Below are 53995 nucleotides of genomic sequence, written 5' to 3'. Positions count from 1 at the left end.
CCGGCCTCGGCATCGTCCACGGCAACCAGTACCGGCCCGGGCGCGCGATCGACTGGTGGGCGAAACAAACCCACGGCGGTCAACCCGTAGGTGCTGCGGACATCCTCCTCGGCTCCCACTACCACCACCTGCACATCCAGCCCACCGGCCGGAACCCGTACACGGGACGCACCAAGTGGTTCATCCAATGCCCAACCCTGGACAACGGATCCGACTGGTTCCGCAACACAGCCGGTGAAGACTCCGACCCCGGACTGCTCATCTTCGACATCACCGAAGACGGGTTCGACCTGCAGTCACTCACAGTGCTCTGATGTCCCGCGAACTGACACGCCCACCCACGGACTACGTGGAAGGCGAAGGCGACTGGGACCTCACCACGGACACGGCCGGGGACGACGAATAAGCAACCACCTCATGACGGTGGTTAATAACTCACACAGTTGTGCGGGTGTGGTGACCAGACCCACACCCGCACAACACCAAACCCGGGTAGAGCAGTTCGGTAGCTCGCTGGGCCCATAACCCAGAGGTCGCCAGTTCAAATCTGGCCCCGGGAACAATGCTTACGATGCGGGCTGGTGATGACCTGCTCTGACCTGCAGGCCGTCGTGAGCAGAAGACCACGCCAGGAAGAGCCGGACTATGAGCGCCGGTCGCAGGTAAGAGCCCGTCTGGGGCCGCGTGGCACCTCTTCACCCTGACCGCTGGCAAGCAACCGCTTTCGAGCACCGCGACCCCATGTCAGGGGATTCCTTCTTGAACTCCACACCCAACGCCAACGGAGGCAGCCATGGGTAACCGTCAGATGTGGGCCTGCACACACTGCACCGCCGAATACACCTCGGCGTGGGCTGCAGCTGTCTGTTGTGACGAGTCCGCATTCGGTGACACGGACTAACCGTGACGGTCGTGGAAGTCGCCGGGGACACCTGCGACGCCTGCCCCGCAACAGCCCAAGTCCACGCCTACCTGTACGTCGAACTCCCATCCGGTCGAAGCCTCTCGTACTGCTCCCACCACGGCACACGCCACTACGCCGCGCTCATCCTCGCCGGTGCAGTCATCATCGACCTACGCCACCTGGTGCAACCATGACCCGCCGCGACCGACCATGGATCCTCACACAAACCGGACCCTTCACACGGTTCGGGCTGAGCCTCCTCGGGCTGATCTACGACTGGCAACACCGCCACGACGCACGCCGCTGACTACTTGATGCCGACTGCCCGCCGCGCGTTCACCTGACGAGTCTGCGAAGGCAACGTGAACAGGTCAATGATCGTGCCAACACCGAGCAGGCCAAGCGTCAGCAGCCACAGAACTCCACGCCCCACCTTCCCAAGGTAGAAGTGCTGGATCCCGAAGACACCGACGAGACCAAACAGCATCGTCGCGTACGCGATCCCAACCTCCTTCGGAGGCAGAGGAGCAGCAGCCTGCGGGGTAGGGGTGGGGTTCTCGATACTCATGTGCCACACCCTAGGGGATGGTCACGACACTGCGCATCAGCAGAGTGAACTGGGGTGAGCATGGCCGGGATCCACACCGCCGAGTACCGCAGCCAACGAGCCGCATGCAAACGAGACTGGGCAGCCACCGACAGACCCTGCCACCTATGTCGGCAACCCATCGACTACACACTCCCGAAGACCGACCCCGAACACTTCCAGCTTGACCACGTGAAGAGCCGCAAACGCTACCCGCACCTGGAACATGAGCCATCGAACTGGGCCCCCAGCCACGCATCATGCAATAAGCGAAAGTCCGACAACGATGTCGACGGTGGCATCGGGGTCACCTCCGAAGACTGGTGACACCCAACGTCCAACCGTCAACGACAGCAACGGACCCAGGGTGCCCAGCAGGGTAGGGGGCCCGAAATCTCCACCACATCACCGACCAAGACACGATGGGCAGTGAATCTCTCCCCCCGGTTGCGTGGAGGGGGGGTCGCGCGCGCGAGGGGGTGGCCGCGGTGACCGACGAGGGTATTGACATGGTCGATGCGACAGAGAAGTCGATCAAGGCCGCTACCCATCTGACGGATGCCGACTCTGGAGCGATCGAGGCGCTGCGTGCACTGGCGCGGAAGATCCAGGCCTGGGATCAGATCGTCGAATTCGCTCTCGATGACGCTAGCGGGCGTGAGGGTTCGCGGCCGGCTGTGCCACAGAACGACAACGTCTCCATCTCGGCCTATCTGAAGTACTGCGATCAGTTGGGTCTGTCGCCTGCTGGTCGGAACTCGCTGGGCCTTCGTGAGAGGGGCGTGAGTGGTAAGCAAGCAAAGCTCACCGCGCTCCGCGGAGGCAAGTCGGCGTAAGGCTGCACCCGGACCTGGGGCTGCGTATGCAGCTGCTGTGAGGCCGCCTAAGCGTGGTGCGGCTTTCAGCGGGCGTGTGGGGTGCACTGAGCCCCGTATCTGCACGCCGCCTCGCCGTGAATTGACGCCGGAGACCTCTAAGGGTTTCGCGTGCATTGAGTTCGCGGAAGAGATCCTCGAGATCGAGTTGTGGCCGTGGCAGAAGGCGCTGCTGATTCGGGCGCTTGAGCTCAACGCCGATGGGACGTACCGGTTCCGTACGGTGCTGCTGCTCGTGGCTCGCCAGAACGGCAAGTCGACCCTGATGCAGGTGTTGAGCCTGTGGAACATGTACGCCGAGGGTGCGCCTCTGGTGATCGGTACGGCACAGTCGCTGGACATTGCTGAGGAGCAGTGGTCTGGTGCTGTCGAGATCGCTGAGGGGATCCCGGAGCTCGCGGAACTGATCGAGCACGTTGACCGCACGAACGGCAAGAAGGCGCTGCGCCTTGAGTCTGGTGAGCGGTACAAGGTTGCTGCGGCGTCGCGTCGTGGTGGCCGTGGGCTTTCTGGGGATTTGGTTCTGCTGGATGAGTTGCGTGAGCATCAGAACTGGCAGGCCTGGGGTGCTGTCACGAAGACGACGATGGCGCGTCCTCGCGCTCAAGTGTGGACGGCGTCGAATGCCGGTGACCTGACCTCTGTGGTTCTGCGGCATCTGCGCTCACTGGCTCACCGATCGTTGGGCTGGCCTGATGGCAAGGACGGCATGGCGTCGCTTGGTGATGCTGAGGATGAAGGCGATGAGTCGCTGGGGATCTTCGAGTGGTCTGCCGCACCAGGGCGTTCGATTCGTGAACGTGACGGGTGGGCTGAGGCTAACCCGTCGCTGGGGTACACGATCGGGGAGAAGGCGATTGCTGCTGCGGCTGGTACTGACCCGGAGGGCGTGTTTCGTACTGAGGTGCTGTGTCAGTTCGTTGACACGGTCGGTACGGGGCCGTTCTCGGAGGGGTCGTGGCTGGCCACGGGTGTCCCGACTGTCGAACGGGATGTGAGTGCGCCGGCAGGGTACTGCGTTGATGTGTCCTACGACCGGAAGATGGCGTACATCGCGGTCGGGTTCTACGACACCGCGGGGCGCATCCGCGCCGAGATCGCGGCGGAACGTCCAGGCACTGACTGGATCATTCCCTGGCTGACTGCTGAGGATCGCAAGATTCCCGCTCACATGGTGACGTTGCAGACCAACGGCGCCCCGGTTTCGAGCATGGTTCCCGCGTTCGAAGAAGCAGGGATCGAGTTGATCCCGTGGGCCGGTGCTGATCTTGTCCGTTCGTCGGGGATCGTCTACGACGCGGTGCATGAGCGCACGGTGACGCATGGTGACCAGCCGGTGTTGGATATCGCGGCGATGACTGCCGTGACGAAGCCTGCCGCGGATGGCTGGCTGATCGATCGTAAGCACAGCGTCGAGGATGCTGCGCCGCTGATCGCGTTCATGGGTGCCGTGTGGTTGCTCGCTGTCCACGGGGCTGATTCGGGTCCTTCTATCTACGAGTCACGGGGCTTGCTGCTCGTGTGAGAGGTGGTCAACGTGGGTCGCGATCGAGTCATCCGGGCGTTTCGGCGTGAGCGGTTTGTGATCAGCCTGAGCACGGGGGAGGCCTTCGAGGGGATCCTGCTTGATGCGGACGCTTCGACGCTCTATGTCGTGGATGCGTTTGCGATCACTGAGGACGACAAGATCCGCGTCGACGGGAAGCTGTTCGTTCCGCGTGAGCATGTCGCTTACATGCAGTCGGGGGTGAGTGCGTGATCATCTCCAATGGGACACGTATCGCCCCGCAGGCGTTGGGTGAGACGACGCCGACGCTCGCGAACGGGTACTACTACGCGAAGACCGCTCTCGAGCTCATCGGGCGCGTTGAGACGTATGGGGCGCTGTACCGGGCGCAGCCGTCGATCGCGACAGTCGTCGACAAGGTTGCGGCAGCCGCGGCGCGACTGACGATCAAGGTGTGGGATGTCACGGATGGTGGCCGTGCGCAGGAGACGGGCACGCCGTACGCTCAGTTGACGGCTCGCCCGTCGCAGTTCCTCTCGCCATTCTCGTTCTGGCGGTGGGTTTTCTCCACGTACGAGGTGTATGGCGAAGCGTTCCTGCTGAAGCTGCGCGACAAGTCTGAGAACGTCGTGCAACTGTTCCCCATGCACCCTTCCCGGGTCGCCGTGAAGCGTGACGAGAACGGCGATGTCTGGTACTCGTTCACGCTCGGTGCCGGCTCGTTGGGGATCCTCACGGTGCGCGATACCGAGGTCGTGCCGTTCCTCCGCTGGAACACCGACACGCTCATGCGTGGACACTCGCGTCTTGAGCCGCTGCGGACCACCCTCGCCAATGAGGATGCGATCCGCCGTGCCAACAGCTCGTTCTGGCGCAACGGTGCTCGCCCGTCGCTGGTGTTGCAGCACCCCAAGACCCTGTCTCAGCCGGCGGTTGATCGTCTGGCTCAGCAGGTTCAGGCGCTGCAGTCTGGTGCCGACAACGTCGGTCGCCCGCTGGTGCTTGAGGAGGGGCTGACTGCACTGCCGCAGCAGCTCGATGCCGAGGAGATGCAGTACGTCGAGTCGCGGAAGCTGAACATGCAGGAAGCCTGCATGGTCTACGACGTGCCTCCTCCCGTGGTGCATATCCTCGACCATGCGACGTTCTCGAACATCACCGAGCAGATGCGGTCGATGTACCGCGACACGATGACTCCTCGCCTTGAGGATGTCGAGTCTGTGTGGGACATGTTCGTCCGGTCGGAGTTCTACGACGATGGCACCCGCGAGACGAAGTTTGATCTCGACGATGTGCTCCGCGGCGACTTCGAGTCGCGGGTCGATAAGGCGACTGCTCTGCGTAACGCCGGCATCGTGACCGGCAACCAGGCGCTTGAGATCATCGGCATGCCGAAGTCCGCGGATCCGAAGATGGATCAGCTGTTCGCGAATGCGGCACTGATCCCTCTGGGCGCGAATGCTCAGCGTTCGGTGTCCACGGATGGCGAGTTGATCCCGGAGCCGATGCAACGCAGTCTGCCTGCCCGCTCGGGCCTGACAGTTCGTTCTGTGATGGGTCGTCTCGCGCAGACGAAGAAGGCTGATCTGCGCGAGAAGCTGGTCGACGAGCACCGGCGGGAGTTGCGTGCGTTCTTCGACCGGCAGCGGGAGTCGATCAAGCAGTCGTTGCCGCTGAAGGCGGCGGGGGTGTTTGATCCGGCTGCTTGGGATGACGAACTGTCTGGCATCCTCGGCACGCTGTCCGCCGCAACCTCGCAGGCTGTGGGGTCTAAGACGGCGTCGAGCCTCGATGGGGCGTATGACACGGGTCGCATCTCGGACTGGATCACGTCGAACTCGAAGGAAGCGGCGTCGAAGATCAACCAGTCGACCGCTGCCTCTGTCGAGGCGGCGTTGTCTGCCGATCTGAACGACGACGGCGAAGAGCTCGACGAGGAGGAACTGATCGATGAGCTTTTCGACGGTGAGGTGTCGGCGCGTGCGGAACAGATCAGCCTGACCCGCGTCGCGGTTGTCGGTGGCCTGGCGGCGCTTGTCGCAGCGCAGATGAATGATGCGGCAACGAAGACCTGGCAGGTCACATCCGCCAACCCGCGGCCGGAGCATGCGGCCATGGACGGCGAGACGGTGGGCCTCGGCGAGGTCTTCTCGAACGGCATGAACGGTCCTGGTGACCCTACCGGCGGCGCTGATGAAGTCGCCGGGTGCACCTGCGATCTCGTATTTGGGAAGGGCTGAGCATGAACATCATCCGTAAGGACGCGACTATCGAGCCGGTGGGTTCGGATGACGACTTCCCTGGGAAGTTTCGGGTGATCCTGTCCGCGCCGACTCAGGATCGCGATGGGGACACGCTGCTGCCCAACGAGTGGAAGCAGCCCCTCCCGGATCACATCACTTTCGATGCAGACCACGGCATGTCGGTCGCATCGACGGTGGGTTCCGGTACTCCATCGATTGACCCGGAGACGGGGAACCTGATCGTGGACGGTACCTACTCGTCGATCCCGCGCGCGCAGGAGGTGCGCACGCTCGTGAACGAGGGGCACATCCGGACTACTTCGGTGGCGTTCATGACCGTCCCGGCGGCAGAGAAGGGTGCGGCGAAGCAGCGGGAGTTGCTGAACGGTGCCTTTGTCGCGATCCCTTCGAACCGGGAGGCGCTGGTGCTCGATTCGAAGACGGTGAAGGCGGGTGCTCGCAACTCGGGTGCTGATCTGGAGCAGATCCAGGGGATCCATGATGCGGCGACCGCCTTGGGCGCCGACTGTGGGCTCAGCAAGAGCGTCGAGGCGCGCAGCTTCGTGGAAGCGAAGGATGCGCCGATCATCGACTACTCGCTCGTCCAGGCAGCCGATGCGGCTGTTGATGCAGCCCTGAACTTGCTGTCCACCATGGACACCGAATCTGTGCCGCCAGAAGTGGCGCAGGCGATTGCTCTCATCCAGGCCGCTGACGCCGCCGTGGATGAGTTCCTCGAGGCCGCTGGCCTTGAGGACCCCGACGAGGATGCGGAACCTGCCGGAGAATCGGCGGATCCCATGGCCGGAGCTAAGTCTCCCGCCGTCGGATCTGTGGAGGATCCCGCCGGAGATGCCGACTCCAAGGCGGCTCCGACCCCCGCGACCGTGCGGTTGCGCCTTGAGGCGTTCCGGCATGTGACCGACGTGGTCTGAACCACACAACAAACATCAATCCACTTAAGGCCGTCCCGATGGGGCGGCCTTTGTCGTTCCCGGAAAGGGGAATCCAATGACCACTGTCATTGAGGCGAAGCGGAAGATGCGGGAGCTCGGCACGAAGGCTCAGGCCGTCGTGAACGACACGTCCCTCACCCCCGCGGAGCAGATGAAGGCTCTCGACGACTTCCACACGGAGCTCAAGGGCTACGAGGAGATCGTCTCCGTCCACGAGTCCGCGAAGCGGTTCATCGCTGGTGGTGAGGCCGCCGAGGACGAGCAGAAGCCTGCTGTTGGCCGGCGCTCGTTCGCGGAGCAGGTCGTCGACAGCGACGGCTACAAGTCGATGCTGAACGGCCAGTCCAAGGGCGTTCAGATCGAGATCGACACCAAGGCGGCGGCGACCATCGACGAGGGTGTTGTGCCCCCGCTCGCTGGTGGCTCGGGTCTTGCCGGTGCGCTGGTGCTGCCGCAGTCCCTCCCCGGGATCCTGCCGCTGAAGTTCCAGCCGCTCACCGTCGCCGACCTGTTCGCGCAGGGTTCGACGAGTGCCGCCGCGATCTCATACGTGATTGAGGCTGCATTCCAGGATCTGACGGGAACGGTCGCGGAGAAGGGTAAGAAGCCGCAGCTGGATCTCACCCTCGCCCGCCGCCAGGACAACATGGCGAAGATCGCGAACATCGCGAAGGTCACGGATGAGACGTTCCAGGACGCAGAGCAGTTCATCGCTTACCTGCAGAACCGGATGATCTTCGGGGTGAAGCGCAAGGAAGAGCAGCAGCTTCTCAACGGCACCGGCACCAGCCCTGAGCTTCAGGGTGTACTGAACCGTTCGGGTCTCGCCACGACCGTCACGACCACCGCTGGCCTCACCGCCGTGAAGGCGATGGAGGGCATCTTCAACCAGATCACGGCACTGCGCACGAGCTCGTTCATCGAGCCCGACGCCGTCGTGATCCACCCGGCGGACTGGCAGACGATCCGCCTCGGCAAGGACTCGCAGGGACAGTACTACGCCGGTGGCCCGTTCACCGGCGCATACGGCAACCCTGGCCCGTCGAACGTTTACAACATCTGGGGCATCCCGGCTGTTGTGACGACGGCGATCGCGCAGGGGACCGTCCTGGTTGGAGGGTTCCAGGAGTCCGGTCAGGTGTGGCGCCGCAACAGCATCACGGTTGAGATGACGAACTCCAACGTGGACGACTTCGAGAACAACCTTGTCACCGTCCGCGCCGAGGAGCGTGTCGCTCTCTCCATCTACCGCCCCGCCGGCTTCGGCAAGGTCGCGCTCACCGCGTGATCCATCGGGCCGGGTGTCACGTCGACACCCGGCCCTTCGACTTCACCAGGAGGAACGCTCATGGCACCGATCGATGTCGTCTCGGACTACGAAGAGGTCACAGGCAGCAAGCCGCCTCAGGAGCCCGAAGCGAAGAAGCAGAGCAAGGTCGTAACGCCGACCACGCCTGACGTAAAGACGAAGGGCTGAACGATGGCGGCCGACGAACCTCTCGCGACTGTTGGGGATCTGGCCGCCTTCCTTCAGGAGCAGATCCCACCTGATGATCCATCCGCGCTGCTGTATCTGAGGCTCGCTTCAGGTCAGGTTCGCGACTACCTCGGACAGCACCTCACCAAGGTCGACGACGATGCTGTTGAGCTTGACCCGTACGAGTCGCGCGTCGTGTTCCTTCCCGAGCTCCCGATTGTTTCGGTCTCCCAGGTGGAGACCCTTTCCGACGGCGTGTGGACTGTTCGCGATCCGGCGGAGTACACCGTGTCCAAAAGGACGGGCCGCATTCGGGTGCTCACTGGTGGCTGGCCATGCTCGGACGGATCGTGGCGGGTCACGTACACGCACGGCCTGGATGTGATCCCAGATGGGATCGTCAGCGTCGTTCTCTCGGTGGCTGGTGACGGCTACTCAACACCAGTCGGTGTCGACAACGAGCGCATCGGCCAGCGGTCGATCAAATACACCGCCCGCGCCCGTGAGTTCTCTGATGTGGAACTTGCCGCGCTCGACAGCCATCGGCTTGGAAGGATCGGCTGATGCGCGCCCCTGGGCGGTCGACAGTGCAGGTCGTGCGGGCGCCCCTGATCCTCGACGGTCACAACAACGAGGTTCGGGACTGGCCGAACGCGACCCGCACTCCTGTGGGTGGCTGTTACGTCGAGCCGGGCACGTCGCAGGAAGACCTTGTCAACCGTGACGAGGTGCTCATTGCCTGGACGGTTTTCGCTCCAGCAGGCACCGATGTGCTCGCAACCGACCGTGTTGAGCACCATGGCGTCGACTACGAGGTCTTCGGTGAGCCCGCACCAATGGAAGGGTTCACCCGCCGCCTCGACCACACCGTGATCTCACTGCAGAAATGGGAGGGCTAACCGATGGCTGATGGCTTCCGTTTCGAGATCGATGTCGCCGGGTTCGACGCGTTCCGTCGTTCCCAACCGGTGAATGACGAACTGGTCGCAGCCGGACAGCGGATCGCACAGGCCGCTGGTGGTGCGCCGGACTTCGAGGTTGTTCAGCGTCCGTCGAAGTCTCGCGCCCGCGTTCTCGTGCGGACGGCAACACCGGCTGGGATGGCTGCCGAGGCGACAGACCGCGCATTGACGAGGGCACTTGATGCCGGCCGCATCTGAGCTCATCCAGTTCCCAGACGCCGAGGTCGTCATGATCTCTCACCTCAACGCACGCCTGACAGCTGCGGGGGATGCGGCGCGCGCACGGGGAAAGGTACCGAGCCCGCGACCCGCACGATTCGTGCGCGTCATGCGCACAGGTGGCCCTGCTGAGTCGTTCTGGGCTGACCGGCCGCAGGTGACAGTCGAGGCCTGGGACAACGACGAGAGCGCCGCGGAACGTCTCGCGAACATCTGCCGGTCCTACGTGCACTCGGCATACCTCGCCGGGGAGATCTCGGGTGTGCCTGTCTACGGACTTGAGGAGTTCGGCGGCCCACAGCGCCTGCCCGATCCGACAACCGGTCAGGCCCGGTACACGTTCACGTTCTCGATCGTGCTGCGCGGAACCGCCGCGTAGTCATCCGCCCGAAGGGGCAACCACAACTGCTCTGGAAAGGGGCGACTCATCATGGCTGGACCTACTGGCGCCGTCAACTCGGCAAACATCTTCACTGGCGGACCCGACCAGGCGGTCACGGGTGCTGTGCTGTCCGCACCCATCGGGACGACCCTCCCCACTTCGATCAGCGGAACCCTGCCGGCCGCTTTCGCGGCCTCCGGGTATGTGTCCGACAAGGGCCTCTCGCTAACCCCGAACCGGGCCACGAAGGACATCAAGGACTGGTCGAACACGGTCATCCGAAAGGTGCTTGACAGCTTCGACAACGAGCTCGAGTGGGAGAACCTCGAGACGAACGAAGCTTCGCTCAAGACCTACTGGGGTGACGCGAATGTCACCGTCACGGCCGCCACCGCAACAACGGGCACGCAGACGAAGACCGCGGTGAACAGCGAGGATCTGCCGCACAAGGCGTGGGCCTTCAAGATCAAGGATGGCGCACGCAAGGTGCTCATCGTGATCCCTGACGGGCAGGTCACGTCGCAGAACAAGATCGACTTCGTTCGCACGGACGCGATCAAGTGGGGCGTCAAGCTCACCACCTACCCGGATGCGACCGGAAACCACATCTACATCTACACCGATGACGGGGTCTTCTCCGCCTGATCGTGACTGGTGCGCCCGGGTGGACGAGGCACCCGCCCGGGCGCACCTTTCTGTCTTTGTAGTGCCTCTCAACGAAAGGTGCCTCATGCCTTATGAAGTCCCGCAGTCGAAAAAGTCTCTGAAGCAGAACCGGTTCGAGTTCAAGCTACCGGGCGACAAGAAGCTGTACTCGGTGCCGCTGCTGCAGTACATCCGACCGGCGTTCATCCGCGACTACTCTGAGCTCGATGCGAACGAGTTCATGGTCAAGTTCATCGACGCTGAGCTGCCAGGGGTGCTTGACAAGCTCGAGGACTCGGAACAGCTCGAAGCGCTCATGAACGCATGGTCTGAGGCGTCGGGGATCACGCCGGGGGAATCCGAGGCCTCGCCCAGCTCGTAACCGAGCAAGGCGGGGCGGTCCGCTACGAGCTCCTTCGCGTCGGGAAACGACTTGAGGATCTCGGCACCGCACGGTTGTCGTGGCTTGACCTGCAAGCGGTTGTGGAACATGCACCGCCAGACAACGCCATTACTCGTGCGGTTGCCCCAGATGTGTCTGGTTGGGGCATCTCCGACTACTTGCTCGCGGCGATCGCGAATCTTCTCGCAACGGCTAACTGGCAGCGGCAGCAGGACGAACGCGCGCCGCGCCCGAAGCCCATCCTTCCTCCTGGCGTGGAAGACCCATCGACCGAGGGATATGGCTCTGGCGCTATCCCGCTGCATCAGTTCAACGACTGGTGGGACAGCTGACATAGATAGGCGGTGCCAAGTTGGCTGAAGGTGGAAAGCTTGGCACCGCCTACTATGAGCTCGTTCCGTCGATGCGTGGTGCGCAGCAGCAGATTTCGGAGAAGCTGAACCCGGCTGCTACTGCGGCTGGTGGTGAGGCGGGGGCGTCGATTGGTTCGACGCTGCTTGGTGGGCTGAAGAAGTTCGCTGGCCCGATCGCGGTTCTGGCTGCCGGCTTCTCGGTCTCGAAGATCGTGAAGGACTCCGAGAAGTCGTTCATGGATCTGGTCGGTGCGACCAATGCGCTACAGCGCATCGCGGGTGGCACCAAGGAGCAGGTGTCGGGCATGCGCGGCGCGATGCAGCTCGCAGGTGTCGACGCGAATGGTGCTTCCGGGGCGCTCACGATCTTCTCAAAGAACCTCGGCAACGCGGCGGCAGACTCCGATAAGGCCGCGGCGATGCAGGACAAACTCGGCGTTGCGTTCCTGGATGCCGCAGGCCATGTGAAGCCGATGGCCGAGATCCTTCCGGGCCTCGCAGACAAGTTCAAATCGATGCCCGATGGTGCCGAGAAGACCGCTCTCGCGACGCAGCTGTTCGGCCGCTCGGGCGCGCAGATGCTCCCGTTCCTGAACAAAGGTTCCGAAGGTATCGGGCAGCTCACTGACAAGGCTAAGCAGATGGGCCTCGTCATCGACGATGTCTCTGCGAAGTCGTTCGGTGCGGCCAAGGTTTCTGCCCGCGAGTACTCCATGAGTCTTGATGGCCTCAAGGCCACACTCGGCGGGAACCTGCTCCCCATCACGACCGCCTTCGGGAACCTGTACCGGCAGACCATCATCCCTGTGATTCAGGCAGCGTCGGGATTCCTTGCGGCACACCGCGGCCAGTTCCTCGCGGTGGGCAACGCGGTGCAGGCTTTCGCGGATCGCACCGGCGCGATTGTGACTGGCCTTTTCGCCCTGTTCACGAAGGGTGACTACACGGGTGCGCTTGGCAAGGCCCTCGGTGTCCAGGAGGACTCGGCGGTTGTCGATGTTCTGTTCCGCATTCGTGATGCTGCAATCAGTTTCGGCGAGTCAGTCAAGCAGGCATTCGGCGGTATCGCTGCTGCGGTAGGTCCTACTTTCGCTCAGCTTGGCCCCGCGCTTTCGCAGCTGCTTCCCCCACTGATTCAGATCTGGTCGTCGCTCTCTCCGGTGTCGCTGATCTTCAAGGCGCTTCAGCCGGTGTTGCCGCAGATCGTCTCGTTGGTGAAGACGTTGGCATCCGCATTGTCTGGTGCGCTGCTCAGCGTTGTGAAGGCGCTTGTTCCGATCCTGACCCAGCTCGCCACGATCCTCACGGGTGTTCTCGCCCAGGTGATCACGGCACTCGTCCCAGTGATCACGGCGCTGGTTGGTGTCATCACTCAGTTGCTGCCTGTGTTCCTTCCGCTGATCAACGCGGTGTTGGGCCTGGTCGGGCCGATCCTTTCATTGATCTCCCCGCTGTTGTCGCTGATCGGGCCGATCCTGCAACCGCTGATTGGCCTGCTGGTGACGCTGCTTCAGCCGATCCTTGCCCTGGTTCAGCCGATCATCGGCCTTCTCGTCCCGGCGCTGCAATTCCTGGTCGGTGTGCTGACGGCGGTGATCTCGTGGATCACGGAAGCGATCGCATGGTTCGTTCGCTGGGTCACTGGAAACCAAGAAGCAGGAGCCCAGTTTCAGGCAGTGTGGAGCGCCGTGATGGGCTTCTTCGCCGGCATCGGCCAGTTCTTCGCAAACGTGTGGAACGGGCTGATCGGCGGCATCGGCAACATGGTCAACAGCGTCGTGAGCTTCTTCACTTCGCTGCCCGGGAAGATCGGGGCTGTGTTCGCTGGGGCCGGGCAGTGGCTTTGGGATGCCGGCGTGAACATCGTGAATGGTCTCATCGACGGCATCAAGTCGATGGCTGGGTCGATCGGGAAGTGGTTCCTGTCGATCATTCCGGACTGGATCAAGGCCCCGTTCATGGCGGCGCTGGGTATCCATTCCCCGTCACGCGTGTTCAAGCAGTACGGCGAGTTCACGATGCAGGGGTTCATCGACGGCCTCTCATCGATGCAGTCGAAGGTGCAGGCGACTGCTGACCAGGTCGGGACCCTTACGGGTCCTGCAGGGATCGCGACGACCGGCACGGCAGCGGCATTTGGCGCGCAGGTGACCACCCCGATCAGCATCCGCATGTACGACCGGGACCCGCGGATCGTGGGTGCACAGATCGGCCGTGGCATTGAGGGGGCTCTGCATGGTTGAGATCGCTTGGATCGAACTGTGCGGCATAACCCTCAGTGGTTCCGGTGGTCCGGATGCTGGACTCGTTTGGGAAGACCTCACTGGATGGTGGGGTCTTCCCAACATCCGGGGTCAGCAGTCGAACATCCCTGGAGGCCACGGGTCGTTCGCGCGCAGCGCTCTGTACCGGGATTCTCGTGTGATCACTCTCAAGGGGCACATCGTCGCGTACGACCGGGCTGCTTTCAACGAAGTGCGTGACGGGCTGGTTGCCGCACTCTCACAGAGCATCGGCCTGATGCGCGTCGCAACTGATGAGGGCATCTGGGAACGGAACGTGGAGATCGACACGCTGTCCATCGACCCCGACCATGGCCGCACTGCTACGTCATTCACGGTCGACATGGTTTCTCCGGATCCGCGCCGGTATGGCCCGGTGCAGTCCGTTGGTCCTGTGGGACTCCCGGTGCATCTGGGTGGTGTTCGTCTTCCGAAGCGGATGCCGTGGAATTTCGGTTCTACGTCGGGTGGGTCACGGTTGGTGATCTCGAATGGTGGGTCGATTCCGTTGAGCCCGGTGATCACGGTTACGGGTGGCGGGTTCTCGCAGTTGTCGGTGGTGGATATTACGGCGGCTCGGCAGTTGATCCTGCAGCTTCCTGGGGTTACGAGCGCGGATGTGGTGTTGGATTCGGCGACGCATCGCGTGTATGTGGGCGGTCAGGAAGTGACCCGCCTGTTGTCGACGAGGCAGTGGTTTGAGGTCCCGGCGGGGGAGACGCACAGGTTCAGGTTCGAAGCGCCAGGCGCGGTCGGGCCATTGATGACGGGTAGCTTCCGGATTGGGGCGTGGTGATGGAGTTTCCTGGTTTCCCTGGGGGCGGGTTCGACTTTGGGTATGCGGAGGCTGGTGCTGCTCTGGCGGGGCTGGTTGTTCGTGACGGGTCGGGCCTGCCGAGGTCGGGGATCATCCCGTCGACGGCGAATGTGATCACGGGCCGGTCGGACTGGAACGTGGATGTGGCCCCGTTTGTGGTGGTTCGGGGCGATGGGCCTCGAGTGCTGTTGGGTGGGGTGGATTCGTCGTTGCAGGTTGCGATCGCGGTTCCTCCGGCGTCGAATTCGCGCATCGATCTGGTGTATGCGCTGGCCAGGAATGTGGATGCTGGTGACCTTGCCGGGTGTGTGCATGTTGTGACGGGTGTTCCGGGTCCGATTCCGGTGAAGCCGTCGCTTCCGGTTGGTGGGGTTGAGTTGGGGACGGTGACTGTTCCGGCTACGGCGACAGGTACGAGCTCGTCGACGATCGCGAACACGTTCAAGTACACGGCTGCGGCTGGTGGGGTTGTCCCGTTCCGTTCCGTGTCGGAGTTGACGGCGTGGGTGGCGGCTGATGGGCAGCTTGCGGTTGATCTGTCGTCCGGGTCTCAGTTTCAGCGGGTTGCTGGTGCGTGGGTTGGGAACGGTTGGACCGCGTACGCGCCGACGTGGGGGTCGACTTCCACGCCGCCGACACTGGGTGCTTCGACTCTGGTCGGCTGGTATCGGATGCTCGGTGTCGATGAGGTTGAGGTGAAGATCTACTTCAAGATCGGGGTCGGGGCGAATGGTGGCACGGGTGGGACGTTCACGTTCTCGCTTCCGTTCCCGGCTGCTCCTGGCCCGACCTCGATCCGTACCCCGTTCCCGGCGCACTTGGTGAACGCGGGGGTTGGGATCTATGTGGGTATGGGGTATGTGGATCCGGCGGCGAGTGTTGTCGGTCAGATCGCTTTCAACGCGTCGCCTGGTGCGGTGTGGGGTGGCGGTTCTGGGTTCACGTTGAACTCTGAGGTTGCGGTTTCGGGTACGTATCGGAAGGCGTGATCGATGAGGGCTCTTCTGCATGACACGCGTACGGGGGAGTCGCTTCGAGAGCTGGAGTTCACGGAGCAGACTTCGTGGTCGGCGGCGGTGTGTCGTGCGGATGATGGTTCTGTTGTCGTCCCGGGGTACACGGCAGGGTCCGTGGGGCTCTCCAACCTGATCATCCCGCGGAAGACCTCAGTGTCACTGGTTCGTGATGATGGCGTGTGCGTGGCTGCGGGGCTTGTTGGAATCCCCGAGGCGGGCGAGAACGACGACGGCGATCAGACGGTGACGATCCCGTTTCGCGGGCCGGAGTCACTGTTTGACCGGCGTGTGGTTCTGCCTTACCCGTACAAGAACCTGATCGATGGGGCGGGCTTTCCTGTGACGACGTTCGACACCCGGATCACTGGGGTTGAGTACGGGACGATGATGAAACGCCTGTATCAGCAGGCCATGTCTCACCCGGGCGGCTCGATCCCGGTTGTGTTCGAACCGGATCGTGTCGGCACCCATGAGAAGGGGTGGGCGGCGGTTGACGGCAAGGGCGTGCAGGAGGCCGTCGAGGATATCTCCCAGTTGCAGGGCGGTGTTGAGTGGTCGTGGGTTCCGCGGGTTGATGAGAACGACTGGTTGTCGTGGGCTCTCGTCACGGGCAGAGATTCTGCCCCTGAGATCGTGTCCCCGTTCTGGCATTCGTGGACGAACTCGGGCAGCGAGCCGGACATCCGGAAGCTGGCGGAGAAGGTGTCGCCGGAGTTTCTCGCCTCGAGTGTGTTCTTCACCGGGGGTAAGGATCAGGACCGGGTGATGCTGTCGCACCAGTACGACTCGACCCTGATCGATGCTGGGTTCCCGCTGATGGAGGTGTGGGACTCGTCGCATTCGACGGTGTCGGAGCAGCCGACGTTGGACGGGTGGGCGAAGTCCCGCCTCATCGATGGGCAAGCTCCAGTGAAGTTGTGGTCGTTCGAGGTGCGCGCTGAGCGGGCGATCGGTCTCCGCGCGGGGGACTGGTGCACGGTCGAGATTCAGGGCAAGAACGGAAAGCCAGGGCACTGGTGGATCCCGGACGGTGAGTACTCCCGGCGGATCGTTGGGGTGTCGGGTACGGCGGTTGAGGACTGGTACGGGGTGACCGTGGCCGGCATGACGGGGTGGTGACATGGTCCGACCAATGTTCACCCCACCGGAGGACCGTCTCGCGGAGACACTGAAACAGCAGGCGAGCTCGATCCGCGACGTACAACGTGGCACCGGGACAGAGAAGAACCGCACCCTTGAGCAGCTATTCAAAGCGGTGACCTATCTGACAACACTGAACACCTATGCGGCGTCTGGGGCGTCGTGGAACACGGGCACCATCCCGAATGATCAGGTCACTCGGTGGGCGGATGGAACCCTCGTTGAGATTGCAGGTATCGACATCCCGTACGGGAAGGTGCTGGTCACAGCATCCGTAGGGGAATCATCCGTGGCCCCTGCCTCCGGCGGGTGGATTTCCGGGATGGTGTCGTTCCGGATCTTCGACGCGAACGGCACCGCAACCGACACGGACGTGGAAGTGAAGAATCGCGCCGGCCGCTTATACGGGGCGGAACGCATGGGCGTCACGATCTCCACCACACCGCAGGTCATGGTCATCGACCGGAACGCGCACCCGGGACCGTACAAGATCCGGTTGCAATACGGATATTGGGCGTCGATCGCCGGGACGGGCGATCCGTCTATCAACTTCAATGCCCCGTCGCTGACCGTCCAGATCATCGGTGACGGTGTCCCTGACTGAAAGGACTCAGCATGCCACTGATCACTGGCACCATCACTGATTCTGCGGGGACTCCGGCAAACGGGCTGATCGAGTTCACCCAGATGGTGCGAATGGACACGGGGACGATGCTCGTGACGCAAGCCGTTGCCACCGCGCAGGTCGTGAACGGAACGATCCGCGACTTGAACGGTTCCCCGTTTGTCATGCCGGTGAACCCTGATGGGACGGCTGTCCGGGTCTTGGAGCGTCTGGGCGGCCGAACCTATGCATGGCTGACACAGGTTCCCGCAACAGATGTTGAGTACAGGGCGTTGCCGCAGTTGAGCGCCGGGTCACTACTCCCCGCCGGGTTCTGGTGGGACCTCACGGGCGGGATCGACTTCCCACCAGAAGCAGCTGTGGGCGACTTCGGGTGGGATCGCAACACTGACAACGTGTGGAGGAACGAATAGTGGCCAAGGTACTTGTTTCAAACATTCGCGGCGCGGATGGTGTTGTGACACCATCGCTGCAGGTTCTCGCGAACCAGGCCATGAACGCGAGTGACGATGCGCTCTCGGCTAAGGCGGCGTCAGAGCTCGCCGCTTCGGATGCGCAGGCATCTGCTGCGGGTGCTGCCGCGGCCGCAGTGCCCGCAATGCTGGCCGCGTCGACTGCTGCGCTGACTGCGGGTGCTGACCCGACTCGGCACATGCCGAGCGAGGTTGTCCTCATGTCTCCCACGACAGCTGCCCCGAGCATGACTGGCGGCACCGCGGCGTCCTCAGCCACAGGGTGGACGCTGACTGCTGCAGGCGGCGCCGCGACACTGATGGCATCACTGCCCTTGGGCACACCCATGAACATTGGACCAGCGCAGTCAATCTGTGTCGACATCGACATCCCTGACGTGTCCAAGATCAACGTCCTCACCGTGTACCTGTGGCACGACTCGGGACTGACGACCGCCCTTCGTTGGGGGTATGCGTCGAACGCCAACAACATGCCTGTGACGCTCGTCAATGGGCGAAACACGATTCGAATCCCGTGGGCCGCGTTCTTCTCCGGAGGCATCACCCGCACCGGGATCAAGACGAACTGGGGCAAGCCCTACAGGCTTGCTGTCGCATTCTCCCGGACGCCCGCCGCGAACATTGACGCGGGGACGACCGCCACGATCCGACGCGTGTGGGCTGAGGTTCACCGTGCCGGGAAGATGCTGATCATCGGCGACCGTGGGTACAAGTCCTGGGTCGACGGCGGGTATCCCGCGTTGAAGGCGTTGAAGGTCCCGGTTACGTGGGCGCCTGATCTGGACCTGTTCGGGAGTGGTGTCGGCGGCATCTTCGAGGCCGTGACTGAAGCACGCATGCACGAGCTCGCGAAAGAGAACGGCAACTCCATCTCGTTCCATGGGAAGACGGGCGGCCCAACATCGGGCATGACCGCAGCAGAGCTGGCCGCTGAGACCGCTTACTGTCGGGACTGGCTGCGCCACTACGGGTATCAGGGGCGAATCTGGCGGGCCGCATACGTGCAGAACCAGGCCGGCGCAGCAGCCGACCCGCTGGTCACCGACCAGCTGCTCGCATCACGCACCCACACGGGACACCAGCGGGACGAGATCTGGCCCCCGATCGACCAGTACGACCTGTACTGCAACTCGATTGAGAACACGTCCACCGCTGCGGCGAACCAGACGATGATCGATGACTGGTTCGACATCATGAAAGCGACGAACTCGCTGATGATCCGGTTCTTCCACCGCATCGACGAGACGGACCAGTTCTCGACCCGAAAGGCGAACTGGGACTACTTCGTATCGAAGGTGTCAGCTGCGATCAGTGAAGGTTGGCTCGAAGGAGTCACTTTCGAAGACCTCTTCTACGGCACCGGCGGGAACTTCGAGCAGCGTAACGGCACGGCCATCTCACGCTGGACCGCGCTCCCAACCCGACGCGTCATCAACTGACCGTCACCGTCTTCACCGAGGGGGGAAGCGTGAGCGATATCGAGAAGGACATCGCTGCGGGTCGTCGCTGGTTGCGCGATCGCGGCGGGCTCCCTGGAGACTGGCGCGTCCCGGTGGCTCACGTGTTCCAGGTGCGTCGAACCTCGAGGATCACCTCGTGGGCGCTGCGGTTGGTGGCGAGAGCCAGCTCACCGATCACGCGAGCAAGGAGGGACCCTCCGGCGAGCAGTCGTTGACTCTCGGAGATGCCCCAGTCCTCGATGATCTCCGCCTGAATCACGGCCTGGTCATCGAACGCGATCGCGGTCGACAAGGCCAACCAGCGACGGATCCCCTCAGACATGAAGTCGTCATGTTCCATACCCGCGGACGCTACAGCACAGCGCGGCCAGCGAGGAACCTCAGAACCGGACTCTCAGACAAGGGAATCCTCCAACCTCAAAGCCCCTGCCACTCGTGACAGGGGCTTTGTCGTTCCCGAAAGGACACATCTCATGGACTACAACAACGGTGAGATCCCGCTGTCCGTACTGGTGCAGGTGCCAGGCCAGGAGGACGACGACGCATGGCTGTCGGCGACGACGTGCGCACGCTGGCTCGCGCTCAAGCAGGATGTGCAGGACACGTACGGGGTGACGATCTGGATCGTCCCCGGCTTTAACGCATACCGCCCTCTTGACAACCAGAAATATGCGAAACAGCAAGCGATCAACCAGGGGCGCCCGCAGGATGCGGCCGACCCGGGAACGTCGTCGCACGGTGGCGTCTACATCCAGTGGGGCAGCCCCCGCAACGGGCAGGCGTCCCTCGCGATCGACGTCGGCGGATACGAAGCACTGAACCGTGACGACTGGTACGCGATGTGCCGCAAACACGGCTTCGAACCCGGGTTCTTCGACTGGGAGGCCTGGCACATTATCGACTGGGACCCCCAGATCGGTACAGCTGCCCTCGCGGGCAATGTCACTGGAACGACTGCCACGGCGGTCCCCACGAAAGGCAAGAAGATGGACCTTTTCCTCCTGCTCACCCAGCCCGCCGATGGTGGGCTTCGACGCTGGCTCGTCGATGTTCGCGCTGAAACCAAGCATGAGATCTCGAGCGAGAAGTTCAACATGTACAAGAACGTTGGCATGCCGACGCTGTCTGGTCCTCAGCCGTACACGTACGGCGACGAGTTCCGGACGATCTAGTCCTGGGGGCACGATTGAACGGCGCTATTCAAGACTGGCTCGAAGGCGTTTCCGTCTGGGAGGTCCTTGTCACGGTCGGAGTTGTCACCACGGTGGTCCTGGCCCTGTGGAAGCTCATTCCACTCTTCAAGAAGCTCTCGAACTTCATCGATGATGTCGCAGGCGAAGAGGCGCGCGCTGGGGTTCCGGCCCGTGCGGGCCTCATGGAGCGTGTGCAGCGGATCGAACATGAGCTGTTCCCGAACTCTGGTGGATCCGCTCGGGACGCTATCAACCGCACTGAGGCGGCCGTCGTCTCGATCAATAAGAAGCTCAACAACGATCAGAAGCGGATCGATCGACTCGATCAGATCGCCGCGCGTCACCACCCCGAGGAGAGACCATGAACAAGATCTGGTTCCCGAATCAGAGATCAATCCGCACGGCCCTGCAGGTCATCCTGGCGGTGGTTGCTGCGCTCGGAATCGTTGTCGCCGTGGCCCCCCAGGTTCTTGACGCTGTCGCCGATGTTCTTCCGGGCCCAGCCGTCGCATGGCTTGCAGGCGCGATCGCAACCCTCGCTGGCATTAGTGCCGCGATCTCCCGTGTCATGGCGATCCCCGCCATCGACGAGTGGCTGAAGAAGTTCGGTGCAGGGTCGACTCCGCTCGGATCTGTCAGTTACACGTCACTCGGTGGAGATGCGGTTGGCCTGACCCGTCGCCAGTACCGGGCCATGGTAGACAGCGCTGACGCGAAGGACTGACTCGTCACAACACGAACCGCTCCTTACCCGCCAGGGACAAGCGCAGGCTGTGTCTCGGGGCGCGGCGCCACCTGGCTATGATCGAACTCATGCCGGAACGCGACCCAGAGGTTACGGCCTGGTCGCCTCCGCCACTCGATCAGTGTGATCAAGAGCGAATCCCAGTGCCGCTAGACGAGGAGTACCTCCTCTCTATGAGGCGTGTCCTCTGGAACAAGCAGCTAGTGGCGTTCGCGATCGTCTTGTCGCAATGCATCGGCGATCAGTGGGTAGAGGTAGTCTGCATCGACACCCTGCATCACGGATGCGTGCATCGCCATGACGGCGACCACGACGCACCGTTCAAATCAATTCGTGATGTAAACAGTCAGCAAGACGTGCAAGAATCGTTCCACGACGCTTACGACGATGTCTACAACGAGTATCTACGCGCACGGGGATTGGACGAGCTGCGATGAACCGGCATGAAGCGACGCGACGAGTGATGCAAAGCATCTTCCGCAGGGGCACTGAGAACGCCTTGCGTTACGTTGCGCCCGACGGGTCTCGACCGGTCGTCGTCTGCACCCCCAACGAGTACCTCAGCGAGGTTTCCAAGCGAGTTGACGCCGCCGGTGGTTCCGCCAACGTTGTGCTGGCTGAGACCAAGAGGTACTCCATCATCATCATGGAGTCCGTTGCGGGCGACGCGGAGGATGTTGGTTCTGAGGCAGTGAACGCCGACATCTCGATGGGCATGTTCTTCATCCGCGCCAAGTCGAGGCGCGGCAAAGCAAACATCTTCCACATCGGTTCGGTGAACGCTGAATCGCAGATTCAGGCGTTTGACTACGCGTAACCAGCGTTCCAACGCCATCTACTAGTCGAACCGCCCCCGCTTCTCTTTTGGAGAGGCGGGGGCGGTTTCGTTCGTCTTGTCAACGAATAACGATGTCGGCGGTGTTCCAGTCCGCAAGCTCCTCGAACGGAACGAATGTCTCACATGTGAGCAGGCGAACCTTGGTCGGGGTTCCGTAACTCCATCGATTCGGCCCGTTTGGAGTCTGGCATCGGATCTGCTTTCCGGCAGATGTGGCGACTACGGCAGACAGCTTTGGGACATAGCTCGAAGATGCGTCACGGCGCAGTTCCACGTTCAGGTACGTGATTTGGTAGTTCTTTCCGTAGCTCTTAGAGCCCTGCGCGCTGGCGATAACGGTGTTCATCAGGCTGATTCCGTCGACACCTTGGACAACGGTTCCGGTGACGGTGTGCCTTACGGTCCGGTCTTCGAGGCTCGGAAAAAGCACATTGAGGAAGAGGAAGCCTCCGATGAACAGGCCCACCACGCCGAGAGCGAGGGGCCAGAGCGGTTTGTCTCCGGAGTGGTGTTGTTTCCGCATCAGACTCGTCGCACGGAGAGGAGTTGGTAACCGTCGGGGACCTTCGCTTCGAGGGCTGCCATGTCGTCGGCTTCGATCTCGGCCACGCCGTCGCGGCGTGCGATCGTGCCCTCGGCTGTCATCATCGTGTCCTTCTTCGACATCGACACGGGTGCCGAGACCGTCTCCCACCCGTCCGGCGACTGCTCGCGGATCAGATCTTGGATCTCGTCGAGCTCTTCGGCCTGCACGGTGATGGTGCGCGTCTCGCGCGGGCGGATCATTCCAATGAGCACCAGGACAGCCTACGGCTGGTCGACGACACCGCGAGGGCGGGCGTATCCGCCGGTGCCGTGCGCAGGGAGACCTCTCCGGAACTTGCCGAGCGCGATCGCCTGGTCCATGTCGAGCGGCAGCTCGCGCAGCGCCGCCACGAGCGTGGCCCGGTACTGATTGCTGGAGGAGAAGCCGATGAATAGGCCGACCTCCTGGGTGAGCAGGTCGATCCGGTCGCCCGCCGTCGCGTAGAGCTCGGCGATCACCGGCACGGGATCCTGCGTGAACTGGTTGCGGGTCATCACGCAACCGATCTTGATGCTAAGCGCGGTGTCGGGTGCGAGCGGGTGGGACGGCATGCGGGGAGCGTACGCCGCGGCGCCGACATCGAGTGTCCGTGGCTAGTGGAAGCATCACCGCATGACCCCGACCGAGCTCCTCGCCTTCGAAGCCCGCAACCCCTCCTGGCGCGGCAACAAGGAAACCCGCATCCGCGAACAGCTCGGCCTGACACCAGCCAGGTACGTGATCCTGCTCATCCGCGCCGCCGAATCCATTGAGGGGATGCTCGCGGACCCGGTTACAGCGCGTCGAGTGCGCGATGTTCCGGGCCGCAAGAGTCGGAGCAGTCTGTCGGTTTCGACACGCTACCTGCCGGTCTAGACGGAACTCGAGAGGTGGTTGCGAACCCTGCCGGACGAGAACCCGCGCAACATCGGTCGACGGTTCTGACGCGACACATATGTGTGCACGATTGTGTGCACTAGCGTCCACCGGTCGAGGTATAGTTGCCTGAAATACAGGGTTTGCGGGAGCAAATCGCGGCTATACCTTTTCACTCGTAATGAAAAGGTCAAGGGTTCGATTCCCTTGGGCGGCTCGACCGGAAACCCCCTCCCCGGAGGGGGTTTCGTCGTTCCGGCGTACGCTCGGAGCATGTCTCGTGCGCTGCTGATCGTCGACGTCCAGAACGACTTCACAGAGGGAGGCGCCCTCGCCGTGGTCGGCGGTGACGACGTCGCCCGCGGCATCACCGCCCTGCTCCGCGATCATGCGGCGGACTACGACGTCATCATCGCGTCCCGGGACTGGCATGACGCAGCGGGGGACAACGGCGGGCACTTCTCCGAGGCGCCGGACTACGTCGACAGCTGGCCCGTGCACTGCGTCGCAGGCACCGAGGGTGCCGACTACGACCGGCTGCTGGACACGGCGGCCGTCACGCACCACGTGCGCAAGGGCCAGGGGCGCCCCGCTTACTCGATGTTCGAGGGCGTGACGGAGACCGACGAGACGGTCGCCGGGATCCTGGCGGCGCACAGTGTCCTCACCGCCGACGTCGTCGGCATCGCGACCGACCACTGCGTGCGCGCCTCGGCGTCGGACGCGATCGCGCACGGCGTGCACGTGCGGATCCTGACCGACCTCGTCGCGGGCGTGGGTGCGGAGTCGAGCGCGGCCGCACTCGCCGAACTCGCGCACGCCGGGGCGGACCTCGTGTCGGGCGGCGCAGATCCGAGCTCTCCCGCCGATGGACCGGCTGCGTCGACCGACGGATCCGCCGAATGACCACCGAACGTTGCGCGCTGCTGCTGCGCGCCGTGAACGTGAGCGGCGCGAACAAGGTGCCGATGGCCGAGCTGCGCGCGCTCATGAACGACCACGGAGGATTCGGCGCCGTGACGACCTACATCGCGAGCGGCAACGTCATCTGCGACGCGCCGGCGGACCCGGCGGTCGCGTGCGGGGAGGCGCGGACCCTGATCCACGACGCGTTCGGCGTGGACACGCCCGTGATCCTGCGCACACATCACGATCTGGTCCGAGCGATCGAGGAGAATCCGTTCCCCGATGCTGAGGCAGACAAGATGCTGCACGCGATGTTCCTCGAAGGAGCGCCGCGGGCCGATGCGGTCGAGACGCTGACCGAGAGACTGCAGCCCGGCGAACGGATCGCGCTGCGCGGAAACGACCTGTGGATCGACTTCGGCGCCGGGGGAGTGCACTCGAGCAGGCTCACGCGACCGGTGCTGGACCGCGCGCTCGGCGTCGCCGGCACGGCGCGCAACCTTCGCACGGTGCGGAAGCTCGCCGAGCTCACGGCCGGCTGACGGCATCGGGCGGCCCCGCCGCCCGATCGGCTGCGAGAGCACGGCTGAGTGCGGTCGGCGCTGCGGCGCCCGCCGCATGCAGATCCACACGCTGTGCGCCGCACGTCACGCAGCGCACGTACAGCAGTGTGCCCTCGGCCGTCCTGTGCCGCGATCGGGTGGTCCAGGCGTGCTCATGCGCGGGGGCGGGACGGGACGACTCCGGAGAAGAGAGCGGAATCGATGCGGTGTCGGCAGAGGATGCGGCGGTCATGCCTCCCACGATGATGTAATGTCATTGTGCATCTCAACCCTTACGGTGAGTACGCGGTGCTGCTGGCGGTATCGCTCGCCAACGACTGGCCTTCCGATCGCGCCGGCATCGAGCGGCGCACCCGCGACTTCGGGATGACGATGGTCTTCCCCGCGGGCCCCGGGGACCACGCCGACACGCGACAGGTGATCGACGACTGGCTGCGCATCGTCGATGCCCCGGCCCCGGAGGAGCGCGCGGCGCTGTTGAACGCGCAGATGGCCGCTGCCGCGGCATACCCGCGGCTCACGGACCACGACGGCGAGGGCTGGCATCTGCACTATCGCGGCGAGGAGGATTCGCTGCCCCGCGTGCTGCGCGCCGTCATCGCAGTCGGCACCTCCCTGCACCTGGTCACGCGGGGGATGACGCGACTGGGGCGCTGCGCGGCGGCGCCGTGCACCAACGTCGTGGCCGACGTGACCCGCAACGGGCGGCAGCGCTACTGCTCGGTGCGCTGCGCCAACCGCGACGCCGTGCGAAGGCACCGGGCTCGACGGGGATAGTTCTCCCTCTCTTGCCTGCGCGATGGTGGGGTCGCCGTCTACTCGAGTCCCAGGAGCTCCTCGACGGCGTGCTCGGAGGTCGACCCGCCGGAGGGCGGCGGCATGAACAGCGTCGACACCGCTGCGATCAGGGCCGCGGCGATGCCGGCAGCAGCGGCGATCCACGGGAAGCCGAAGAAGAAGTCCCACCCGGCGATCACGCCGTCGATCAGGCCCACCAGCAGCCACCCGAGGAGAGGGCTCAGGAAGCTGAGCAGGATGAAGAGTGCTTTGCCCCCGGCTGTGTCGAGACGCCGTGCCGTGACGAGAGTGCCCGTGGTCGCCATCGCTGTCGTCAGCAAGCCGATCAGCACACCCCAGCGGAGACTGTCACCGACACTCGCCCAGGTGAACCCTCGGGCGAACGTGCCGTAGAAGATCGCGAGCGCCGCCACGGCCAGCGCGATTCCGGCGATGGATCCGACAGCGACCACCTTCCAGTACAGCCTCACCGTCGACGTCCTCATGGCCCCAGGGTAGGGCGGTGCGAGTCTCCGCGCTCGAGAGCCGACAGCGCTCGCCGATCGCCGGCATGGCCGAGGGAGTTGAGCGTGCTGCGAATCGTCTGCACGAGGAGCGCATCGTCGATCGGCGGCATGCCCGGAAAGACCACGCGCATGAGGAGGGGTCCGGTCAGCAGGTCGGCGATCCACGGAGGATCCCCGACCCGCGCGATCTCGCCGCGGGCGACCGCGCGTTCGATGATCACACGGGTGTAGGCGCGGCGGGGTCCGAGATAGTGCTCGAGGAACGGTCTGCCCTGCTCGGGGTCTGCTTCCACCTCTGCCAGCCAGCCGACGATGCCTCGTGTCACCACCGGGTCGGTGAACAGATGCTGCTGACGCCGCTGCACTTCGATCAGGTCGCCGATGAGCGTGCCGGTGTCGATGTCCGTATCGGTTCCGTGGCGGGAGGTCAGCACGTGCGGAACGACCTCGGCCACGTTCTGGAAGCGGCGATAGAACGCCGGCTTGTTGGTGCCGGCGCGCTCGATGATCGCGCCGACCGTGAGGCGGGCGTACCCCCGTTCTGCGATGAGTTCGGCGGTGGCCCGCAGGATCGCGTCGTCGATCGAGCTCTTGCGGGGACGTCCGGCGGTCACCATAATGTAACTCATAGTAACGTATCTCACCGACGGATGAGGGGGAGGGTCATGGTCTACGCGTGGATCGTCGGCGCGAGAGTCCGCGCCACGTTCGAGAAGATCAACGACGGCGACTATCGGGCCATGGTCGACGGGCTCGCATCCTCGTTCCGGTACCGCTTCCACGGCGATCACGCGCTCGGCGGGGTGCGCACGACGAGGGAGTCGATGCTGCGCTGGTGGGAACGCGTCGTGAGGCTGCTGCCCGGAGCGCGATTCGACGTGCAGGACGTGCTCGTCAACGGCGGCCCCTGGAGGACGCGCATCGCCGTGCGGTCCTCGATCTCCGGGGACCTCCCGGACGGCACCCGCTACGAGAACACCGTCTTCCAGTTCATGACGTTGGTCTGGGGCCGGGTGTCGTCGGTCGAGACCGTCGAAGACCTGCAGGTGCTCGAACGCGCCCTGGAGGCCGTTGCCGAGAGCGGGGTCGAGGAGGCGCGTGCCGCGCCCATCGTCGACTGAGTCAGGGACCTCAGCCGCAACCGAGCAGCCGGACGAGTCGACCGTCAGTCGTACATGCCGACGTTGATCGGACCAGTCAGGTCAGGGGGAGCGGCCCTGAAGCCGCGCGTCTTGACCAGCAGGTAGACCACCCCGATCGCGGTCCAGGCGCCGCCGATGATCATCGAGATCCCGTCCAGGCTGAGCCACAGCGCCACGTTGATCACGACGCCGATCGCCGGGATGACGACGAAGCCGATCCAGGAACCGATCGTGCGCTTCGTGATGAAGCGGAAGAACACGAAGATCACCGACAGGTTCACGAACGTGAAGGCGATGAACGCGCCGAAGTTGATCATCGACGACGCCTGTGCGAGGTTCACGAACAGCGCGGTCAGGGCGATCGCGGCGACGATGAGGACGTTCACGACGGGGACGCCGGTGCGAGGGTTCACCCGGCCGAACAGCCGCCTCGGCAGGGCGCCGTCGCGGCCCATCGCGTACAGCAGCCGGGCGGCGCTCATCTGCTGCGTGATCCCGCAGCCCAGCACCGCCATCATGTAGCCGCCGACGAAGATCGCCTGGAACGCGGCGCCCCCGATGTACTTCGCGATCTCGGGGGAGGCCCCGACGATGTTCTCGAGCTTCGTGACGTCGGGGAACAGCGTCTGCATGACATAGGTCACGGTGAGGAAGAACGCTCCGGCGGCCGCGACGATGATGAAGATCGCGCGCGGGATGTCCCGCGTGGGACGCTGCGCCTCCTCCGCGAGCGTGGAGACGGCGTCGAAGCCGAGGAACGACAGCGCGAGGATGGCGGCGCCGCCGGCGAGGGCCGCGGCCTGGACGTCGTCGGAGAAGAACGGCCGCACGGTGAAGGCCGCGCCGTTGGCGCCGTTCGCGATGTTCACGACCGCGAGCACCACGAAGAGCACGGCGACGACGAGTTGGATCCCGACCAGGATCACGTTCATGCTGGCGGCGAGACGCACGCCGACCAGGTTGAGCGCCGTGCAGATCGTCACGGTCAGCAGCACCCACACCCAGAACGGCACCTGCGGGTAGATCGCGCCCATGTAGATCCCGGACAGGATCGCGTTGATCATGGGCAGCAGGAGGTAGTCGAGCGTCGCCGCCCAGCCCACGAGGAAGCCCACCGAGGGATGGATGCTCTCCTTCGCGTACGTGTAGGCGGATCCGGCGATCGGGAAGAAGCGGACCATGCGCGAATAGCTGAACGCGGTGAACAGCACCGCGACCAGCACCACCAGGTAGGCGAGCGGCACGTGTCCGCTGGTCTGGTCGGCCACGATCCCGAACATGTCGAAGACCGCGAGCGGCGCCATGTACGCGAGACCGATGAAGACGAGGTGGCGCAGCTTCAGGGTGCGCTTGAGCGCCCCCTGCTCGTGCGCGACGACGTGGGCGAGCTGATCGTCGCCGGCGGCGACAGCGGAGTGGGATGGCAGCGTTGACATCGTGGGGATCGTCCTCAGTGGGTGTGGCAGTGGTGGTCGTCGGAGGGTTCGGTGCAGCTCTGCCCGGCTCCGCCCGGGTCCTGGACGGGTGCTGCGTCCGCCGCGCGGCCGAGCTCACCGCGTGCGTCGTGCACCGCGGTGCCGCCCACGACGGTGAGGTCGGCGCACTGCGCGAGGATCTCCGCGGGCTCCATCGCGTAGAGGTCGCCCGACCACACGACGAGATCGGCGAGGTATCCGGTACGCAGCATCCCGAGGCTGTTCTCGTGGTGGAACGCTCCGGCGCCGCCCTTCGTGTAGGCCTCGAGCGTGCGGTCGAGGTCGAGGCGCTCGCCCGTGGTCCAGGCGTCGCCGCCGTCGAGACGGGCGCGGGTCATCGCGCTGTAGACGCCGACGAGCGGATCCATCTCGCCGACCTGCCAGTCGCTCGAGAACGTGACGCGCGCGCCGGAGTCGATCATGGACCGGAACCGCCAGGCGCGATCCCAGCGCGCTTCTCCGACGTTCTCCATCCAGGTGCCCGCGACGAGGTCGGGGGAGGCGTGGCGGGGCTGCATCGCCGCGACGACGCCGAGGTCGCGGAAGCGCGGGAGGTCCTCCGGGGCCAGGCACTCCACGTGCACGATGCCGTGCCGGGCGTCCCGCGCGCCGTTCGCGCGCTGCGCCGCCTCGATCGCGTCGAGCGTGAGCCTGATCCCCCAGTCGCCGGTCGCGTGCGTGTGCACCTGGTAGCCCAGGCGGTCGAGCTCGACGAAGAGCCGCGTGAACTCGAGCGGCTCGAGGCTTGTGTGCCCGCGATGGCCGGGGCGGTTCGCGTAGTCCTCGAGCATCGCCGCGGTGTGCGGCTCGATCACATCGTCGGCGTACAGCTTGACCATGCCCAGGCGGAAGCGGTCGTGCTGCGGCGTCTCCCGGATCGCCTCGGTGATGCGCGAGCGGAAGTCGCCGTCGGATCCGACCGGGTGGTAGATCGCCGCGATCGTCCGCGAGGTGAGCTTGCCCTCGCGCTCGGCCCGGTCGAAGAGCGGCAGCTCGGCGAGCGGGACCTGCGGCTCGACCACCGTCGTGATGCCGAAGCGGCGGGCCATGTCGAGGCTGTTCACGATCTTGCGGTAGCGCCGGTCGGGGGAGTACATCGGGATGTCGCGCTGCAGCTCGGCGAGGCCGTCCGTCGTCATGGCGCTCGTGTAGAAGTCGGTGACCCAGCCGGTGGGCTCTCCGGTGCGGTGGTCGATCTCGGGGTTGCCCCAGGCGATGTCTCCGCCGCCGAGGATGCCGAGCTTCGCGAGCGCAGGACGATTCAGCCACACCGAGTGCTGGTCGTAGGTGGTGATGAAGACCGGCCGGTCGGTGACGCCGGCGAGGTCGTCGGCGCGCGGGCGACGTCCCTCGACGACCGAGTAGAGCGCGTTCTCGGCGCAGATCCACTCCAGGTCGGGGTGCGTCTCGGCGAACTTCGCGATGCGAGAGCGCACGATGTCGAGGCTCTGCACCTGGTCGAGGCTCACGGCGAGGTCGTCGTAGCCGAGCAGCAGGTGGTTGTGGGTGTCGGCGACGCCGGGGGTGACGAGGCGTCCCTCGAGCGCGACCGTGCGCAGGCTCGCGGGGGCATCGGCGGCGGATCCCACGTAGGTGATCCGGTCGCCGGTCACGCCGACGGCCTCGGCCCAGGGCTGCTCGGGATCGAAGGTGCGGACGCGTCCGCCGGTGTAGAGGGTGTCGACCGCCATGTCGGTGCTCCAACGTCTCGGGGCGGCGCTGCCCGGGGGAGCGACCGCAGTTCTTTGACTCAAGAGTAAATTAATTCACTCAGATGTCAAGAAACTCTTCCTCTCGGATCCGGATCCCGCGACAGGACTGCGATACTGGCTTCATGGCACGCCCGAGCACCCAGGAGCAGCGCCGCCGTGAGGTGGTCGACGCGGCGCTCGACGCCGCCGCCGAGCATGGGCTGCGCAATCTGTCGCTGACGGACGTCGCGAACCAGGCCGGAGTCACCCGGGGCGCGCTGCTGTACTACTACGAGGACCTCGACGCGATCCTCGTCGAGGCCCACGCCGCGGGCATGCGCCGGGTCGGCGAGGAGCGCGAGGCGCTCGTGGCCCAGGCGCAGCGTCCGGCGGAGCAACTGGCGATCGCCATCCGCGCCGGTCTGCCGAGCGGCCCGGACGACGCGCTCATGCGGCTGCTCTACGAGTTCGACGTGCTCGCGGGCAAGTCGCCGCTCCACGATGAGCTCGTGCAGCGCCTCTACGGGGAGCAGCTCGGGCTGTACCGGCGGATCCTGCAGGCCGGAGAGGACAGCGGCGACTTCGCGCTGACCGGTCCGCTCGACGACATCGCGATGAACTTCGTCGCCCTCGAAGACGCCTACGGCCTGCACATCGTCGCGGGCGGCAGCATCTCGGTCGCCGATGCGGAGCGGGCCATCGCCCTGTTCGCCCGGCAGGCGGGGGCACCGCTGCCGGACGGTGCGGCCCTGCAGTAGGCCGTCAGCGCGCCGCTTCGCCCGCTGCTGCCGACGCCGGGAGAGACGGCTCCTCCGCGGCCCGCGCGCGAAGCCCCCACGGCCATACGGCCGCCACGGCGAGGAATCCCGCGCAGAGCAGGAGGAACAGCCGGTAGTCGCCCGTCGCGTCGTGCGTCGCCGCGCCGATCAGGGTGCTCACGCCGCCTCCGAGTGCGACGGCGACCAGGCCGATGCTCAGCGCTCGCCCGCTGACCGCGTGCGGCAGATAGTGCGACACGACGTACGCCAGCATCGCCGTCTCGGTTCCTGTCGCGACGCCGATCCCGGTGGTGATGGCGATGTCGGACGGCCCGGACGGCAGCACGGCGAGGGCGAGCAGAGCCGCGACCGGGATCGCCAGCATGAGGCTCGCCAGCGGGCGGGTGGGGATGCGATCGAGCAGCAGTCCGGCTGCGAGGTTGCCCACGAGGAGGCCGACGCCGAGCAGGCTCTGCCCGATCACCGCCTCGGTGGCGGTGTGCGCCCGCTCCTCGAGGAGCGGCACGAGGTGGCCCTGCATGCCGCCGTATCCGAGCGCGGCGAAGAAGCCCCAGCCGAGGATCGCGTAGAGGGCGCGGGTGCGGAACAGGGCGAGCCAGCCCGCGGGGCGGGCGGTTCCGATCGACGGGGTGCGCGGGCGATCCGGCCGGAGGAACAGCAACGCCGGAAGCGCGGCGAGGACCGCCGTCTGCACTCCGAGCACGGCGAAGGCCCCCTGCCAGCCGAGCGCGGCGATGAGCGCACCGGCGATGAGCGGATTGGCGATCGCGCCGAGGCAGGCGCCGGCGAACAGCAAGCCGAGGGCGGCGCCGCGACGGTGGGAGAACGCGGTGCCGACGGCCTTGGCGAGCGGGACCGCGCTGGCGCCGAAGCTCGCCGCATACGTCACGAGGAACATGACCGAGAACCCGATCCGGCCGACCGGCAGAAGACCGAGAGCGAGCAGGGAGACCACCTCGACCACGAGCGCCGACACGACCAGCACGCGCAGGTTCAGGCGATCGGCGGCCCATCCGGTCGCCGGGATCAGCGCGGGCGCGAGCAGCGTCGCGATCGTCAGGATGCCGTAGGTCTCGGTGCGGGACCAGCCGAACTCCTGCTCGATCGCAGCGGAGAACACGCCGAAGGTCTGCACGAGGAAGCCGACCGCGCTGAAGGCGAGGATCAGCGAGGCTCCGGCGAGGAGCCACCACTCGCCCCCGGTGCGGACGGGGGATGCCGTCTGCGCCCTCATGACGCGCCCCCTCCCGCCGCTGAGCCGGCCCAGATCGGCGGGGTGCGCTGCTGCCACGGGTTCGCGGTCTCGAGCTGGGCGCAGACGCGCAGCAGCTCGGCCTCGCCGGCGGCGCGTCCGACGAGCTGAACGCCGATCGGCAGCCCGCCGGCGCCGTGCCGGGCCGGGACCGAGGCGGCCGGATGGCCGGTCACGTTCAGGAGCGGGGTGAAGGCGGAGTAGTCGCGCAGCACCCGGTACGAGTATTCGGCGGCGGTCTCGTCGGTGCCGGAGGGGTCGAAGTCGCCGATCCGGGGTGCGGGGGTGACGGCGGTCGGCGTCAGCCAGAGGTCGAAGGCGTCGAAGTAGTCGTCGACGGCGCGTGACGCGGCGCGGAAGGCCTGATCGGCGTCGAGCAGGTCGGCCACCGTCACCGTCTCGCCGTGGCGTCGGTAGCGCCACGTCATGACCTCCAGCTCCTCCGGTTCGGCGGGGCGCCCGAGCAGCCGCTCGAGGCGGCCGACCGACCAGGGCAGCGCATGCGTCCAGGCCCGCAGGAAGGCATCGAAGAATCCGGCCCAGGCGACGCCGGGCGAGGCCTCGGCGACGTCATGGCCGAGGTCTGCGAGCAGGGCGGCGGTGCGGCCGGCGGCGTCGGCGCTGTCGGGGCCCGCCGTTGCGAACCCGGCGAGCTCGGTGGCGAAGCCGATGCGGAGCCTTCCCGGCTCCCGATCGACCTCGGCGGAGAAGGGCCGGGATGGCGGCGGGATCAGAGAACGGGCCCCCGGATGCGCTCCCTGGGTGACGTCGAGGAAGGCGGCCGAGTCGCGCACGGTGCGCGTCGTGACATGGTTGACCGAGAGGTTGAAGAAGTGGTTCGCCTCGAACGGCGTCCGGCCGCGGCTCGGCTTCAGGCCGAAGACGCCGGTGCAGTGCGCCGGGGTGCGGATCGATCCGCCGCCGTCTCCGCTCGTGGCGACCGGCACGATGCCCGCGGCGACCGCCGCGGACGCCCCGCCGCTGGACCCGCCCGGCGACCGGGAGGGATCCCACGGGTTGCGGGTCGCACCGTGCAGCCGCGACTCCGTCACCGCATAGAGTCCGAACTCCGGCGCCGTCGTCGCGCCCACGAAGGCGACGCCGGATGCGCGGATGCGCGCGGAGAACACGTCATCGACCGGAACCGTCCTCCCCGCGAGCAGGCGCGTGCCCGCCCCGAGCGGGCCTCCGGCGCGGCCGTGCCCGGACTTGCTCAGCACGGGCACGCCGGAGAACGGGGCGTCGGACGTCCAGAGTGCGTTCTCATCGATCGGGCCGACGAGGGCGTTGAGCGTCGGATCCACCGCCTCGGCGGCGGCCGCGGCGCAGGCGGCGAGCTCTGCGGGGTCGACCTCGCCGCTGCGGACGAGCGCCGCCAGACCGGTCGCGTCGTGACGTGCGTACTCGTCGAGCCTCATCGCCGGTCTTCCCGTCCTGCGCCCGCGGCGGCCACGGGGCGCAGTGTCGCGTCCAGGAAGGCGAGGGTCGTATCCGCGACGAGGCGGAGCATCCGACTCGCGTCGACCGTGCCCAGGTCGAGCAGCCGCCGCACCGCGCCCGTGCCGAACCCGACCAGATCGGTGAACGCGTAGTGCCGGGCATCGGGCACGAGGACGCGGCGCACCTCCGCGCGGGATCCTGGTGCCTCGTAGTGAAGGTCGGTCACGACTCTGCCCGAGCGCAGCCGAGATCCCGCGGACGACATGACCAGCATCGGGACCCGGGAGTCGCGCAGGCGCAGCAGCTCTCCCTGCTGCAGCCCGTCGAGGTTGATCGCGGCCGAGACCCGCGGGTCGACCTGGGCGAGGTTCGCGCTCGTCGACCCGCCGAACGACATGCCGGCCAGGGCCAGGCGCGACCAGTCAGCGGCGTCGAGCAGTCGGGCCGTGACCTCATCCACGCGTCGTGCACGGCTCTCCGGCGGTGTCAGCGCATCGAGGACCCCGGAGAGGTGCCGGGTCCACCGCGCGTTCTCGGCGGCGAGTACGTCGACCGTGGCCGCGCGCGCCAGCGCGGCGTCCTCCTCCGTCGAGGTCCGCGCCGATAGGAGCGCCGCGATCGTCCGCACGAACTCCGGGCTCGTGAGGCGGCGTCGCTCGGTCGCGGTCATCACGCGTTCGGATCCGCCCGGCGCGGCGATCGCGGCGGCGGCCCCGGGGTAGGCGACGGAGACGACGACGTATCCCGACGATGCCAGGTGCTCGCACAGGTGCGTGTTCTGTCCCACGAACCCCGTGAAGCCGTGGGAGAAGACGACGACCGGCGCGTCCTCCGCCGAGGGCGACGCATCGGGGCGCGAGGCGGTGCGCCGGGCGCCGAGTGCGCGCACGCCCCGGCGGGAGAGCGTCGAGCGCAGACCGCGCACCATCGTCCGCTGCTCCTCAGGGCCGCCGAAGTACGGGCGTGGATCCGCGCCGGTGCCGGCGACCGCCGGATACCAGATCCGGATCACCCCGTCCGAGGGTGCGGGGCCCAGACCGGAGATCACGGCATCCCGCACCCCGACCGGATGACGGCCGGCCGGAGCCGGCCACGTCGGCGGCACCGGGGTGCGGCGGGTCAGCCGGATCAGCGAACGGCGGAGGGGACCGACGGCCGCACCTCGGATCGCCAGTGCCGCGCGAAGAGGCATCGTCGCCCATTCACTCATGGTGCACTCCTTTTCGATCAGGTGATCAGAATTATATTCCGATCAACCGATCTGTAAAGTGGTGAGCGTGACGTCAGAGCATCCGCCCGCAGCGAGGGGCCGACCGCGCAAGCTCACGGCCGACGCCGTCGTCGACGCCGCGGTCGCGCTCATCGTCGAGGACGGCTTCGCCTCGCTCTCGACGCGCTCGCTGGCGCAGCGCCTGGGCGTGCGCTCCTCCACGCTCTACTCCTACTTCGGCTCGGTCGAGGAGATCGCGGACGCGGCCGTCTCCCGGATGCTCGACGGCATCCGCGTGCCCGACCTCGGCACGGCCGCCGATCCCGTCGACGCGCTGGTCCGGTTCTTCATCGACCTGCGGGACCTGCTCATCGCGCACCCCGACGCCATCCCCGCGCGCCTCGACTCGCGACCGTGGGCGCAGATGGTCGGAATGGTCAATACGCTGCTGCGTCAGTTCCTCGAGCACGGGCTGACGGTCGACCGCGCCGCCGCCTGCTACGAGGCGCTGATCGGCGTCACGATGGCGAGTGCCGCCACCGCCCGGCGCGCGCAGCAGGCGTCCGCCGCCGAGATCGAGCTGCTCCTGACCGAGCTCGACCCGACCGACACCGACACGCTGCTGCGCCTGCGCACCTGGGCGAGCGAGCCCGATGACGTGAGGTTCCGGAGCACCGTCCGCGAGCTCGTGCGCTGGATGCTGCCGGCTCTCGGCGGCAGCGGGCGATGAGCCCGGCGTGGGCGGCTGCCGGACGAGCGGGACGCGGATCTCCGATGGGATCCGGGAGGGAACGCGTGCGGTGGGCCCCGTGGGGCTCGAACCCACGACCCGCGGATTAAAAGTCCGATGCTCTGCCAACTGAGCTAGAGGCCCGTGCTCCTGAGTCTATCGGTCGCGGCTGGGTGCCCCGCGTCGGGCACCGCGCGTACCCTGGGTCGGTGCCCGCACCGTTCCATCGCCCCGTCCGCCTCTCGCCGGAGACGTTCGACCACCTGCTCGGATCCCACGATCCCGCGGAGCAGACGCGGATGGCGCACGCCACCGCATCGGCGCTCCTGGCGCGGGTGAGGGCGGACGACAGCGGAGTGAGCGCGGAGCGTCTCGTCGCCTACGCGACCGAGCACGGCATCGACGAGGTCGCCGAGCTCTGGGCGAAGAGCCCCGCCGTATCCCTGCCCGGGGCGCTCTGGCGGCTGTACCTGCTGCAGGCGTCCATCCACGCCGATGCGTCCCTCGCCGCGCTTCTGCACGAACGCGGGCGCATCGAGCTGCCCTCGGTCGACGCGCTGGTCGCGGGGGCGCCGGTGCCGGCCGGTCCCGAAGAGCTCGTCGGGCTGATCGACACGATCCTGCACGGTGCGTTCTCCGGCGATTTCGCGATCGCGCTCGAGCGGGCCGCCGCGTTCTGCCGGGTGCAGGCGTCCGGTGCGACGCACGTCGCCGACGACTACGAGCGCACGGAGCCCGCGCGCGCGAGCGAGCTCACCACCCGGGCGTCGCGGCTCAGCCTCTACGCGCAGGATCTCACCGCGTCGGCCGACTCGTGGCGCGACGGGTCCCTGAACTGAGCGGACTCGCCCGAGCCTCCGGGTTAGGGTGGGATCGATGATGACCAGTCAGGCCCGCGCGGGCCGTTCCCGGATCGGCGATCTGGTCGCCGACTGAGCCGCGCCCCTCCTCGCCTCTGCCGTCCCCGACAGCGCAGAACAGACACAGAGGAGAGACATGACAGCGCATTTCAACCACACGATCATCGCGTCCACCGACGCCGCAGAGATGGCGGACTTCTACCGCGACCTGCTCGAAGCCGAGGAGGCCCCGTCCTGGGGGCCGTTCACGAACGTGCAGATCGGAGGCGGGATCCTGCTGCAGTTCGCGACGCCGCCGATCGAGTTCCCGCCCCAGCACTACGCCTATCTCGTGGACGACGATCACTTCGATCGCGCCTATGCGACGATCACCGGGCGGGGGATCGCGCACTGGGCGGACCCGCAGCGCGCCAGGCCGGGCGAGATCAATCACGAGCACGACGGCCGAGGCGTGTACCTGCTGGATCCATCCGGGCACTATCTCGAGCTGCTCACGCGCCCGTACCTGTGAGATCCGGGCCGGCCTCGGTCCTGGCATGAAGAAGCCGGGCCGCAAGAACGCCTCTCGGCGGAAGGCCGCTCGCAGCGGCGAAAAATGGAGCCCGGGGTTATGCGGCCCGGCCGATCAAGTGTAACGCGTCGGGGGCGGCGGTATTCCCGTCGCCCCCGACGCCGGGCGCGTCGTCCACGCCCTAGGCTCGGATCATGGCCGCAGCCCGATTCGCCCTGCTGATCACCCCCGCCGAGTCCACGGACGAGGAGCGGGCCGATTTCAGCGACAGCTTCCGCCGCATCGACCCCGGTGCTCCGGCGCTCAGCGTGGGGGAGTTGAGCACCCAGCGCGGCGACGGCATCTTCGAGTCGATCGGCGTCGTCGACGGCCACGCCCAGGAGGTCGAGCCGCACGTGCAGCGCCTGGCGCACTCGGCCGCTCTGTGCGATCTTCCCGAGCCGCACCGCGAGCAGTGGCGTCAGGCGATCGCGCTCGCCGCCGCCGAGTGCGGGCCCGGCGAATGGGTGATCAAGCTCATCCTGAGCCGCGGCGTCGACCACGGACCGGCGCCCACCGCCTGGGTCACCGCCGCCCCTGCCGCGGACTTCGCGACCGCGCGCACGGAGGGCATCCGCGTCGTCACGCTCGACCGCGGCTACGACAGCGGGGCCGCCGAGCGTTCGCCCTGGCTGCTTCTCGGCGCGAAGACGCTCTCCTATGCGGTGAACATGGCGGCGCTCCGCGAGGCGCACCTCCGCGGGGCGGACGACGCGATCTTCGTCACCACCGACGGCGTCGTCCTGGAGGCGCCCACGGCCTCGCTGATCCTTCGCTTCGGCGACCGGTTCGTCACCCCGGCCCCGCACGGCGGGATCCTGCAGGGCACGACGCAGATCAGCCTGTTCGCGCACCTGGAGGCGCAGGGGTACGCCACGGAGTACGCGACCGTGCCCACCGCCGACCTCGCGACCGCCGACCAGGCCTGGCTCCTGTCCAGCGTGCGCCTCGCCGCACCGATCACCGCGATCGACGATGCCGCGCTGACCGTCGACCACGCCTTCACCGACGGCCTGAACCGCTATCTGCTCTCGCCGCGGGACTGAGCCCCGCGAGGGGCTGGCAGGCCGAGGGGGATGGTCGTAGTCTGCCCCCATGGCAGAGCAACCGGCCGCCCCGGCGGCCTACGACGACCTCCGCGCCGTGTTCGTCAACTGCACCCTGAAGCGCAGCCCCGAACTCAGCCATACGCAGGGTCTGATGGATCGCAGCATCGCGCTGATGCGCGCGCAGGGTGTCGCGGTCGAGAGCATCCGCTTCATCGACCACGATGTCGCGACGGGCGTCTATCCCGACATGCGCGAGCACGGCTGGGCGCGGGACGAGTGGCCGGACGGGATCTGGCCGCTGATCGACGCCGCGGACATCCTCGTGGTGGGCGGTCCGCTGTGGCTCGGCGACAACGCCTCGATCACGCGCAAACTCATCGAGCGGCTCTACGCGATGAGCGGCCTGTTCAACGACAAGGGCCAGTACGTCTACTACGGCAAGACCGGCGGTGCGATCATCACGGGCAACGAGGACGGCGTGAAGCACGCGGCGATGTCGATCCTGTACAGCCTGCAGCACATCGGGTTCACGATCCCGCCCGCGGCGGATGCCGGCTGGATCGGCGCGATCGGACCCGGCCCGAGCTATCTGGATCCCGGTTCGGGCGGCCCGGAGAACGACTTCACGAACCGCAACACCACGTTCATGACGTGGAACCTGCTGCACACCGCGCGGCGCCTCAAGGATGCGGGCGGCATCCCCGCCTACGGGAACCTCCGCGGGGCCTGGAACGACGGAGAGCGCTGGGGCTACGAGGCGAATCCCGAGTACCGCTGATCGCGGCCTCCGACGACGCACGAGGGGCCCGGCGCCGCAGCGCCGAGCCCCTCGCGACCGGTCAGGCCGGGATCATCCGAAGCGGCCGGAGACGTAGTCCTCGGTCGCCTGCTCCTTCGGCGAGGTGAAGATCGTCGCGGTGTCGGAGAACTCGATGAGCTTGCCGGGCTTGCCCGTCCCCGCGATGTTGAAGAACGCGGTCTTGTCGCTCACGCGCGACGCCTGCTGCATGTTGTGGGTCACGATCACGATCGTGAACTCGTTCTTGAGCTCGGTGATGAGCTCCTCGATCGCGAAGGTCGAGATCGGGTCGAGCGCCGAGCACGGCTCGTCCATCAGCACGACCTGCGGGGAGACGGCGATGGTCCTGGCGATGCAGAGACGCTGCTGCTGGCCGCCGGAGAGACCCGCGCCCGGCTTGTCGAGGCGGTCCTTGACCTCGTTCCACAGGTTGGCGCCGCGCAGGGACTTCTCGACGAGGGCGTCCGCGTCCGAGGCGGAGATCCGCTTGTTGTTGAGGCGGACCCCGGCCAGCACGTTCTCCTTGATCGACATCGTCGGGAACGGGTTCGGGCGCTGGAACACCATGCCCACCTGACGGCGCACGAGCACCGGGTCGACGCCCGGCGCGTACAGGTCCTCGCCGTCGATGTAGACGCTGCCCTTGACGGTCGCGCCCGGGATGACCTCGTGCATCCGGTTGAGCGTGCGCAGGAACGTCGACTTCCCGCAGCCCGAGGGGCCGATGAACGCGGTCACGGTGCGCGGCTCGATGTTCATGGAAACGTCTTCGACGGCGAGGAAGTCGCCGTAGTAGACGTTCAGATCGTTGACTTCGATGCTCTTGGACACGGTGCGTGCCTTCCTGACTTAGCGGCTCTTCGGCGCGAATGCCTTCGCGACGATCCGAGCGATGAGGTTGAAGATGACGACGACGATGACCAGCAGCAGGGCGGCGCCCCAGGCCTGCGCCTGGGAGGCCTCGATGTCCTTGCCCGGGAAGCTGTAGGCCGTGTAGGCCATCACCGGAAGGGTCTGCATGGGCCCGTTGAACGGATTCGCGTTGAAGTTGTCGGTGAAGCTCGCGGCGATGAAGATCGGGGCGGTCTCGCCGATGACACGGGCGACGGCGAGGACCACGCCCGTCACGATACCGCTCGCGGCCGTGCGGAGCACGACCTTGATGATGGTCGTCGCACGCGGCACGCCGAGGGCGAGCGAGGCCTCGCGCAGCTCGTTCGGCACGAGCCGGATCATCTCCTCGGTCGAGCGGATCACGATCGGGATCATCAGGACGCAGAGGGCGATCGAGGCGGAGAAGCCGCTGAACGCCTTCGGGCCGACGATGAGGGCCATCAGCGAGAACGCGAACAGACCCGCGACGATCGAGGGGATGCCCGTCATGACGTCGACCAGGAACGTGACGGTGCGGCGCATCGGGTTGCTCGGCTGCGCGTACTCGGTCAGGTAGACGGCGGCGAGGATGCCGATCGGCACGGAGATGAGTGCGGCGATCCCGGTGATGATCAGCGTTCCGACGACCGCCTGCAGCGCTCCGGGGGTGTTCGTGACGGCCAGCGTGTTCGGATCGAAGATGGTGCCGCCGACCTTGGTCACGAAGTCCCAGTTCACGACCTTGAGACCCTGCGCGACCACGGTCCAGACCGTGGAGATCAGCGGGGCCACGGCGAGCACGAAGGCGCACACGACGAGGCCGCGCACGACGCGGTCGACGGCCTTGCGGCGGCCCTCCACGATGCTCGAGCCGATGCCGACCGCGATGAGGTAGACCACGGCGGTGAGCACGAGCCACACCGCGGGGTTGAAAAGCTGGATGACCAGGAGCACGGCCGCGACGACCACGGCGGTGCCGATCGCGAGCACGGGCTCGATCCAGCGGGGGAGCTGTCCGCTGGTGAGGCTCATCGGCTGCGCCGTCGCCGGAGCCGAGGTGACGGCGGTCATACGCGCTTTCCAATCTTCGGCGAGGTGCGCGACTTGCGCTCGGAGCGGCCGAGGATGCCGCGGGCGATCATGTTGACGGCGAGCGACACCACGAAGAGCATGAGGCCCGTGCCGATCAGGGCCGAGCGCTGGATGTCGGTCGCGATGGGGAAGTTCAGCGCGATGTTTCCCGCGATCGTCTGCGAGTTGTACCCGTCGGTGAGCAGCGCCACCGAGAACAGCAGCGAGGGCGAGATGATCAGCGCGATCGCCATCGTCTCGCCGAGAGCGCGCCCCAGCCCGAGCAGGACGGCCGAGACCATGCCGCTGCGCGCGTAGGGGAAGACCGCGAGCCGGATCATCTCCCAGCGCGTGGCGCCGAGCGCGAGAGCGGCCTCCTCGTTCAGCCGCGGCGTCTGCAGGAAGATCTCGCGGGTCAGGGCGGTGATGATCGGCAGGATCATCACCGCGAGGACCACGCCACCGGCGAGCATCGTCGAGCCCGTGCTCGACACGGGACCCTGGAAGAGCGGGATCCAGCCGAAGTACTGGTTGAGGAAGTCCGAGAGCGGGAGCAGGAACGGGCGCATCACGATGACGCCCCACAGGCCGAACACGATCGACGGCACGGCGGCGAGCAGGTCCACCACATACGCGAGCGCGCTGGCGAGCCGGCGGGGCGCGTAGTGCGAGATGAACAGGGCGATGCCGATCGCGACGGGAGCGCCGAGGATCAGCGCGATCAGTCCGGACCAGATGCTGCCCCAGAGCATCGGGGCGACGTAGTTCCAGAAGCTGCCCCAGTGCTTGTTCTGGTAGCCGGCGAGATCCGCGTTCGTGTCCCAGTTCGCCGTGATGGCGGGCAGGCCCTTGAGGATCAGGAAGATCGCGACACCGGCGAGGATCACCATGATGGACGCGGCGGCCGTCGTCGACAGGCCGAGGAAGAAGCTGTCGCCGGCGCGACGCTTCCCGACGAGGTTCTCGGAGGCGACCGCGGTCGCCTCTTCACGCTGCGCGACGTCAGTCACGGTGCCACTCTTCATCTCGCATGTGTGCGCGTCTTTCTTTGTGCTCCGGCCGGTGGCAGGAGAGGGATCGGGCCAGCACGAAAACTCGGCAGGGCCTCCGATCGGGTCGGCGGCCCTGCCCAGCCCGGGTCGGCTCCGAAGAGCCGACCCGGGCCGGCCTGATGCTTACTTGATGGTCGCGAGCGACTCCTGGGCCGCCTTCAGGACGGAGTCCGGGAGCGGCGCGGCGCCGGCGTTCTTGACGGCGACCTGCTGGCCGACCGTGCTGTCGATGAAGCCGATGTAGCTCTTCACGAGCGCGGCCTGGGCCGGGGTCTTGAAGGTGGTGCACGCGATCGCGTAGGAGACCAGCGGGATCGGGTAGGTCTCGGCGGTCAGCTTCGAGTAGTCGAACTTCTTCGACAGGTCGCCCTTGACGCCGTTGGAGGCGTCCACCGCGGCGACGTCGAACGTCTTCGAGACGGCCTCGGGGCTGAACGCGACGGCCTTGCCGTCCTGCAGGATCGACGCGCTCGCGAGCTTGCCGATCGCGGAGTGGTCGGCGTAGCCGATGGTGCCCGTGCCGGCCTCGACGGCCTGGACGACGCCCGAGCCGCCCTTCTGCTTGGAGACGTCGCCCTCGACCGGCCAGTCCTTGCCCGCGGGGTAGGTCCAGACGGAGGACTGCGTGCCGGCGAGGTAGTTGGTGAAGTTCGCCGTGGTGCCGGAGCCGTCCGAGCGCGCGACCGTGGTGATCTTGCCGGCGGGGAGCGCCTTGCCGTTGTCCTTGGTGATCGCAGCGTCGGACCAGTCGGTGATCTTCAGCGAGAAGATCTTGGCGATGGTCTCGCCGCTCAGCTTGAGGTCCGTGACGCCCGGGACGTTGAAGACGATCGCGACACCGTCGAGGTAGACGGGGATGTTGATGCCGCCCTCGGTGCACAGAGCCTTCGACTGCGTGGTCTGGTCGGCGTTCAGGGGCGAGTCGGAGCCCGCGAAGTCGTACGCGCCGCTGAGGAAGTTGGTGACGCCGCCGCCCGAGCCCTGGGACTTGTCGTAGTTGATGGTGACGCCCTTGACCTGGGCGTTGTACGCAGCGGTCCACGCCGCCTGCGCGTTCGCCTGAGCGCTCGATCCGCCGGAGGTGATCGTGCCGGTCAGCGAGGCGTCGACCTTCGAGGTGATCGCGCTCGAGGTCGGTGCCGCAGAGGGGGAGTCGCTGCTCGTGCTGCTGGGCGTCGAGGAGCAGCCCGCGAGCGCGATGGCGGCGAGCACGCCGGCTGCGCCGATCGTGGTGATGCGGTTGAGCTTCACTATGTAAGTCCTTCGCTGTGTCGAGTGTGCCCTGGTGCAGGGCCACGCCAGACGATATGCGTCGGTTGTTACGCGATCAAAGATCGAAGGTAAACGGGGGGTGAACGACGATCTGCGCCCGTTCAGATCTTCGGCAGGTGCGTCTCGATCGAGATGATGCCTGATCCGGGGTTGGTCGCGCTGAGATGCACGACGCTGAACGCGCCGACCTCGAGCGCGGAGGCGCTGCCGAGGTAGGAGCCGTGCATGGTGCCGGTGGCCAGCGCGATCTCGCGCAGGATGTCGGGCAGCACCGGTCCGTGGCTGCACAGGACGGCGGGCTTGCCCGATCGCACGCGCTTCCCGATCACCGTGCGCGGATCCGACAGGCCCTCCTCCCAGGCGTCCTGGCTGAGCAGGTCCGTCTTGCGGACCTTGTGCCCGATCGCCTTGGACAGGGGCAGCACGGTCTCCACGCAGCGGCGGGCGTCGCTGGACACGATCCGCTCCACCCCGAACGCGCGCAGGGGGCCGACGATCGCCTTCGACTGCGCGTGGCCGCGCGGAGTCAGCGGACGCGACGCGTCGGATCCGAGCCAGACGCCGCGGTTGGCGGCCTTCGCATGCCGCAGCACGACGAGCGGGAAGGTGCGCAGGGCGCCGTCGTCGACGAGCTTCGCGAACGCGTCCAGGATCTCGACGTCGACCGGGTAGCTGAGCCGGGCGCGCGCCTTCTTCAGGCTCACCCATTCGATGGCCGCGATCTCGCGATTGGGCACGAACGCGGACGCACGCACCGCTTCGTCGGTGGCCTCGGCGGCCCAGTAGTGCACGACTTTCTGCTTGCGGTTGGCCATCGTGTACCGGGAGACCCCGACCGGAGCGCCGAGCGAGACGCGGATCCCGGTCTCCTCGAAGATCTCCCGCACCGCGGTCTCCGCGAGCATCTCGCCCGGGTCGACCTTGCCCTTGGGGAGGGTCACGTCGCGGTACTTCGTGCGGTGGATCAGCAGGATCCGCAGCTTGTCCTCGACGACGCGCCACACCAGGCCGCCGGCCGCGTACACGGCCCGGTCGGGGCGGTCTGCGACGACGGTGACACCCGTGGTGTCCGCGGTGGCGGCGGAAGGTCCGAGGGGGCTGGGGGTCATCGCACCGCCCTGGCCCTGCGACGCTGCTGGATCTGCGACATGGTCCTATCCTGCAGGTCGACGAGCGGAGCGCCAACCTCGGAGAACGCGCGTCGGGTCCACTCGCCGTCTGCGCCCAGGTGCCAGGACGACGTCTCGGGGGAGAGCGCGAGGTCGAAGAACGCCAGCAGCTCCTCGATGTGGGCCGGCTCGGTGACCCGCACGAGCGCCTCCACCCGGCGGTCGAGGTTGCGGTGCATCATGTCGGCGCTGCCGATGAAGACCTGCGGATCGCCGTCGTTGTGGAATGCGAAGATGCGCGAGTGCTCGAGGTAGCGGCCGAGGATCGAGCGGACCGTGATGTTGTCCGTGATGCCGGGAAGGTCCGTGCGCAGGCTGCAGATGCCGCGCACCCACACGTCCACCGGAACGCCCGCCGCGCTCGCCCGGTACAGGGCGTCGATGATCTGCTCGTCCACCATCGAGTTCACCTTGATGCGGATGTGCGCCGGCTTGCCGTCGAGAGCGTTCTCGCGCTCCTTCTCGATGTGGCGGAGCAGGCCCTTGCGCAGGTGCAGCGGGGCGACCAGGAGGCGCTTGAACTTCTTCTCGATCGCATAGCCGCTGAGCTCGTTGAACAGGCGGGTGAGGTCCTTGCCGACCTGAGGGTCGGCCGTGAACAGGCCGAAGTCCTCGTAGATGCGGCTGGTCTTCGGGTTGTAGTTGCCCGTGCCGATGTGGCTGTAGCTGCGCAGCACGCCGTCCTCCTCGCGGATGACGTTGACGAGCTTGCAGTGCGTCTTCAGCCCGACCAGGCCGTACACGACGTGCACTCCCGCCTTCTCGAGCTTGCGCGCCCAGACGATGTTGTTCGCCTCGTCGAAGCGGGCCTTGACCTCGACGAGCGCGAGCACCTGCTTGCCGGACTCGGCGGCGTCGATGAGCGCCTGCACGATCGGGCTGTCTCCCGAGGTGCGGTAGAGCGTCTGCTTGATCGCGAGCACGTGCGGATCCCGGGCGGCCTGCTCGAGGAACGCGACGACGCTCGTCGTGAACGACTCGTACGGGTGGTGCACGAGCACGTCCGCCTTGCGGATCGCCTTGAAGATGTCGATGCGCTCGTTCGCGCCGGGCTTGAACGCGAGCGCGGTCGTGGGAACATGCGGCGTGTACCGCAGGTCGGGGCGGTCGATCCGGCCCAGTCCGAACAGGCCGCGCAGGTCGAGCGGGCCGGGGAGGCGGTAGACCTCCTGGTCGGTGATGTCGAGCTCGTTGATGAGCAGGTCGAGCGTCACATCGTCCATGTCGTCGGTGATCTCGAGGCGGATCGGCGGCCCGAAGCGGCGGCGCAGCAGCTCGGCCTCGAGCGCCTGGATGAGGTTCTCCGACTCGTCCTCCTCGATCTCCACGTCCTCGTTGCGGGTGAGGCGGAACGCGTGGTGATCGAGCACCTCCATCCCGGGGAAGAGGTCGTCGAGGTGGTTCGCGATCAGCTCCTCGAGGCGGATGAAACGCAGCTCGCCGTCCATCGAGGGCACCTCGACGAAGCGCGGCAGCATGGGCGGCACCTTGAGGCGGGCGAACTCCTGCCGGCCGGTGCGCGCGTTGCGGATCCGGATCGCGAGGTTCAGCGACAGGCCGGAGATGTACGGGAACGGGTGCGCCGGGTCGACCGCGAGCGGCATCAGCACGGGGAACACGTTGGTCTGGAAGTAGTCGGTGAGCTCGGCCTTGGCCTCGCCGTCGAGGTCGTCCCAGTCCACGATCGTGATGCCCTCGGCGGCGAGGGCCGGACGGACCAGCCCGGTCCACGCGGCGGCATGGCGCAGCTGCAGCTTGTGCGCGTCCGCGGAGATGTCGGCCAGCACGTCGGCGGGGGCGCGGCCGACGTTGGTCGGCACGGCGAGACCCGTGACGATGCGGCGCTTGAGACCTGCGACGCGCACCATGAAGAACTCGTCCAGGTTGCTGGCGAAGATCGCGAGGAAGTTCGCCCGCTCGAGCACCGGGAGCGTCTCGTCCTCGGCAAGCTCCAGCACGCGCTGGTTGAACGCCAGCCAGCTCAGCTCGCGGTCGAGGTACCGGTTCTCCGGGAGGAGCGAGTCGTCCGGCGCGATGAGCTCGTCGAAGTCGTCGTCCTCGGCGTCGCCGAGTCCGGAGTCTGCCAGTGCGGGATCGATCATGCGCCCATCATTGCAGGATGACGTGACCTGCAGGTGAACGCGTCGACATCCGGATCCACGGTCCGATCCCTGGAGCCGACCCTGCCTTCGCCGGGAGCCTCTCAGCGGGTGCCGGGGGCGACGGGCCGGGCCTCGTCCTCGTCGACGTTGAAGCGGTATCCGACGTTGCGCACGGTGCCGATGATGTGCTCCTGATCGCCGAGCTTGGCCCGCAGCCGCCGCACGTGCACGTCGACCGTGCGGGTGCCGCCGAAGTAGTCGTAGCCCCAGACCTCGCTGAGCAACTGCTCGCGCGTGAAGACCCGGGAGGGGTGCGTGGCGAGGAAGTGCAGCAGCTGGAACTCCTTGTACGTGAGATCCAGCGGAGTGCCGCGCAGCTTGGCCGAGTAGGACTGCTCGTCGATCGTCAGCCCGGAGGTCTGCACCTTGACGGGTTCGGCGGACGGCGCCTCGCGGGACAGTGCGAGCCGGATGCGGGCGTCGATCTCGGCGGGGCCGGCCCCGGTGAGCAGGACGTCGTCGATGCGCCATTCGCCGTTCACCGCGGTCATCCCGCCCTCGGTGACGACCAGCAGCAGCGGTCCGCGCAGGCCCGTGGTGCGGATCAGCGTGCACAGCGACTTGGCCGCCACGAGATCGGTGCGCGCGTCCACGATCACGGCATCCGCGTCGGGTGCGGTCACGAGCTCGGCGGGCTGCGCGGGGATCGTGCGGACGCGGTGGCCGAGCAGTTCCAGGGCGGGCAGAACGGGCGCCTCAGAGGGGGAGGACGTCAGAACCAGCAGTTGCGCCACGCGGATCCTTTCCTGTTCACACCTTACTCAGGACCGCACGCACAGCGCGGATAGGTGACAATGGGCGCATGGCCGATCCCGTGCTCGCTCCGCGCAGTCCCTTCGTCGGGCTCGTCGTCACCTGGGCCGTCGCCGCGGTGGGGGCGATCCTGATCGGGGTCGTCGCGCCCGACGCTCTGCTGATGACCTGGTACGCGATCGGGTTCGGGATCTGCGTGCTGCTGTCCTTCGCCGTGCAGCTCTTCCGCGGCGAGACCCGCGGATTCATCCTGCGCGTCTCGGCCGGGAGCCTCGGCGCCCTGCTGGTGATGGGGATCGTCTCCGCGGGCTTCGGCATCGCGGCGCTGTTCGGCGCCTGAAGCCGCATCCGGCACAGGAGCCACGCCCGGCGCGGCAGGGGCCGCGGACGGCATAGAGTAGTCGCATGGACATCGTCGCGCTCGAACTCTTCTTCGTCGGCCTGCTGGTCCTCGCGGGGCTCGCGATCACCTTCTGCGCAGGGGCCGTTCTGGTCAACCTGTTCCGCGGCCAGCGCTGATCAGCGCCCGCCTCGCGACGACTGCTGAGAGAGAAGGCTCCGCGTGCTCGATCTTCCCTCCGACCTGCCCGCCGACATCGTGCCGCTGTCCTGGCTGCTCGGCGTCTGGGAGGGCACCGGCGTCATCGACTACGAGGTCCCAGGACCGGATGGCGACGATGACGCGCACCGCTATCAGGGCGAGTTCACGCACCGCGTGAGCTTCAGCCACGACGGCGGCCCGTTCCTGAACTACGCGGCCACCGGGACCTTCACCCCGGAGGACGGCGAGCCGGTCGCGCTCGTGGCCGAGTCCGGCTTCTGGCGCCTGGCGCGCCCCGCCGATGCGCAGGATGCGGGGCCAGGGCTGCTCCCGCCGCGCGAGACCCGCGCCGATGCGCGCACCGTGGATGACGTCGAAGCGCTGCGCCGGCCCGAGGGCGGCTTCGCGATCGAGGTGTCGATCGCGCACTCCGACGGCATGCTCGAGCTCTACCTCGGTCGCATCGACGGACCGCGGATCGACATCGCCACCGACGCCGTCGTGCGTGCCGAGGGAGCCAAGGAGTACGGCGCCGCGACCCGGATGTACGGCCTGGTCGACGGGCACCTGCTCTGGGCCTGGGACATCGCCGCGCTCGGTGCGGGGCTGCGCTCGCACGCATCCGCCCGGCTGGCCAAGGTCTGATCATGGCCGGCTTCCCGTCCCTGCCCGGGGCGATCACGGACGGCGACCTCGCCCTGCACTTCGGGGATCCCGTCCGCGAGCAGCGCGCTCTGGAGCGCGGCGAGGCGCTCGTGCCGCTCGGCGACCGCACCGTGATCGAGCTGACCGGATCCGAACGGCTCAGCTGGCTCGACTCGATCACGACCCAGTCCGTGGCCCGCCTGCAGGCAGGGCAGAGCACCGAGCTGCTCGTGCTGGATCCGCAGGGGCGGGTCGAGCACGTCGCCGCCGTCTTCGACGACGGCTCCTCCACGTGGCTCCTCGCCGACACGGCCGACGCCGAGCCCCTCGCGACCTGGCTGCAGCGGATGGTGTTCCGCGCGGATGTGAAGGTCGCGGTGAGGCCGGAACTGCTCGTCGCCGGATTCTTCGCCGGCGCGCAGGCGGAGCAGCGCGCGGAGCGGGCCGCGCTCGCCCCGCAGGGGCAGGCCGTCGTGTGGACGGATCCGTGGCCGACCGTGCAGCCCGGCGGGCATCAGTACCACGTGGGCGAGCACCCCGGATCCGGCTATCACTGGCGCACGGCCGTGCTCGACGGATCCGCGGCCGCCGCGCTCGCCGCGGACGCCGACACCGTCTGGGCCGGCGCGCTCGCCGCGGAGGCCCTGCGGATCGCGGCCTGGCGCCCCCGGTGGGCCGCCGAGGTCGACGAGCGGTCGCTGCCGCACGAGACCGACTGGATCCGCAGCGCCGTGCATCTGAACAAGGGCTGCTACCGCGGCCAGGAGACCGTCGCGAAGGTGCACAACCTGGGGCACCCGCCGCGCCGCCTGGCGGCTCTGCACCTGGACGGCAGCGAGAGCCTGCTGCCGGACGCGGGTGCTCCGGTGCTGGCCGTCGGGGCGGACGGCGCCGAGGACGAGGTCGGGCACATCACCTCGGCCGCGCGGCATCACGAGCTCGGCCCGATCGCGCTGGCGATCCTCTCGCGGCGCGCCCCTGTCGGCGACCTCGTGGTGCGCACGCCGGACGGCGACATCGCCGCCGCGCAGGAGGTCATCGTCCCGGGCGACGCCGGAGCGACGGCTGAGATCCCGCGGCTGACACGGCTCTCGCGCCGCCCGTCCGCCCCGGATCCGCGCGACGCGCGCTGACGCGGTGCTGCCGGTGGACCCGGGGAACGAGAGCCCGGGGATCGAGAGCGCGGGGATCGACGCCGCCCCGGATGCAGGGCACGGGGAGACCCGGCCGCTGCGCATCCTGCTGATCGACAACTACGACTCGTTCACCTACAACCTCGTTCATCAGATCGCGGCGACCGCGGGGCTGGCACCCGACGTCGTGCACAACGACTGGCCCGAGTGGGATCCGTCCGTCCTCGACCGGTACGACGCGGTCGTGCTCTCGCCGGGACCGGGGGACCCCAGGGTGCCAGAGGACTTCGGGATCTGCGCCGACGCGATCCGGAGCGCGGCCGAGCGGCGCATGCCGCTGCTCGGGGTGTGCCTGGGGCACCAGGGGATCGGACACGCCTTCGGGGCCGCGGTGCGGCGCGCCCCCGAACCGCGGCACGGCAGGCCCTCCCCGGTCGTGCACGACGGCACGGGCCCTTTCGCGGGACTCGCCTCGCCCGTCGAGGTGGTGCGCTATCACTCGCTCATGATCGGGGATCTCCCGGACGAGCTGGTCGTCACCGCGCGGGCGGACGACGGCGTGATCATGGGGATCCGGCATCGCGAGCTGCCGCTGTGGGGTGTGCAGTTCCACCCCGAGTCGATCGGCACGCTCGACGGCACGCGCATGATGGCGAACTTCGTGGCGTTCGCGCGGGCGACGCCGGCGCGGCGATCGCCGTCGGCGCCATCCGGCGGCCCGTCGGCGCCGGGGGCGGGCGCCGCGGTCGCACGGCGCGCCGTGCTGCGACGCGCGCTGCCCCTGCGCGTCACGACCGAGACGTTGTTCACCGGTCTGTTCGGCGAGGCGGCCCAGGCCGTGTGGCTGGACGGGAACCGCCCGGGGGATCCCCGCGGCCGGTACTCGATCCTGGGCGGCGGGGACGACCTGCCGACCGCGATCGCGGACGTCCAGGCGGGCACCGTGACGGTGCGCGACGGCGTGCACGATCGCGAGCTGCGGACGGGCTTCTTCGACTGGCTCGACGCCGAGCTCGCGGGCACCGTGACCGAGGCGGGCGACCTGCCGTTCGCGCTGGGCTGGGTCGGAGCCCTCGGCTACGAGCTGCGCGCGGAGTGCGGATCCCCGCATCGGCGTCGCGCTGCGACGCCCGATGCGGCGCTGGTCCGACTCGACCGCGCGGTCGTCGTCGACCACGAGGAGGAGCGGGTCCACCTGCTCGCCCTCGACGACGAGGTCTGGCTCGCTCGGACCGCGGCCAGGATCGCCGAGCTCGAGGCGCCGTCCTCCGACGGGGCCGGATCGGATCCGGAACCCTTCGTCGCGCCCTCGCTCGCGCTCACCGCCCGGCACTCCCGCGACGCCTATCTGCGGCTCATCGCCGAGGCGCAGGAGGAGATCGCGGCGGGGGAGACGTACGAGGCCTGCCTGACCAACCTGCTGCACGCCGCGGGACCCGGCATCGGGGATCCGCTCGCCGCCTACCTCGCGCTGCGTGCGCAGAACCCGGCGCCGTTCGGTGCGTTCCTGCGCATCGGCGGGGTGAGCGTGCTGAGCACCTCGCCCGAGCGGTTCCTGCGGATCACGGCGGAGGGCGAGGTCGAGTCCCGTCCGATCAAGGGCACCCGTCCGCGCGGCGGCACCCCCGACGAGGACGAGCGGATCCGCGCCGAGCTCGCGGCCTCCGAGAAGGACCGCGCGGAGAACCTCATGATCGTGGACCTGGTGCGCCACGATCTCGGACGCACGGCGCAGCTCGGGTCCGTGCACGTCGATGGCCTGTTCCGGGTCGAGACCTACGCCACGGTGCATCAGCTGGTCAGCACGGTGCGCTCCCGGCTCGTCGACGGCCCCGTGGCGTGTGTGCGCGCGGCGTTCCCTCCCGGTTCCATGACCGGCGCGCCGAAACTGCGCACGATGGCGATCCTGGATCGGCTCGAGGGCGGCCCGCGCGGGCTGTACAGCGGCGCCCTGGGCTACTTCTCCTTCCACGGGTCCGTGGATCTCAGCGTCGTGATCCGCACCCTGGTCGCGCATGACGGCGGTCTCGACTACGGCGTCGGCGGCGCGATCGTCTCTCTCTCGGATCCCGACGAGGAGTACGCGGAGACGGTGGTCAAGGCCCGCCCGCTGCTGCGGCTGTCCGGGGCGGCGTTCCCCGAGGCCTGAGGCGACTCTCCCGCCCGGTCGGCTCTACCGCTCGAGGATGAGGCGGGGACGGGGGCCTTCGATGCGCGCGATCGCGACCTTGACCTCGGTGAGCTCGTGCTCGACCGAGGTGCGGAACTCGGCCTGGTTCTGCTCGACCCTGTCGATCCGGGCGCCGAGCTTCTGCTCGACCGTGTCGATCCGGCGGATCACCCAGGCGAAGCCTGCGAACATCGCGATGCCGAGGGTCAGCAGGCCGCCGAGGCCGCTGCCGATCAGCGCGAGGGTGTCCGTGGACATGTACATGCCTCCATTCTGGGCATCCGTCGTGATGAGGGCCAGCATAGACAGGCACGTGTACTCCAGGGGCGTGGGCGCGAGATCCGTGCGGAATCCGCTCTTCCGCCTCGCCGTGGAGGACGCTCAGCCGGGGGCGACCGCGCTCCACGGCACCGTCAGCTCGCCGAGGCGCCAGCGGGTGCGCGTGCCGAGCACCGGGTGTCCGGTATCGCGGAGCGCGGCGACGGCGGCGAGGAAGCGCTGGGTGGCGCCGAACGTCGACAGCGGGGCGGCGCGCTCCCACTCCCTGTCCAGATCCGCGAGCAGGGCGTGGATCCGCTCGCCGGGGACGTTGTGGTGGATGAGCGCCTTGGGCAGGCGCTCGGCGACGATCGACGGCCGTTCCAGATCCGGGAGCCGGAGCGAGAGCGTGAAGCGCTGCGGGACGCCGTCGGGGTCCACGTCGATGAAGCTCGCGATGCGGCCGATCTCGTCGCACGTGCCCTCCACGAGCAGTCCGCCCGGCGCGAGGCGCGATGCCATCCGCGTCCACGCATCCGGCACGTCGGCCTCGTCGTACTGGCGCAGCACGTTCATGGCCCGGATCACCGCGGGCCGCCGGCCGTCGGGCAGCGGCACCTCGAACCCGCCGCGCGCGAACGACACCGGCAGATCGGCGGCGAAGTGCCCCGTGCCGCCGCGGAGTTCGGCGAGCTGCGTCCGCGCCGTGGCGACGCGTTCCGGATCCAGCTCGAGCCCGAGCACCTCGGCATCCGGGCGCACCCGCACGAGACGCGTGGCGAGCTCGAAGGCGGTCACGCCGCTCGCCCCGAAACCGAGGTCGATCACGAGGGGGTCCGCCGCACGGCGGAAGGCGGGCGACGCGGCGATCCAGCGGTCGTTGCGCCGCAGCCGGTTGGTGCCGGTCGTGCCGCGGGTGGGCCGGCCGAGCGGAGAGGACGCCATGCATCCATCCTGCCCGGTCGCGGCGTCCGCCACGGTCCGGGCGGCCTAGGCTCTTGTCCGTGCAGACGATCGAGGTCGGGATCCCGGGGACGGCGGACGCGGACGGGATCGTGCGCACCTACCTCATCGACGTGGTCTCGCGCTATCACGGCAGGCCCGCGACCGACGGCGAGCGCGACACGGCACTCGCCGACGAGTCCTACGACGACCTCCAGGGCGACACCGGGATCCTGCTCCTCGCGCGGGACGGCGGTGCGGTGGTCGCCTGCGCCGGGGCGCGCTTCGCGGAGGGCCACGCCGAGCTCACCAAGGTCTTCACGCTGCCGGACGCACGGGGGAGGGGTATCGCGCGCCGGCTGGTCCTCGCGCTCGAGCAGGCCGCTCTCGAGCGCGGCCTGCGATCGCTCCGGTTGGACACCCGCTCGGACCTCGTGGAGGCGTGCGCCATGTACGAGAGCCTCGGCTTCCGGGCGGTCGAGGCGTTCAACGCCGCGCCCTACGCCGACCGCTGGTATCGGAAGGATCTCGGGGCCGGGACGGAGCAGTCGCCGGCCGCGACCTAGGTGTACTGACCCGGTGCGTTGTTGACGTAGGAGAGACCTCCGGGGTCGAGTGGAGCTGTCTAGGTTCCCTCGAGTCCACGGAGGTCTCTCGTGTCT

General features: G+C 67.2%; 65 protein-coding genes and 2 tRNA genes (1 of these 67 cut by a window edge). 44 read left to right on the top strand and 23 right to left on the bottom strand.

Annotation, left to right across the window (positions count from 1 at the left end; all coding sequences use genetic code 11):
* Both ACIPY5_RS12165 and ACIPY5_RS12160 read left to right on the top strand, forming a co-directional pair.
* Positions 1-314 carry the final stretch of a hypothetical protein gene (locus ACIPY5_RS12165; protein ID WP_400373982.1) on the top strand. The gene continues 820 nt to the left of window position 1, outside the view, so 314 of the gene's 1134 nt are visible here — the last part of the coding sequence; its start codon lies off the left edge, out of view; the stop codon is at positions 312-314.
* Between the two features lie 172 nt (positions 315-486).
* Positions 487-560 (top strand) — tRNA-Met (locus tag ACIPY5_RS12160).
* A 651-nt stretch (positions 561-1211) separates the two neighbouring features.
* Here the strand turns inward: ACIPY5_RS12160 and ACIPY5_RS12155 are convergent.
* On the bottom strand, positions 1212-1472 hold the full coding sequence (locus ACIPY5_RS12155; RefSeq protein WP_400971041.1) for an NINE protein: 261 nt from the start codon (positions 1470-1472) through the stop codon (positions 1212-1214).
* 60 nt (positions 1473-1532) lie between these two features.
* Here ACIPY5_RS12155 and ACIPY5_RS12150 point away from each other — a divergent pair, with 60 nt between their 5' ends.
* The 21 genes from ACIPY5_RS12150 (at position 1533) to ACIPY5_RS12050 (ending at position 19304) form a co-directional block, all read left to right on the top strand.
* Entirely contained in the window at positions 1533-1817 is a 285-nt protein-coding gene (locus ACIPY5_RS12150; RefSeq protein WP_400374005.1) for an HNH endonuclease, read from the top strand.
* Between the two features lie 182 nt (positions 1818-1999).
* Positions 2000-2326 carry a hypothetical protein gene (locus ACIPY5_RS12145; protein ID WP_400971036.1) on the top strand — a complete coding sequence of 109 codons (327 nt, stop codon included), beginning with the start codon at positions 2000-2002 and terminating at the stop codon, positions 2324-2326.
* Between the two features lie 121 nt (positions 2327-2447).
* Positions 2448-3890 (top strand): hypothetical protein, encoded by a 1443-nt coding sequence (locus ACIPY5_RS12140; protein WP_400971033.1) that lies wholly within the window; start codon positions 2448-2450, stop codon positions 3888-3890.
* A 12-nt stretch (positions 3891-3902) separates the two neighbouring features.
* Entirely contained in the window at positions 3903-4124 is a 222-nt protein-coding gene (locus tag ACIPY5_RS12135; RefSeq protein ID WP_400971030.1) for a hypothetical protein, read from the top strand.
* Positions 4121-6112: a phage portal protein gene (locus ACIPY5_RS12130; RefSeq protein ID WP_400971027.1), complete on the top strand. Its 1992-nt coding sequence runs from the start codon at positions 4121-4123 to the stop codon at positions 6110-6112. Before ACIPY5_RS12135 ends, ACIPY5_RS12130 begins: the two co-directional genes overlap by 4 nt.
* A gap of 2 nt (positions 6113-6114) precedes the next feature.
* Entirely contained in the window at positions 6115-7050 is a 936-nt protein-coding gene (locus ACIPY5_RS12125) for a hypothetical protein (protein ID WP_400971024.1), read from the top strand.
* Positions 7051-7126: 76 nt separating this feature from the next.
* A complete protein-coding gene (locus ACIPY5_RS12120; protein ID WP_400971021.1) occupies positions 7127-8359 on the top strand; it encodes a phage major capsid protein in 1233 nt (410 codons plus the stop codon).
* A 60-nt stretch (positions 8360-8419) separates the two neighbouring features.
* Positions 8420-8548, top strand: a complete 129-nt coding sequence (locus ACIPY5_RS12115) for a hypothetical protein (RefSeq protein WP_400971018.1) — start codon at positions 8420-8422, stop codon at positions 8546-8548.
* Positions 8549-8551: 3 nt separating this feature from the next.
* Entirely contained in the window at positions 8552-9112 is a 561-nt protein-coding gene (locus tag ACIPY5_RS12110) for a hypothetical protein (protein ID WP_400971015.1), read from the top strand.
* Positions 9112-9447 carry a hypothetical protein gene (locus ACIPY5_RS12105; RefSeq protein WP_400971012.1) on the top strand — a complete coding sequence of 112 codons (336 nt, stop codon included), beginning with the start codon at positions 9112-9114 and terminating at the stop codon, positions 9445-9447. Before ACIPY5_RS12110 ends, ACIPY5_RS12105 begins: the two co-directional genes overlap by 1 nt.
* Before the next feature lie 3 nt (positions 9448-9450).
* On the top strand, positions 9451-9708 hold the full coding sequence (locus ACIPY5_RS12100; RefSeq protein ID WP_400971009.1) for a hypothetical protein: 258 nt from the start codon (positions 9451-9453) through the stop codon (positions 9706-9708).
* 178 nt (positions 9709-9886) lie between these two features.
* A complete protein-coding gene (locus ACIPY5_RS12095; protein ID WP_400971006.1) occupies positions 9887-10108 on the top strand; it encodes a hypothetical protein in 222 nt (73 codons plus the stop codon).
* A 51-nt stretch (positions 10109-10159) separates the two neighbouring features.
* On the top strand, positions 10160-10756 hold the full coding sequence (locus ACIPY5_RS12090; RefSeq protein WP_400971003.1) for a hypothetical protein: 597 nt from the start codon (positions 10160-10162) through the stop codon (positions 10754-10756).
* Between the two features lie 85 nt (positions 10757-10841).
* Positions 10842-11138 carry a hypothetical protein gene (locus tag ACIPY5_RS12085; protein ID WP_400971000.1) on the top strand — a complete coding sequence of 99 codons (297 nt, stop codon included), beginning with the start codon at positions 10842-10844 and terminating at the stop codon, positions 11136-11138.
* A gap of 373 nt (positions 11139-11511) precedes the next feature.
* Positions 11512-13755 carry a hypothetical protein gene (locus ACIPY5_RS12080; protein WP_400970997.1) on the top strand — a complete coding sequence of 748 codons (2244 nt, stop codon included), beginning with the start codon at positions 11512-11514 and terminating at the stop codon, positions 13753-13755.
* Positions 13748-14590, top strand: coding sequence for a hypothetical protein (locus ACIPY5_RS12075; protein ID WP_400970994.1), 843 nt, complete (start codon positions 13748-13750; stop codon positions 14588-14590). Before ACIPY5_RS12080 ends, ACIPY5_RS12075 begins: the two co-directional genes overlap by 8 nt.
* Positions 14584-15600, top strand: a complete 1017-nt coding sequence (locus ACIPY5_RS12070; protein WP_400970991.1) for a hypothetical protein — start codon at positions 14584-14586, stop codon at positions 15598-15600. The genes ACIPY5_RS12075 and ACIPY5_RS12070 overlap by 7 nt, the downstream gene beginning before the upstream one ends.
* A gap of 3 nt (positions 15601-15603) precedes the next feature.
* Positions 15604-16746 carry a hypothetical protein gene (locus tag ACIPY5_RS12065; protein ID WP_400970988.1) on the top strand — a complete coding sequence of 381 codons (1143 nt, stop codon included), beginning with the start codon at positions 15604-15606 and terminating at the stop codon, positions 16744-16746.
* Positions 16747-16759: 13 nt separating this feature from the next.
* A complete protein-coding gene (locus tag ACIPY5_RS12060) occupies positions 16760-17371 on the top strand; it encodes a hypothetical protein (protein ID WP_400970985.1) in 612 nt (203 codons plus the stop codon).
* Between the two features lie 11 nt (positions 17372-17382).
* Positions 17383-17805 carry a hypothetical protein gene (locus tag ACIPY5_RS12055; protein ID WP_400970982.1) on the top strand — a complete coding sequence of 141 codons (423 nt, stop codon included), beginning with the start codon at positions 17383-17385 and terminating at the stop codon, positions 17803-17805.
* Positions 17805-19304 carry a hypothetical protein gene (locus ACIPY5_RS12050; protein WP_400970979.1) on the top strand — a complete coding sequence of 500 codons (1500 nt, stop codon included), beginning with the start codon at positions 17805-17807 and terminating at the stop codon, positions 19302-19304. Before ACIPY5_RS12055 ends, ACIPY5_RS12050 begins: the two co-directional genes overlap by 1 nt.
* 118 nt (positions 19305-19422) lie before the next feature.
* Here ACIPY5_RS12050 and ACIPY5_RS12045 read toward each other — a convergent pair whose 3' ends face one another.
* A complete protein-coding gene (locus tag ACIPY5_RS12045) occupies positions 19423-19665 on the bottom strand; it encodes a hypothetical protein (protein WP_400970975.1) in 243 nt (80 codons plus the stop codon).
* A 133-nt stretch (positions 19666-19798) separates the two neighbouring features.
* Between ACIPY5_RS12045 and ACIPY5_RS12040 the strand changes: the two genes are divergently transcribed.
* The 5 genes from ACIPY5_RS12040 to ACIPY5_RS12020 all read left to right on the top strand — a co-directional run bounded on the left by ACIPY5_RS12040 (position 19799) and on the right by ACIPY5_RS12020 (position 22080).
* Complete coding sequence (locus ACIPY5_RS12040; protein ID WP_400970972.1) at positions 19799-20497, top strand: hypothetical protein; 699 nt, start codon at positions 19799-19801, stop codon at positions 20495-20497.
* A 14-nt stretch (positions 20498-20511) separates the two neighbouring features.
* Complete coding sequence (locus tag ACIPY5_RS12035) at positions 20512-20883, top strand: hypothetical protein (protein ID WP_400970969.1); 372 nt, start codon at positions 20512-20514, stop codon at positions 20881-20883.
* Positions 20880-21242, top strand: coding sequence for a hypothetical protein (locus tag ACIPY5_RS12030; RefSeq protein WP_400970966.1), 363 nt, complete (start codon positions 20880-20882; stop codon positions 21240-21242). The genes ACIPY5_RS12035 and ACIPY5_RS12030 overlap by 4 nt, the downstream gene beginning before the upstream one ends.
* A 224-nt stretch (positions 21243-21466) precedes the next feature.
* Positions 21467-21700, top strand: coding sequence for a hypothetical protein (locus ACIPY5_RS12025; protein WP_400970963.1), 234 nt, complete (start codon positions 21467-21469; stop codon positions 21698-21700).
* Positions 21697-22080 (top strand): hypothetical protein, encoded by a 384-nt coding sequence (locus ACIPY5_RS12020; RefSeq protein ID WP_400970960.1) that lies wholly within the window; start codon positions 21697-21699, stop codon positions 22078-22080. The genes ACIPY5_RS12025 and ACIPY5_RS12020 overlap by 4 nt, the downstream gene beginning before the upstream one ends.
* Before the next feature lie 79 nt (positions 22081-22159).
* Here ACIPY5_RS12020 and ACIPY5_RS12015 read toward each other — a convergent pair whose 3' ends face one another.
* From ACIPY5_RS12015 to ACIPY5_RS12005, 3 genes are read right to left on the bottom strand one after another with little or no spacing between them, the layout of a single operon-like run.
* Positions 22160-22570: a hypothetical protein gene (locus ACIPY5_RS12015; RefSeq protein WP_400970957.1), complete on the bottom strand. Its 411-nt coding sequence runs from the start codon at positions 22568-22570 to the stop codon at positions 22160-22162.
* 53 nt (positions 22571-22623) lie between these two features.
* Positions 22624-22899 carry a hypothetical protein gene (locus ACIPY5_RS12010; RefSeq protein WP_400970954.1) on the bottom strand — a complete coding sequence of 92 codons (276 nt, stop codon included), beginning with the start codon at positions 22897-22899 and terminating at the stop codon, positions 22624-22626.
* Between the two features lie 9 nt (positions 22900-22908).
* Entirely contained in the window at positions 22909-23238 is a 330-nt protein-coding gene (locus ACIPY5_RS12005) for a hypothetical protein (RefSeq protein ID WP_400970951.1), read from the bottom strand.
* A gap of 61 nt (positions 23239-23299) precedes the next feature.
* Here ACIPY5_RS12005 and ACIPY5_RS12000 point away from each other — a divergent pair, with 61 nt between their 5' ends.
* From ACIPY5_RS12000 to ACIPY5_RS11990, 3 genes are all read left to right on the top strand, one after another.
* Positions 23300-23542 (top strand): DUF3263 domain-containing protein, encoded by a 243-nt coding sequence (locus ACIPY5_RS12000; protein WP_400970948.1) that lies wholly within the window; start codon positions 23300-23302, stop codon positions 23540-23542.
* 273 nt (positions 23543-23815) lie between these two features.
* Complete coding sequence (locus ACIPY5_RS11995; protein ID WP_400970945.1) at positions 23816-24448, top strand: isochorismatase family protein; 633 nt, start codon at positions 23816-23818, stop codon at positions 24446-24448.
* Complete coding sequence (locus ACIPY5_RS11990; RefSeq protein ID WP_309342358.1) at positions 24445-24990, top strand: DUF1697 domain-containing protein; 546 nt, start codon at positions 24445-24447, stop codon at positions 24988-24990. Before ACIPY5_RS11995 ends, ACIPY5_RS11990 begins: the two co-directional genes overlap by 4 nt.
* On the opposite strand, the gene ACIPY5_RS11985 is transcribed toward ACIPY5_RS11990, so the two are convergent.
* Positions 24977-25243, bottom strand: a complete 267-nt coding sequence (locus tag ACIPY5_RS11985) for a hypothetical protein (protein WP_400970941.1) — start codon at positions 25241-25243, stop codon at positions 24977-24979. The two genes, ACIPY5_RS11990 and ACIPY5_RS11985, sit on opposite strands and share 14 nt — an antisense overlap.
* Before the next feature lie 26 nt (positions 25244-25269).
* On the opposite strand from ACIPY5_RS11985, the gene ACIPY5_RS11980 reads away from it, so the two are divergent.
* Positions 25270-25788, top strand: coding sequence for a CGNR zinc finger domain-containing protein (locus ACIPY5_RS11980; protein ID WP_400970938.1), 519 nt, complete (start codon positions 25270-25272; stop codon positions 25786-25788).
* 38 nt (positions 25789-25826) lie between these two features.
* Here ACIPY5_RS11980 and ACIPY5_RS11975 read toward each other — a convergent pair whose 3' ends face one another.
* On the bottom strand, positions 25827-26294 hold the full coding sequence (locus ACIPY5_RS11975) for a hypothetical protein (protein ID WP_400970935.1): 468 nt from the start codon (positions 26292-26294) through the stop codon (positions 25827-25829).
* On the bottom strand, positions 26291-26932 hold the full coding sequence (locus ACIPY5_RS11970) for a TetR/AcrR family transcriptional regulator (RefSeq protein WP_400970932.1): 642 nt from the start codon (positions 26930-26932) through the stop codon (positions 26291-26293). Before ACIPY5_RS11970 ends, ACIPY5_RS11975 begins: the two co-directional genes overlap by 4 nt.
* Before the next feature lie 48 nt (positions 26933-26980).
* Between ACIPY5_RS11970 and ACIPY5_RS11965 the strand changes: the two genes are divergently transcribed.
* The gene (locus tag ACIPY5_RS11965; RefSeq protein WP_400970929.1) at positions 26981-27436 is read left to right on the top strand and encodes a nuclear transport factor 2 family protein; all 456 of its coding nucleotides are present in this window, start codon (positions 26981-26983) and stop codon (positions 27434-27436) included.
* A 44-nt stretch (positions 27437-27480) separates the two neighbouring features.
* Here ACIPY5_RS11965 and ACIPY5_RS11960 read toward each other — a convergent pair whose 3' ends face one another.
* Both ACIPY5_RS11960 and ACIPY5_RS11955 read right to left on the bottom strand, forming a co-directional pair.
* The gene (locus tag ACIPY5_RS11960; protein WP_400970926.1) at positions 27481-28893 is read right to left on the bottom strand and encodes an APC family permease; all 1413 of its coding nucleotides are present in this window, start codon (positions 28891-28893) and stop codon (positions 27481-27483) included.
* Positions 28894-28907: 14 nt separating this feature from the next.
* Positions 28908-30623: an amidohydrolase gene (locus tag ACIPY5_RS11955; RefSeq protein ID WP_309342473.1), complete on the bottom strand. Its 1716-nt coding sequence runs from the start codon at positions 30621-30623 to the stop codon at positions 28908-28910.
* A gap of 143 nt (positions 30624-30766) precedes the next feature.
* On the opposite strand from ACIPY5_RS11955, the gene ACIPY5_RS11950 reads away from it, so the two are divergent.
* Positions 30767-31381, top strand: coding sequence for a TetR/AcrR family transcriptional regulator (locus ACIPY5_RS11950; protein ID WP_400970922.1), 615 nt, complete (start codon positions 30767-30769; stop codon positions 31379-31381).
* Between the two features lie 4 nt (positions 31382-31385).
* Here the strand turns inward: ACIPY5_RS11950 and ACIPY5_RS11945 are convergent, their stop codons facing one another.
* Genes ACIPY5_RS11945 through ACIPY5_RS11935 form a run of 3 tightly spaced genes read right to left on the bottom strand, consistent with a single transcriptional unit; the run spans position 31386 to position 35304 of the window.
* Positions 31386-32636, bottom strand: a complete 1251-nt coding sequence (locus ACIPY5_RS11945; RefSeq protein ID WP_400970919.1) for an MFS transporter — start codon at positions 32634-32636, stop codon at positions 31386-31388.
* Positions 32633-34072, bottom strand: coding sequence for an amidase (locus ACIPY5_RS11940; RefSeq protein WP_400970916.1), 1440 nt, complete (start codon positions 34070-34072; stop codon positions 32633-32635). Before ACIPY5_RS11940 ends, ACIPY5_RS11945 begins: the two co-directional genes overlap by 4 nt.
* Positions 34069-35304, bottom strand: a complete 1236-nt coding sequence (locus ACIPY5_RS11935) for an alpha/beta hydrolase family protein (RefSeq protein WP_400970913.1) — start codon at positions 35302-35304, stop codon at positions 34069-34071. The genes ACIPY5_RS11940 and ACIPY5_RS11935 overlap by 4 nt, the downstream gene beginning before the upstream one ends.
* A 67-nt stretch (positions 35305-35371) precedes the next feature.
* On the opposite strand from ACIPY5_RS11935, the gene ACIPY5_RS11930 reads away from it, so the two are divergent.
* Positions 35372-36034, top strand: a complete 663-nt coding sequence (locus ACIPY5_RS11930; RefSeq protein WP_400970910.1) for a TetR/AcrR family transcriptional regulator — start codon at positions 35372-35374, stop codon at positions 36032-36034.
* A gap of 71 nt (positions 36035-36105) precedes the next feature.
* Here ACIPY5_RS11930 and ACIPY5_RS11925 read toward each other — a convergent pair.
* Positions 36106-36178, bottom strand: a tRNA-Lys gene (locus ACIPY5_RS11925).
* Between the two features lie 65 nt (positions 36179-36243).
* Here ACIPY5_RS11925 and ACIPY5_RS11920 point away from each other — a divergent pair.
* The 4 genes from ACIPY5_RS11920 (at position 36244) to ACIPY5_RS11905 (ending at position 39271) form a co-directional block, all read left to right on the top strand.
* Entirely contained in the window at positions 36244-36873 is a 630-nt protein-coding gene (locus ACIPY5_RS11920) for a DNA-directed RNA polymerase subunit beta (protein ID WP_400970907.1), read from the top strand.
* A 157-nt stretch (positions 36874-37030) separates the two neighbouring features.
* Entirely contained in the window at positions 37031-37405 is a 375-nt protein-coding gene (locus ACIPY5_RS11915; RefSeq protein WP_309342460.1) for a VOC family protein, read from the top strand.
* A gap of 194 nt (positions 37406-37599) precedes the next feature.
* Entirely contained in the window at positions 37600-38490 is an 891-nt protein-coding gene (locus ACIPY5_RS11910; RefSeq protein ID WP_400970902.1) for an aminodeoxychorismate lyase, read from the top strand.
* Positions 38491-38539: 49 nt separating this feature from the next.
* Entirely contained in the window at positions 38540-39271 is a 732-nt protein-coding gene (locus ACIPY5_RS11905; RefSeq protein WP_309356988.1) for an NAD(P)H-dependent oxidoreductase, read from the top strand.
* Between the two features lie 72 nt (positions 39272-39343).
* Here ACIPY5_RS11905 and pstB read toward each other — a convergent pair whose 3' ends face one another.
* The 7 genes from pstB to ACIPY5_RS11870 all read right to left on the bottom strand — a co-directional run bounded on the left by pstB (position 39344) and on the right by ACIPY5_RS11870 (position 47625).
* Positions 39344-40123 (bottom strand): phosphate ABC transporter ATP-binding protein PstB, encoded by a 780-nt coding sequence (pstB, locus tag ACIPY5_RS11900; protein WP_309356989.1) that lies wholly within the window; start codon positions 40121-40123, stop codon positions 39344-39346.
* 18 nt (positions 40124-40141) lie between these two features.
* Complete coding sequence (gene pstA / locus ACIPY5_RS11895; protein ID WP_400970897.1) at positions 40142-41236, bottom strand: phosphate ABC transporter permease PstA; 1095 nt, start codon at positions 41234-41236, stop codon at positions 40142-40144.
* Positions 41233-42261 carry a phosphate ABC transporter permease subunit PstC gene (gene pstC, locus ACIPY5_RS11890; RefSeq protein ID WP_400970894.1) on the bottom strand — a complete coding sequence of 343 codons (1029 nt, stop codon included), beginning with the start codon at positions 42259-42261 and terminating at the stop codon, positions 41233-41235. The genes pstA and pstC overlap by 4 nt, the downstream gene beginning before the upstream one ends.
* Before the next feature lie 150 nt (positions 42262-42411).
* On the bottom strand, positions 42412-43539 hold the full coding sequence (locus ACIPY5_RS11885; protein WP_309357075.1) for a substrate-binding domain-containing protein: 1128 nt from the start codon (positions 43537-43539) through the stop codon (positions 42412-42414).
* Between the two features lie 122 nt (positions 43540-43661).
* A complete protein-coding gene (locus ACIPY5_RS11880) occupies positions 43662-44669 on the bottom strand; it encodes an NUDIX domain-containing protein (protein WP_309357074.1) in 1008 nt (335 codons plus the stop codon).
* Positions 44666-46831 carry an RNA degradosome polyphosphate kinase gene (locus ACIPY5_RS11875; RefSeq protein ID WP_400970890.1) on the bottom strand — a complete coding sequence of 722 codons (2166 nt, stop codon included), beginning with the start codon at positions 46829-46831 and terminating at the stop codon, positions 44666-44668. The genes ACIPY5_RS11880 and ACIPY5_RS11875 overlap by 4 nt, the downstream gene beginning before the upstream one ends.
* Before the next feature lie 101 nt (positions 46832-46932).
* Positions 46933-47625, bottom strand: a complete 693-nt coding sequence (locus tag ACIPY5_RS11870; RefSeq protein WP_309356883.1) for a response regulator transcription factor — start codon at positions 47623-47625, stop codon at positions 46933-46935.
* A 68-nt stretch (positions 47626-47693) separates the two neighbouring features.
* On the opposite strand from ACIPY5_RS11870, the gene ACIPY5_RS11865 reads away from it, so the two are divergent.
* The 4 genes from ACIPY5_RS11865 (at position 47694) to pabB (ending at position 52112) form a co-directional block, all read left to right on the top strand.
* Positions 47694-47984, top strand: a complete 291-nt coding sequence (locus ACIPY5_RS11865; protein WP_309356884.1) for a hypothetical protein — start codon at positions 47694-47696, stop codon at positions 47982-47984.
* Between the two features lie 222 nt (positions 47985-48206).
* Positions 48207-48830: an FABP family protein gene (locus ACIPY5_RS11860; protein WP_309356885.1), complete on the top strand. Its 624-nt coding sequence runs from the start codon at positions 48207-48209 to the stop codon at positions 48828-48830.
* Positions 48831-48832: 2 nt separating this feature from the next.
* Positions 48833-49963, top strand: coding sequence for a YgfZ/GcvT domain-containing protein (locus ACIPY5_RS11855; RefSeq protein ID WP_400970885.1), 1131 nt, complete (start codon positions 48833-48835; stop codon positions 49961-49963).
* A gap of 13 nt (positions 49964-49976) precedes the next feature.
* Positions 49977-52112 (top strand): aminodeoxychorismate synthase component I, encoded by a 2136-nt coding sequence (gene pabB, locus ACIPY5_RS11850; RefSeq protein WP_400970882.1) that lies wholly within the window; start codon positions 49977-49979, stop codon positions 52110-52112.
* 24 nt (positions 52113-52136) lie between these two features.
* Here pabB and ACIPY5_RS11845 read toward each other — a convergent pair whose 3' ends face one another.
* A complete protein-coding gene (locus ACIPY5_RS11845; RefSeq protein ID WP_400970879.1) occupies positions 52137-52397 on the bottom strand; it encodes a hypothetical protein in 261 nt (86 codons plus the stop codon).
* 117 nt (positions 52398-52514) lie between these two features.
* The gene (locus ACIPY5_RS11840; RefSeq protein WP_309356889.1) at positions 52515-53336 is read right to left on the bottom strand and encodes a class I SAM-dependent methyltransferase; all 822 of its coding nucleotides are present in this window, start codon (positions 53334-53336) and stop codon (positions 52515-52517) included.
* 59 nt (positions 53337-53395) lie between these two features.
* On the opposite strand from ACIPY5_RS11840, the gene ACIPY5_RS11835 reads away from it, so the two are divergent.
* Positions 53396-53899, top strand: coding sequence for a GNAT family N-acetyltransferase (locus ACIPY5_RS11835; RefSeq protein ID WP_400970875.1), 504 nt, complete (start codon positions 53396-53398; stop codon positions 53897-53899).
* The last annotated feature ends 96 nt before the right edge of the window (positions 53900-53995 follow it).

Source organism: Microbacterium sp. NPDC089698 (assembly GCF_044749045.1).
Lineage (GTDB): Bacteria > Actinomycetota > Actinomycetes > Actinomycetales > Microbacteriaceae > Microbacterium.
This window is presented reverse-complemented; position numbering and strand designations above follow the sequence as displayed.

Coding starts and splice junctions, on each gene's coding strand:
- ACIPY5_RS11970 (WP_400970932.1), bottom strand. CDS start 26,932: ATGGTGACCGCCGGACGTCCCCGCAAGAGCTCGATCGACGACGCGATC.
- ACIPY5_RS11840 (WP_309356889.1), bottom strand. CDS start 53,336: ATGGCGTCCTCTCCGCTCGGCCGGCCCACCCGCGGCACGACCGGCACC.
- ACIPY5_RS12030 (WP_400970966.1), top strand. CDS start 20,880: ATGAACAAGATCTGGTTCCCGAATCAGAGATCAATCCGCACGGCCCTG.
- ACIPY5_RS12155 (WP_400971041.1), bottom strand. CDS start 1,472: ATGAGTATCGAGAACCCCACCCCTACCCCGCAGGCTGCTGCTCCTCTG.
- ACIPY5_RS11880 (WP_309357074.1), bottom strand. CDS start 44,669: ATGACCCCCAGCCCCCTCGGACCTTCCGCCGCCACCGCGGACACCACG.
- ACIPY5_RS11995 (WP_400970945.1), top strand. CDS start 23,816: ATGTCTCGTGCGCTGCTGATCGTCGACGTCCAGAACGACTTCACAGAG.
- ACIPY5_RS11910 (WP_400970902.1), top strand. CDS start 37,600: ATGGCCGCAGCCCGATTCGCCCTGCTGATCACCCCCGCCGAGTCCACG.
- ACIPY5_RS11855 (WP_400970885.1), top strand. CDS start 48,833: ATGGCCGGCTTCCCGTCCCTGCCCGGGGCGATCACGGACGGCGACCTC.
- ACIPY5_RS11905 (WP_309356988.1), top strand. CDS start 38,540: ATGGCAGAGCAACCGGCCGCCCCGGCGGCCTACGACGACCTCCGCGCC.
- ACIPY5_RS12105 (WP_400971012.1), top strand. CDS start 9,112: ATGCGCGCCCCTGGGCGGTCGACAGTGCAGGTCGTGCGGGCGCCCCTG.
- ACIPY5_RS12075 (WP_400970994.1), top strand. CDS start 13,748: ATGGTTGAGATCGCTTGGATCGAACTGTGCGGCATAACCCTCAGTGGT.
- ACIPY5_RS11935 (WP_400970913.1), bottom strand. CDS start 35,304: ATGAGTGAATGGGCGACGATGCCTCTTCGCGCGGCACTGGCGATCCGA.
- ACIPY5_RS11985 (WP_400970941.1), bottom strand. CDS start 25,243: ATGACCGCCGCATCCTCTGCCGACACCGCATCGATTCCGCTCTCTTCT.
- ACIPY5_RS12040 (WP_400970972.1), top strand. CDS start 19,799: ATGGACTACAACAACGGTGAGATCCCGCTGTCCGTACTGGTGCAGGTG.
- ACIPY5_RS12045 (WP_400970975.1), bottom strand. CDS start 19,665: ATGGAACATGACGACTTCATGTCTGAGGGGATCCGTCGCTGGTTGGCC.
- ACIPY5_RS11965 (WP_400970929.1), top strand. CDS start 26,981: ATGGTCTACGCGTGGATCGTCGGCGCGAGAGTCCGCGCCACGTTCGAG.
- ACIPY5_RS12125 (WP_400971024.1), top strand. CDS start 6,115: ATGAACATCATCCGTAAGGACGCGACTATCGAGCCGGTGGGTTCGGAT.
- ACIPY5_RS11940 (WP_400970916.1), bottom strand. CDS start 34,072: ATGAGGCTCGACGAGTACGCACGTCACGACGCGACCGGTCTGGCGGCG.
- ACIPY5_RS12060 (WP_400970985.1), top strand. CDS start 16,760: ATGTTCACCCCACCGGAGGACCGTCTCGCGGAGACACTGAAACAGCAG.
- ACIPY5_RS11915 (WP_309342460.1), top strand. CDS start 37,031: ATGACAGCGCATTTCAACCACACGATCATCGCGTCCACCGACGCCGCA.
- ACIPY5_RS11945 (WP_400970919.1), bottom strand. CDS start 32,636: ATGAGGGCGCAGACGGCATCCCCCGTCCGCACCGGGGGCGAGTGGTGG.
- ACIPY5_RS12100 (WP_400971009.1), top strand. CDS start 9,451: ATGGCTGATGGCTTCCGTTTCGAGATCGATGTCGCCGGGTTCGACGCG.
- ACIPY5_RS11950 (WP_400970922.1), top strand. CDS start 30,767: ATGGCACGCCCGAGCACCCAGGAGCAGCGCCGCCGTGAGGTGGTCGAC.
- ACIPY5_RS12120 (WP_400971021.1), top strand. CDS start 7,127: ATGACCACTGTCATTGAGGCGAAGCGGAAGATGCGGGAGCTCGGCACG.
- ACIPY5_RS12005 (WP_400970951.1), bottom strand. CDS start 23,238: ATGCCGTCCCACCCGCTCGCACCCGACACCGCGCTTAGCATCAAGATC.
- ACIPY5_RS12085 (WP_400971000.1), top strand. CDS start 10,842: ATGCCTTATGAAGTCCCGCAGTCGAAAAAGTCTCTGAAGCAGAACCGG.
- ACIPY5_RS11960 (WP_400970926.1), bottom strand. CDS start 28,893: ATGTCAACGCTGCCATCCCACTCCGCTGTCGCCGCCGGCGACGATCAG.
- ACIPY5_RS11865 (WP_309356884.1), top strand. CDS start 47,694: ATGGCCGATCCCGTGCTCGCTCCGCGCAGTCCCTTCGTCGGGCTCGTC.
- ACIPY5_RS12055 (WP_400970982.1), top strand. CDS start 17,383: ATGCCACTGATCACTGGCACCATCACTGATTCTGCGGGGACTCCGGCA.
- ACIPY5_RS11975 (WP_400970935.1), bottom strand. CDS start 26,294: ATGAGGACGTCGACGGTGAGGCTGTACTGGAAGGTGGTCGCTGTCGGA.
- pstC (WP_400970894.1), bottom strand. CDS start 42,261: ATGAAGAGTGGCACCGTGACTGACGTCGCGCAGCGTGAAGAGGCGACC.
- ACIPY5_RS12110 (WP_400971015.1), top strand. CDS start 8,552: ATGGCGGCCGACGAACCTCTCGCGACTGTTGGGGATCTGGCCGCCTTC.
- ACIPY5_RS11845 (WP_400970879.1), bottom strand. CDS start 52,397: ATGTACATGTCCACGGACACCCTCGCGCTGATCGGCAGCGGCCTCGGC.
- ACIPY5_RS11955 (WP_309342473.1), bottom strand. CDS start 30,623: ATGGCGGTCGACACCCTCTACACCGGCGGACGCGTCCGCACCTTCGAT.
- ACIPY5_RS12150 (WP_400374005.1), top strand. CDS start 1,533: ATGGCCGGGATCCACACCGCCGAGTACCGCAGCCAACGAGCCGCATGC.
- ACIPY5_RS12115 (WP_400971018.1), top strand. CDS start 8,420: ATGGCACCGATCGATGTCGTCTCGGACTACGAAGAGGTCACAGGCAGC.
- pstA (WP_400970897.1), bottom strand. CDS start 41,236: ATGACCGCCGTCACCTCGGCTCCGGCGACGGCGCAGCCGATGAGCCTC.
- ACIPY5_RS12000 (WP_400970948.1), top strand. CDS start 23,300: ATGACCCCGACCGAGCTCCTCGCCTTCGAAGCCCGCAACCCCTCCTGG.
- ACIPY5_RS11990 (WP_309342358.1), top strand. CDS start 24,445: ATGACCACCGAACGTTGCGCGCTGCTGCTGCGCGCCGTGAACGTGAGC.
- ACIPY5_RS12145 (WP_400971036.1), top strand. CDS start 2,000: ATGGTCGATGCGACAGAGAAGTCGATCAAGGCCGCTACCCATCTGACG.
- ACIPY5_RS12090 (WP_400971003.1), top strand. CDS start 10,160: ATGGCTGGACCTACTGGCGCCGTCAACTCGGCAAACATCTTCACTGGC.
- ACIPY5_RS12020 (WP_400970960.1), top strand. CDS start 21,697: ATGAACCGGCATGAAGCGACGCGACGAGTGATGCAAAGCATCTTCCGC.
- ACIPY5_RS11875 (WP_400970890.1), bottom strand. CDS start 46,831: ATGATCGATCCCGCACTGGCAGACTCCGGACTCGGCGACGCCGAGGAC.
- ACIPY5_RS12065 (WP_400970988.1), top strand. CDS start 15,604: ATGAGGGCTCTTCTGCATGACACGCGTACGGGGGAGTCGCTTCGAGAG.